55 protein-coding genes and 1 other RNA gene (1 of these 56 only partly in view) are annotated in these 55,411 nt (G+C 60.8%); 27 read left to right on the top strand and 29 right to left on the bottom strand.

What is annotated here, in order from left to right; all coding sequences use genetic code 11:
• A protein-coding gene (locus tag EJD88_RS24195; protein ID WP_099585920.1) for an inorganic triphosphatase crosses the window boundary here: on the top strand, positions 1–1,021 show its 3' portion. It extends 347 nt beyond the left edge of the window; the window shows 1,021 of its 1,368 coding nt (coding positions 348–1,368); its start codon lies beyond the left edge, outside the window; its stop codon occupies positions 1,019–1,021.
• Positions 1,022–1,105: 84 nt separating this feature from the next.
• On the opposite strand, the gene EJD88_RS24200 is transcribed toward EJD88_RS24195, so the two are convergent.
• Positions 1,106–1,576 (bottom strand): Lrp/AsnC family transcriptional regulator, encoded by a 471-nt coding sequence (locus EJD88_RS24200; protein ID WP_033897555.1) that lies wholly within the window; start codon positions 1,574–1,576, stop codon positions 1,106–1,108.
• Positions 1,577–1,703: 127 nt separating this feature from the next.
• On the opposite strand from EJD88_RS24200, the gene EJD88_RS24205 reads away from it, so the two are divergent.
• The 6 genes from EJD88_RS24205 (at position 1,704) to EJD88_RS24230 (ending at position 6,950) form a co-directional block, all read left to right on the top strand.
• Complete coding sequence (locus EJD88_RS24205; RefSeq protein ID WP_158879188.1) at positions 1,704–2,042, top strand: hypothetical protein; 339 nt, start codon at positions 1,704–1,706, stop codon at positions 2,040–2,042.
• 83 nt (positions 2,043–2,125) lie between these two features.
• Positions 2,126–3,805 carry a GspE/PulE family protein gene (locus EJD88_RS24210; RefSeq protein WP_158879189.1) on the top strand — a complete coding sequence of 560 codons (1,680 nt, stop codon included), beginning with the start codon at positions 2,126–2,128 and terminating at the stop codon, positions 3,803–3,805.
• Positions 3,806–3,882: 77 nt separating this feature from the next.
• Complete coding sequence (locus EJD88_RS24215) at positions 3,883–4,803, top strand: SPFH domain-containing protein (protein ID WP_032884271.1); 921 nt, start codon at positions 3,883–3,885, stop codon at positions 4,801–4,803.
• A 10-nt stretch (positions 4,804–4,813) separates the two neighbouring features.
• Positions 4,814–5,260, top strand: coding sequence for an NfeD family protein (locus EJD88_RS24220; protein WP_099585923.1), 447 nt, complete (start codon positions 4,814–4,816; stop codon positions 5,258–5,260).
• A 69-nt stretch (positions 5,261–5,329) separates the two neighbouring features.
• Positions 5,330–5,644, top strand: a complete 315-nt coding sequence (locus EJD88_RS24225) for a DUF2388 domain-containing protein (protein WP_158879190.1) — start codon at positions 5,330–5,332, stop codon at positions 5,642–5,644.
• 163 nt (positions 5,645–5,807) lie between these two features.
• Positions 5,808–6,950 carry a DegT/DnrJ/EryC1/StrS aminotransferase family protein gene (locus EJD88_RS24230; protein WP_158879191.1) on the top strand — a complete coding sequence of 381 codons (1,143 nt, stop codon included), beginning with the start codon at positions 5,808–5,810 and terminating at the stop codon, positions 6,948–6,950.
• 64 nt (positions 6,951–7,014) lie between these two features.
• Here the strand turns inward: EJD88_RS24230 and gcvH are convergent, their stop codons facing one another.
• The 9 genes from gcvH to EJD88_RS24275 all read right to left on the bottom strand — a co-directional run bounded on the left by gcvH (position 7,015) and on the right by EJD88_RS24275 (position 16,426).
• Positions 7,015–7,398 carry a glycine cleavage system protein GcvH gene (gene gcvH / locus EJD88_RS24235; RefSeq protein ID WP_158879192.1) on the bottom strand — a complete coding sequence of 128 codons (384 nt, stop codon included), beginning with the start codon at positions 7,396–7,398 and terminating at the stop codon, positions 7,015–7,017.
• Between the two features lie 52 nt (positions 7,399–7,450).
• Positions 7,451–8,533, bottom strand: a complete 1,083-nt coding sequence (gcvT, locus tag EJD88_RS24240) for a glycine cleavage system aminomethyltransferase GcvT (protein ID WP_158879193.1) — start codon at positions 8,531–8,533, stop codon at positions 7,451–7,453.
• A gap of 156 nt (positions 8,534–8,689) precedes the next feature.
• Positions 8,690–10,288, bottom strand: coding sequence for an iron ABC transporter permease (locus EJD88_RS24245; protein WP_158879194.1), 1,599 nt, complete (start codon positions 10,286–10,288; stop codon positions 8,690–8,692).
• Between the two features lie 151 nt (positions 10,289–10,439).
• Complete coding sequence (locus EJD88_RS24250; protein ID WP_158879195.1) at positions 10,440–11,444, bottom strand: extracellular solute-binding protein; 1,005 nt, start codon at positions 11,442–11,444, stop codon at positions 10,440–10,442.
• A 175-nt stretch (positions 11,445–11,619) separates the two neighbouring features.
• Complete coding sequence (locus EJD88_RS24255; RefSeq protein ID WP_177411585.1) at positions 11,620–12,837, bottom strand: 2-octaprenyl-3-methyl-6-methoxy-1,4-benzoquinol hydroxylase; 1,218 nt, start codon at positions 12,835–12,837, stop codon at positions 11,620–11,622.
• Between the two features lie 9 nt (positions 12,838–12,846).
• Entirely contained in the window at positions 12,847–13,332 is a 486-nt protein-coding gene (locus tag EJD88_RS24260; RefSeq protein ID WP_099585930.1) for a DUF4442 domain-containing protein, read from the bottom strand.
• Positions 13,325–14,512, bottom strand: coding sequence for a 2-octaprenyl-6-methoxyphenyl hydroxylase (ubiH, locus tag EJD88_RS24265; protein WP_099585931.1), 1,188 nt, complete (start codon positions 14,510–14,512; stop codon positions 13,325–13,327). The genes EJD88_RS24260 and ubiH overlap by 8 nt, the downstream gene beginning before the upstream one ends.
• On the bottom strand, positions 14,509–15,831 hold the full coding sequence (gene pepP, locus EJD88_RS24270; protein WP_099585932.1) for a Xaa-Pro aminopeptidase: 1,323 nt from the start codon (positions 15,829–15,831) through the stop codon (positions 14,509–14,511). Before pepP ends, ubiH begins: the two co-directional genes overlap by 4 nt.
• Positions 15,832–15,868: 37 nt before the next feature.
• Positions 15,869–16,426 carry a YecA family protein gene (locus EJD88_RS24275; protein ID WP_158879196.1) on the bottom strand — a complete coding sequence of 186 codons (558 nt, stop codon included), beginning with the start codon at positions 16,424–16,426 and terminating at the stop codon, positions 15,869–15,871.
• 139 nt (positions 16,427–16,565) lie between these two features.
• Between EJD88_RS24275 and EJD88_RS24280 the strand changes: the two genes are divergently transcribed.
• The 4 genes from EJD88_RS24280 to EJD88_RS24295 all read left to right on the top strand — a co-directional run bounded on the left by EJD88_RS24280 (position 16,566) and on the right by EJD88_RS24295 (position 17,986).
• On the top strand, positions 16,566–16,775 hold the full coding sequence (locus tag EJD88_RS24280) for a TIGR02449 family protein (RefSeq protein WP_007982902.1): 210 nt from the start codon (positions 16,566–16,568) through the stop codon (positions 16,773–16,775).
• Positions 16,772–17,089 carry a cell division protein ZapA gene (locus EJD88_RS24285; RefSeq protein ID WP_027608375.1) on the top strand — a complete coding sequence of 106 codons (318 nt, stop codon included), beginning with the start codon at positions 16,772–16,774 and terminating at the stop codon, positions 17,087–17,089. The genes EJD88_RS24280 and EJD88_RS24285 overlap by 4 nt, the downstream gene beginning before the upstream one ends.
• 30 nt (positions 17,090–17,119) lie before the next feature.
• A non-coding RNA gene (ssrS, locus tag EJD88_RS24290) (6S RNA) lies at positions 17,120–17,298 on the top strand.
• 58 nt (positions 17,299–17,356) lie between these two features.
• Positions 17,357–17,986: a 5-formyltetrahydrofolate cyclo-ligase gene (locus EJD88_RS24295; RefSeq protein ID WP_112192716.1), complete on the top strand. Its 630-nt coding sequence runs from the start codon at positions 17,357–17,359 to the stop codon at positions 17,984–17,986.
• A gap of 7 nt (positions 17,987–17,993) precedes the next feature.
• Here EJD88_RS24295 and EJD88_RS27055 read toward each other — a convergent pair whose 3' ends face one another.
• On the bottom strand, positions 17,994–18,143 hold the full coding sequence (locus EJD88_RS27055; RefSeq protein WP_010207387.1) for a hypothetical protein: 150 nt from the start codon (positions 18,141–18,143) through the stop codon (positions 17,994–17,996).
• A 194-nt stretch (positions 18,144–18,337) separates the two neighbouring features.
• On the opposite strand from EJD88_RS27055, the gene EJD88_RS24300 reads away from it, so the two are divergent.
• Positions 18,338–18,787, top strand: a complete 450-nt coding sequence (locus EJD88_RS24300; RefSeq protein WP_112192717.1) for an EVE domain-containing protein — start codon at positions 18,338–18,340, stop codon at positions 18,785–18,787.
• A gap of 102 nt (positions 18,788–18,889) precedes the next feature.
• Positions 18,890–20,872 carry an acyltransferase family protein gene (locus EJD88_RS24305; protein WP_158879197.1) on the top strand — a complete coding sequence of 661 codons (1,983 nt, stop codon included), beginning with the start codon at positions 18,890–18,892 and terminating at the stop codon, positions 20,870–20,872.
• Here the strand turns inward: EJD88_RS24305 and EJD88_RS24310 are convergent.
• Entirely contained in the window at positions 20,862–21,269 is a 408-nt protein-coding gene (locus EJD88_RS24310) for a flagellar basal body-associated protein FliL (RefSeq protein ID WP_099585937.1), read from the bottom strand. The two genes, EJD88_RS24305 and EJD88_RS24310, sit on opposite strands and share 11 nt — an antisense overlap.
• A gap of 149 nt (positions 21,270–21,418) precedes the next feature.
• On the opposite strand from EJD88_RS24310, the gene EJD88_RS24315 reads away from it, so the two are divergent.
• A complete protein-coding gene (locus EJD88_RS24315) occupies positions 21,419–22,396 on the top strand; it encodes an NADPH:quinone oxidoreductase family protein (protein WP_158879198.1) in 978 nt (325 codons plus the stop codon).
• A gap of 294 nt (positions 22,397–22,690) precedes the next feature.
• Positions 22,691–24,028, top strand: coding sequence for a glycerol-3-phosphate transporter (gene glpT / locus EJD88_RS24320; protein ID WP_158879199.1), 1,338 nt, complete (start codon positions 22,691–22,693; stop codon positions 24,026–24,028).
• Here the strand turns inward: glpT and EJD88_RS24325 are convergent.
• Together EJD88_RS24325 and EJD88_RS24330 are read right to left on the bottom strand one after the other, a co-directional pair.
• On the bottom strand, positions 24,025–24,678 hold the full coding sequence (locus EJD88_RS24325; RefSeq protein WP_099585940.1) for a gamma-glutamylcyclotransferase: 654 nt from the start codon (positions 24,676–24,678) through the stop codon (positions 24,025–24,027). The two genes, glpT and EJD88_RS24325, sit on opposite strands and share 4 nt — an antisense overlap.
• A gap of 27 nt (positions 24,679–24,705) precedes the next feature.
• A complete protein-coding gene (locus tag EJD88_RS24330; protein ID WP_158879200.1) occupies positions 24,706–27,093 on the bottom strand; it encodes a TonB-dependent siderophore receptor in 2,388 nt (795 codons plus the stop codon).
• 328 nt (positions 27,094–27,421) lie between these two features.
• On the opposite strand from EJD88_RS24330, the gene EJD88_RS24335 reads away from it, so the two are divergent.
• Complete coding sequence (locus EJD88_RS24335) at positions 27,422–27,904, top strand: sn-glycerol-3-phosphate transporter (protein ID WP_099585942.1); 483 nt, start codon at positions 27,422–27,424, stop codon at positions 27,902–27,904.
• Here the strand turns inward: EJD88_RS24335 and EJD88_RS24340 are convergent.
• The 5 genes from EJD88_RS24340 to EJD88_RS24360 all read right to left on the bottom strand — a co-directional run bounded on the left by EJD88_RS24340 (position 27,901) and on the right by EJD88_RS24360 (position 33,133).
• On the bottom strand, positions 27,901–28,869 hold the full coding sequence (locus EJD88_RS24340) for a CDP-6-deoxy-delta-3,4-glucoseen reductase (RefSeq protein ID WP_158879201.1): 969 nt from the start codon (positions 28,867–28,869) through the stop codon (positions 27,901–27,903). The genes EJD88_RS24335 and EJD88_RS24340 overlap by 4 nt on opposite strands.
• A complete protein-coding gene (ubiD, locus tag EJD88_RS24345) occupies positions 28,869–30,335 on the bottom strand; it encodes a 4-hydroxy-3-polyprenylbenzoate decarboxylase (RefSeq protein WP_038444369.1) in 1,467 nt (488 codons plus the stop codon). Before ubiD ends, EJD88_RS24340 begins: the two co-directional genes overlap by 1 nt.
• A 156-nt stretch (positions 30,336–30,491) precedes the next feature.
• The gene (gene rho / locus EJD88_RS24350; protein ID WP_003176825.1) at positions 30,492–31,751 is read right to left on the bottom strand and encodes a transcription termination factor Rho; all 1,260 of its coding nucleotides are present in this window, start codon (positions 31,749–31,751) and stop codon (positions 30,492–30,494) included.
• A gap of 235 nt (positions 31,752–31,986) precedes the next feature.
• On the bottom strand, positions 31,987–32,316 hold the full coding sequence (gene trxA, locus EJD88_RS24355) for a thioredoxin TrxA (RefSeq protein ID WP_099585944.1): 330 nt from the start codon (positions 32,314–32,316) through the stop codon (positions 31,987–31,989).
• Positions 32,317–32,437: 121 nt separating this feature from the next.
• Positions 32,438–33,133 (bottom strand): FadR/GntR family transcriptional regulator, encoded by a 696-nt coding sequence (locus EJD88_RS24360; RefSeq protein ID WP_099585945.1) that lies wholly within the window; start codon positions 33,131–33,133, stop codon positions 32,438–32,440.
• Positions 33,134–33,388: 255 nt separating this feature from the next.
• Between EJD88_RS24360 and EJD88_RS24365 the strand changes: the two genes are divergently transcribed.
• The 4 genes from EJD88_RS24365 to EJD88_RS24380 are packed head-to-tail and all read left to right on the top strand — an operon-like array spanning position 33,389 to position 36,232.
• The gene (locus EJD88_RS24365; RefSeq protein ID WP_158879202.1) at positions 33,389–34,174 is read left to right on the top strand and encodes a transporter substrate-binding domain-containing protein; all 786 of its coding nucleotides are present in this window, start codon (positions 33,389–33,391) and stop codon (positions 34,172–34,174) included.
• A gap of 18 nt (positions 34,175–34,192) precedes the next feature.
• Positions 34,193–34,861 carry an amino acid ABC transporter permease gene (locus EJD88_RS24370; protein ID WP_158879203.1) on the top strand — a complete coding sequence of 223 codons (669 nt, stop codon included), beginning with the start codon at positions 34,193–34,195 and terminating at the stop codon, positions 34,859–34,861.
• Positions 34,858–35,508: an amino acid ABC transporter permease gene (locus EJD88_RS24375; protein WP_099585947.1), complete on the top strand. Its 651-nt coding sequence runs from the start codon at positions 34,858–34,860 to the stop codon at positions 35,506–35,508. The genes EJD88_RS24370 and EJD88_RS24375 overlap by 4 nt, the downstream gene beginning before the upstream one ends.
• Complete coding sequence (locus tag EJD88_RS24380; protein ID WP_158879204.1) at positions 35,495–36,232, top strand: amino acid ABC transporter ATP-binding protein; 738 nt, start codon at positions 35,495–35,497, stop codon at positions 36,230–36,232. The genes EJD88_RS24375 and EJD88_RS24380 overlap by 14 nt, the downstream gene beginning before the upstream one ends.
• Here EJD88_RS24380 and EJD88_RS24385 read toward each other — a convergent pair.
• From EJD88_RS24385 to EJD88_RS24400, 4 genes are all read right to left on the bottom strand, one after another.
• On the bottom strand, positions 36,204–36,737 hold the full coding sequence (locus EJD88_RS24385) for a hypothetical protein (RefSeq protein WP_158879205.1): 534 nt from the start codon (positions 36,735–36,737) through the stop codon (positions 36,204–36,206). The two genes, EJD88_RS24380 and EJD88_RS24385, sit on opposite strands and share 29 nt — an antisense overlap.
• Complete coding sequence (locus EJD88_RS24390; protein ID WP_158879206.1) at positions 36,727–39,228, bottom strand: fimbria/pilus outer membrane usher protein; 2,502 nt, start codon at positions 39,226–39,228, stop codon at positions 36,727–36,729. The genes EJD88_RS24385 and EJD88_RS24390 overlap by 11 nt, the downstream gene beginning before the upstream one ends.
• A gap of 7 nt (positions 39,229–39,235) precedes the next feature.
• Entirely contained in the window at positions 39,236–39,925 is a 690-nt protein-coding gene (locus EJD88_RS24395; protein WP_256674407.1) for a fimbria/pilus chaperone family protein, read from the bottom strand.
• Positions 39,926–40,048: 123 nt separating this feature from the next.
• Positions 40,049–40,705: a DUF1120 domain-containing protein gene (locus EJD88_RS24400; protein ID WP_158879208.1), complete on the bottom strand. Its 657-nt coding sequence runs from the start codon at positions 40,703–40,705 to the stop codon at positions 40,049–40,051.
• A 446-nt stretch (positions 40,706–41,151) separates the two neighbouring features.
• Here EJD88_RS24400 and ppx point away from each other — a divergent pair, with 446 nt between their 5' ends.
• Entirely contained in the window at positions 41,152–42,654 is a 1,503-nt protein-coding gene (gene ppx, locus EJD88_RS24405; RefSeq protein ID WP_160385030.1) for an exopolyphosphatase, read from the top strand.
• Positions 42,655–42,746: 92 nt separating this feature from the next.
• On the opposite strand, the gene ppk1 is transcribed toward ppx, so the two are convergent.
• Both ppk1 and hemB read right to left on the bottom strand, forming a co-directional pair.
• On the bottom strand, positions 42,747–44,969 hold the full coding sequence (ppk1, locus tag EJD88_RS24410; protein ID WP_112192727.1) for a polyphosphate kinase 1: 2,223 nt from the start codon (positions 44,967–44,969) through the stop codon (positions 42,747–42,749).
• 18 nt (positions 44,970–44,987) lie between these two features.
• The gene (gene hemB / locus EJD88_RS24415; protein WP_099585955.1) at positions 44,988–46,001 is read right to left on the bottom strand and encodes a porphobilinogen synthase; all 1,014 of its coding nucleotides are present in this window, start codon (positions 45,999–46,001) and stop codon (positions 44,988–44,990) included.
• 207 nt (positions 46,002–46,208) lie between these two features.
• On the opposite strand from hemB, the gene EJD88_RS24420 reads away from it, so the two are divergent.
• On the top strand, positions 46,209–46,844 hold the full coding sequence (locus EJD88_RS24420; protein ID WP_099585956.1) for a DedA family protein: 636 nt from the start codon (positions 46,209–46,211) through the stop codon (positions 46,842–46,844).
• Here EJD88_RS24420 and EJD88_RS24425 read toward each other — a convergent pair.
• Positions 46,825–48,060 carry a sterol desaturase family protein gene (locus EJD88_RS24425; RefSeq protein WP_158879209.1) on the bottom strand — a complete coding sequence of 412 codons (1,236 nt, stop codon included), beginning with the start codon at positions 48,058–48,060 and terminating at the stop codon, positions 46,825–46,827. The genes EJD88_RS24420 and EJD88_RS24425 overlap by 20 nt on opposite strands.
• A 116-nt stretch (positions 48,061–48,176) precedes the next feature.
• On the opposite strand from EJD88_RS24425, the gene elbB reads away from it, so the two are divergent.
• Positions 48,177–48,842, top strand: a complete 666-nt coding sequence (gene elbB / locus EJD88_RS24430; protein WP_158879210.1) for an isoprenoid biosynthesis glyoxalase ElbB — start codon at positions 48,177–48,179, stop codon at positions 48,840–48,842.
• 73 nt (positions 48,843–48,915) lie between these two features.
• On the opposite strand, the gene EJD88_RS24435 is transcribed toward elbB, so the two are convergent.
• Complete coding sequence (locus tag EJD88_RS24435) at positions 48,916–49,371, bottom strand: YaiI/YqxD family protein (protein WP_112192730.1); 456 nt, start codon at positions 49,369–49,371, stop codon at positions 48,916–48,918.
• 2 nt (positions 49,372–49,373) lie between these two features.
• A complete protein-coding gene (locus tag EJD88_RS24440) occupies positions 49,374–51,269 on the bottom strand; it encodes an FTR1 family protein (protein ID WP_158879211.1) in 1,896 nt (631 codons plus the stop codon).
• Between the two features lie 266 nt (positions 51,270–51,535).
• Between EJD88_RS24440 and EJD88_RS24445 the strand changes: the two genes are divergently transcribed.
• From EJD88_RS24445 to EJD88_RS24460, 4 genes are read left to right on the top strand one after another with little or no spacing between them, the layout of a single operon-like run.
• On the top strand, positions 51,536–52,933 hold the full coding sequence (locus EJD88_RS24445) for a COG3014 family protein (protein WP_158879212.1): 1,398 nt from the start codon (positions 51,536–51,538) through the stop codon (positions 52,931–52,933).
• A gap of 10 nt (positions 52,934–52,943) precedes the next feature.
• A complete protein-coding gene (locus EJD88_RS24450) occupies positions 52,944–53,315 on the top strand; it encodes a YcfL family protein (protein WP_099585962.1) in 372 nt (123 codons plus the stop codon).
• Positions 53,316–53,344: 29 nt separating this feature from the next.
• Positions 53,345–53,932: a penicillin-binding protein activator LpoB gene (gene lpoB / locus EJD88_RS24455; protein ID WP_099585963.1), complete on the top strand. Its 588-nt coding sequence runs from the start codon at positions 53,345–53,347 to the stop codon at positions 53,930–53,932.
• A gap of 3 nt (positions 53,933–53,935) precedes the next feature.
• Complete coding sequence (locus EJD88_RS24460) at positions 53,936–54,676, top strand: penicillin-binding protein activator LpoB (RefSeq protein WP_158879213.1); 741 nt, start codon at positions 53,936–53,938, stop codon at positions 54,674–54,676.
• Positions 54,677–54,756: 80 nt separating this feature from the next.
• Here the strand turns inward: EJD88_RS24460 and EJD88_RS24465 are convergent, their stop codons facing one another.
• A complete protein-coding gene (locus EJD88_RS24465) occupies positions 54,757–55,389 on the bottom strand; it encodes a LysE family transporter (RefSeq protein ID WP_099585965.1) in 633 nt (210 codons plus the stop codon).
• Positions 55,390–55,411: the final 22 nt, after the last annotated feature.

Below are 55,411 nucleotides of genomic sequence, written 5' to 3' on the forward strand. Positions count from 1 at the left end.
CCTCAAGCCGATCTTCACCACCGACTTCGTGCGTGAACGCGCCGAAATCGCCTGGGGTCGGGGCAAGGCCAAAGTTGTGATCGAAGCCGCCCTGGACCTGGGCCACGTGGTGGTCGGCAAGCAGAAAGAAGAAATCTGCGAGCTGGAACTGGAACTGCGCGAAGGCGAACCGGCGGCCCTGCTGGAGCTGGCCGCCGAGCTGGCCGCGACCCTGGCCCTGATGCCCTGCGATATCAGCAAGGCCGAGCGCGGCTACCGTCTTTATGATGCCAGCAGCTACTCCCTGAGCCTGCCGGCGCCGCAGATCCACGCCGAAATGCCGCTGGACGATGCCTTCGCCGCGATCATGTGGCACCTGCTGGGCAGCAGCCAGCGCCTGGCTGAGCAATACCGTTTCAATGGCCACTGGCGCCTGCTGCAAGACTGGGTCGACAACCTCGGCGAACTGCGCGCCCTGATCGGCAGCCTCGGCCAGGCCGCACCGCGTCAATCCACCAGCGAACTGCGCAGCGTACTCGATGCGTTGCTGGAAGACTGGCGCCCGCTGGTCCAGGCCGGTGACGACGATGAAGACATCCGCAAAGCTGCGCCGGAGCAGTTCGTCGAAGAATTGGACGACGTGCGCTGGGGCCTGTTCTCACTGAACCTGTCGCGCTGGCTGCTGGCTCGCACCTGGACTGCCGACCGCAACGTGCGTGGCAACCGCCAGGGCGCCGCGCAGATCACCAACTGGCTGCCGCGCCTGCTGGCCGAGGACGCCGTCGCCCTGCAACTGCCACGCTACCAGCAGCAGCCGGAAGACCTGGCCGAGCAACTGCCGCGTATCGAACGCATCCAGGCGTGGCTGCACCATGCACGCCAGGTGGTGGACATTCCGGAGCTGGACCGCTTGTACGGCGAGCTGAACAAGTTGGCGCAACTGGCCAACCAGCCGATTACCGATGAGTCGCTGGATGCGCGGATGCACCAGGCAATTGCGGTGTATCAGAATCGGGCCTGGAAGACCTTGCTGCGTCTGTAAGATCGCTATCGCGGCAAGCCCGCTCCCACGTTGGAATGCATTCTCCTGTGGGAGCCGGGCTTGCCCGCGATGAGGCCTTCCCTGTCAGCGCAATACTGGCAGGCTGGTGGTGGACTTGATCTCCGACAACGCCACAATCGAGTTGACCTCCTGAATCCCCGGCACCATCGACAACTTCTCAAAGAAAAACCGCTCGTACGCCTCGATGTCCGACGTCACGATGCGCAGCAGAAAATCCACCGCCCCCATCAGCACATAACACTCCAATACTTCTGGAAAGCCGCGAATCGCGTCGGTGAACTCAGTGAAGTTGGATCGGCCGTGCGCGTTGAGTTTGACCTCGGCAAAAATCTGCGTGTTGAGGCCGATCTTCTTGCGATCCAACAGCGTCACCTGGCCGCGGATAACCCCCTCCTCCTTGAGCCGCTGAATACGCCGCCAGCATGGCGATTGGGACAATCCCACCTGTTCGGCGATCTGTGCGCTGGAGAGCGAAGCGTCCTCTTGCAACAGGGCCAGGATGCGACGGTCGTAGACGTCCAACTCGCTGTGCATAAAAATACCTTTCACTCTCGTAATATTGAATTGATCTATTCGATTTTGCGCATATAAAGCCCATCTTAGATAAGAAATCTCCGTTGGCGAATGTAAAAATTCCTCCAGTCGAATCTGGAGAATCAGCATGCACGCCGTCGAAACCACTCACCCTGCTGCCCGCGTCGATGCGTGGGCTGTCACCAGCGCTCATTGCGAGGCGCATTACCAGATCGTCGCCGAGGCGGAGCCTGATGTGTTGTGCCGGGTACTCAACTACTTTGCGCTGCAATTCCTGACCCCTCGGCACGTCAGCATGAACCGGGAAGACGACCTGCTGAGCATCGATATCGTGATCGATGGCTTGAGCTGGCATCGGGCCCAGGTCATCGGTGAAAAGATTCGAAACCTGATCAGCGTGTGCGCGCTGGACCTGTGGCCGGCTGATTGCGTGGGGCCTGCGGCGATGGTTGCAGCCGCTCAGTAAAGACCTGCAACACACGCTGGGAGGAGGAAATCCAGGGGCTGGCTAGCCTGAAATTTCATCCAAGGCTACCCAGGATTCCCTACATGGCTGTTGATCAGCGATTGGAACTGCATGCGTTGCTGCCGGACTTGGTAGCGAACGGTTTGATAACCCCCGACACCGCGCAGCGGTTATCGGCGATGCCGGCCAGCGACGCCCAGCACCCGTTAGAGTGCATCGCCGCCCATGGGCCGTCCCTGGAAACCCTGACCCAATGGCTGGCCCGGCATGTCGGGCAACCTTACCTGCGTATCGACCCGCTGAAGATCGATGTCGCAACGGTGGTGCCGCTGATGTCCCACGCGTTCGCCCAGCGCCACGCCATTCTGGCCGTGGCTGTGGATAAGCACACCGTCACCGTCGCCAGTGCCCAGCCCCACGTCAGCAGTTGGGAGTCCGGGCTGGCGCAAGTGCTCAAGCGGTCGATCAAGCGCGTGGTTGCCAATCCCCAGGACATTCAGCGGTGTATCAGCGAGTTTTACCGGTTGGCGAAGTCCGTCAGCGGTGCGGATCAAAAGGTCGCAGTGCCTGGGAATTTCGAGTTGCTCAACCTGGGCGCCAGCGAACAGGAGCCGGACGCCAATGACGCGCATATCGTCAATATCGTCGACTGGCTGTTGCAATACGCCTTCGCCCAAAGGGCCAGTGATATTCATATCGAGCCTGGCAGTGAGCAGGGCCGGGTGCGTTTTCGCATTGATGGGCTGCTGCACGACGTCTACCAATTTCCACCCCAGGTGACGATGGCAGTGGTCAGCCGCCTGAAAAGCCTGGGCCGGATGAACGTGGCGGAAAAGCGCAAACCCCAGGACGGCCGGGTCAAAACCAAAAGCCCGGCCGGTGCGGAAGTTGAGTTGCGTCTGTCGACGTTGCCGACGGCCTTCGGCGAAAAACTGGTGATGCGGATTTTCGACCCCCAAGTGCTGCTCAAGGATTTTGACCGGCTGGGTTTGTCCACCGAGGACCGGCAGCGCTGGCACGCCATGACGAGCCAGAGCAACGGCATCATCCTGGTCACCGGCCCTACCGGCTCAGGCAAAACCAGCACCCTTTACACCACGCTCAAGCAACTGGCGACACGGGAACTCAACCTGTGCACGGTGGAAGACCCGATCGAGATGGTCGAGCCGGCGTTCAACCAGATGCAGGTGCAGCACAACATCGACCTGACCTTCGCCAGCGGTATCCGCGCCCTGCTGCGCCAGGACCCGGACATCATCATGATCGGCGAGATTCGCGACCAGGAAACCGCAGAAATGGCGATCCAGGCCGCGCTTACCGGGCACTTGGTGCTATCGACGCTGCACACCAACGATGCGCCCAGCGCTATCAGCCGCTTGCAGGAACTGGGTATCGCTCATTATTTGATCAAGGCCACCCTGTTGGGCGTCATGGCGCAGCGCTTGGTGCGAGTGCTGTGTCCTCATTGCAAGCGCTCGACGGGCGATGCCCACGAGGCCATTGGGTGTGGGGAATGCCGCAACAGCGGGTATCGGGGACGCGCAGGGGTCTACGAAGTCATGGTATTGGATGAGTCGATCAAAGCACTGATCACTCCCGGCGCCGACGTGCAGACCCTGCGCCGGGCAGCTGTTGCGCAGGGCATGCGCAGCCTGCGCATGGCCGGAGTGAGCAAGGCGCAAGCGGGGCTGACCACAATGGCCGAAGTGTTGCGAGTAACGCCTGGGGACTCGGTAACAAATCCTTTGATTACAGCTCGCTGAAAGCGTTCTTATCGGTGACAACCCCGTTACAATCGGCCGAACGCCGTTTAACTGACACCATCAGATAGGGAATCGCTATGCAGATCGGAACCGTACTGCTTCTTTTCGTAGGTTTGGCCGCCGCCATATTATTCATGGGCTTCAAGGTGGTACCTCAGGGCTACCAATGGACGGTCGAGCGTTTCGGCCGTTATACCAACACCCTCAAGCCCGGCCTGAACATCATCATCCCGGTCATGGACCGCATCGGTCGCAAGATCAACGTGATGGAAAGCGTGCTGGATATTCCACCCCAGGAAGTCATCACCGCCGACAACGCCACCGTGCAGATCGACGCTGTGTGCTTCTTCCAGGTGGTCAATACCGCCCAGGCCGCCTACGAGGTCAACAACCTCGAACACGCCATCCGCAACCTGCTGCAAACCAACATCCGTACCGTCCTGGGCTCCATGGAGCTGGATGCCATGCTCAGCCAGCGTGACGGCATCAACGAAAAACTGCTGCGAACCGTGGATGAAGCCACTGCTCCGTGGGGCATCAAGATCACCCGTATCGAGATCAAGGACATCAGCCCGCCCGCCGACCTGATGGCTGCCATGTCCGGCCAGATGAAAGCAGAGCGGATCAAACGTGCACAAATCCTTGAGGCCGAGGGCCTGCGGGCGTCGGCGATCCTGACTGCCGAAGGCAAGAAGCAGGCACAGATTCTTGAAGCTGAAGGTGGACGCCAAGCCGCGTTCCTGGAGTCGGAAGCCCGTGAGCGTCAAGCAGAGGCTGAGGCCCGTGCCACACAGGTTGTTTCCGAGGCCATCGCTACCGGTAACGTGCAGGCCATCAACTACTTCGTTGCGCAAAAATACATCGACGCCCTCGGCAAACTGGCCTCGGCCAATAACAGCAAGGTCATCCTGATGCCGCTTGAAGCCAGCCAGGTGATCGGCGCGGTCGGCGGCATCGGCGAGATCGTCAAGGCCACATTCGATAACAAGAAAGGCTGAGGCACTCGCAATGTGGGATTTCCTGCAGCACCTTTCATTCTGGGATTGGCTGGCGCTGGGTACAGTGCTGTTGATTCTTGAGGTATTCGGCGCCGGTGGTTACCTGCTGTGGATGGGTATCGCAGCGGCTGCGGTGGGCGTGATCAAGTTCCTGGTGCCACCACTGGGGCTGGAGTGGCAACTGCTGCTGTTCGCCGTATTGTCGATATTGACGGCGGTGTACTGGTGGAAACGCCAGCGCAGCAGCGCCAAGGCCAGCGACCAACCAGGGCTCAACGAGCGCGGCTCGGAGCTGGTCGGCCGCGTATTCGTGGTGCATGAGGCGATCGTGGGCGGTCGGGGCAAGGTAAGGATCGGTGATGGGGTATGGATGGTGACCGGGCCTGACAGCCCTGTAGGCGCTCAAGTCCGGGTGGTTGGCCTGGATGGCGTGATTTTGAAGGTAGAAACTGTTTAGTCAGTGATGGAACTCGGTTGGGCTAACTACAATCAAACGGTACAGATCACCCACCCGGAGTCACTCATCATGCGTCTCAAATATGCTGTCGCTACCCTCGCTGTGCTTTCCCTTCCTGTCGGTTCAGCCATGGCCGACAGTTTCTGGCGCAATGTCATCTCGTCGGGCGCCACCACCGGCTCGACGTACCTGACCTTCAAGGACCACAAACTGGTCGTTGCCGCACAAGACGACGCCGGCAGCTTTGTTGCCAGCGATGGCGGCATCCGCGGCCCGTACCTGGAAGCCGCCATGCAGAAAGTCCGCGCCGACAACCCTGGCCTGCATGCCACGGATATGGAGCTGGCTAACGCTATCCTCGCTAAAAACGCTGTCACCGAGTGATATCCACACTCTGAAAAATGCCGCTTTCGAAGCGGCATTTTTTTGCCCGCTGCATGACGATTCATTCACAGGCGACAGGCTATATTCAGTCAGGCCGTGCAACCATGCCGGTACTGATACCTCCTGTACTCATCGCCAACCTGAAACGGATGCCTTCGTCGTTATGAGCCAACTGCCCTTTCTGCCGTTCTCCAAACCCACCATTGATGAAGCCACCATTTCGGCGGTGGGCGATGTATTGCGTTCGGGCTGGATCACCAGCGGGCCAAAAGTGCAGGCGTTCGAGGCGCAACTGTCGGAATACTTTGGCGGGCGCCCCGTGCGCACCTTCAACTCGGGCACCTGCACCATGGAGATTGCCTTGCGCATCGCGGGTATAGGGCCAGGGGATGAAGTCATCACCACACCGATCTCCTGGGTGGCGACTGCCAACGTGATTTTGGAAGTGGGGGCCACGCCGGTGTTCGCCGATATCGATCCCATCACCCGCAATATCGACCTGGGCCAGGTTGAAGCCGCGATCACCCCGCGCACCAAGGCCATCATCCCCGTGTACCTGGCCGGGCTGCCGTTGGATATGCCGATGCTGTACGCGCTGGCCAAAAAGTACAACCTGCGCATCGTCGAAGACGCCGCCCAGGCGCTGGGCTCCAGCTGGGACGGCGAGCGCATCGGCGCCACCGGGGACTTCGTGTCGTTCAGCTTCCAGGCCAACAAGAACATCACCTCGTCCGAGGGCGGTTGCCTGGTGTTGAATAATGCCGAAGAAGCACGCCTGGCAGAAAAATACCGCCTGCAGGGCGTCACCCGTACCGGCTTCGACGGCTTGGATGTGGATGTACTGGGCGGCAAGTTCAACATGACGGATATCGCCGCCGCCATCGGTCTGGGGCAGTTTGCACATATCGAGCAGATCACCGCCCACCGCCAGAACCTGGCGCGACATTACTTCAAATGCTTCGGCAGCGACTTTGAAGCGCAATACGGTGCACAACTGCCGCCGGCAGATTTCGAAAACAGCAACTGGCACCTGTTCCAACTGGTGCTGCCGGAGCGTCAGGACGGCCTGCCCGCCCGCGCCACCTTCATGGAGCAGATGCAGGCCCATGATGTCGGCATTGGCTATCACTACCCACCGATTCACCTGCTGAGCCTGTATCGGGCGCAGGGGTTCAAGGAAGGCATGTTCCCGGTGGCGGAAAAGGTTGGGCGCTTGATCGTGTCGTTGCCGATGTTCACGGCGATGACAGAGGCCGATGTGGAGCGGTCGGTGGCGGCGGTAAAAGCAGTCCTGAGAGCAAACTGAACAATCACGGCTGACCTTGTTTGAATGTGGGAGGAAGCAAGCCCCTCCCACATAGGTCTTGCGTTTACTCGCCGATAGCGGCTTTGTAGCCAGCAGCATCCAGCAGTTCTTCCAGTTCAGCCGGATTGCTTGGCTTGAGCTTGAAGATCCAGGCACCGTACGGGTCGGAGTTCAACAGCTCGGGACTGCCACCCAACTCCTCGTTGATAGCAATCACTTCGCCAGCAATCGGCGAGTAGATGTCTGAAGCGGCCTTGACCGACTCCACTACACCCGCTTGATCTCCAGCGGCAAACACCTTGCCCACTTCGGTTAGCTCAACAAACACCACATCCCCCAACGCTTCCTGGGCATGGTCGGAGATCCCGACGGTCACGGTGCCGTCAGCTTCCAGACGGGCCCATTCATGACTTTCGGCAAAACGCAGGTCCGCAGGGATATCGCTCATAGTCTGTGTCCTCAAGAAGTAATGTCAGCGGCCTTCGGCCTGCCGGAAATAGTTAGATCAAGGTTTTGCCATGGCGCACGAAGGTCGGTTTGACCACTCGAACCGGGTACCACTTGCCGCGGATTTCCACTTCGGCCCGATCGGCCGTCGCCATCGGTACACGCGCCAAGGCAATGGATTTGCTCAGCGTAGGGGAGAAACTACCACTGGTGATCTCTCCTTCGCCAACATTGGCGATACGAACCACCTGATGAGCGCGCAAAACCCCGCGTTCTTCCAGCACCAGCCCCACCAGTTTGAACTGCACACCTTCAGCCAACTCGGCCTCCAGCGCCGCACGGCCGATGAAATCACGCCCGGCCGGTTCCCAGGCGATGCTCCAGGCCATGTTGGCCGCCAGAGGTGAAACGTCCAGGTGGATATCCTGGCCGTACAGGTTCATACCGGCTTCCAGGCGCAGGGTATCCCGTGCGCCGAGGCCGATAGGCGAGATACCGGCCCCTACCAGATCGTTGAAAAATCCCGGTGCCTGATCGGCAGGCAGGACAATCTCCAGACCGTCTTCGCCGGTATAACCCGTGCGGGCAATAAACCAATCGCCGTCGGCCTGGCCTTCAAAAGGCTTGAGCTGGTGAATCAGGGTGCTGCGGGACTGGGTAACCAACTCGGCAATCTTCTGCCGGGCATGGGGGCCTTGAATGGCTAGCATGGCCAACTCGGGCCGCTCGGCCAATTGCACTTGATGGCTTCCCACTTGCGCCTGCATCCAGGCCATGTCCTGGTCACGCGTGGCGGCGTTGACCACCAGTCGGTACCCGGCTTCAATGCGATAGACGATCATGTCGTCCACCACGCCACCCTGCTCGTTGAGCATGGCGCTGTACAACGCACGGCCACAGCCATGCAATCGTTCGACATCATTGGCCAGCAGGTACTGGAGCCATTCCTTGGCCTGGGGGCCGGTGACGTCGATCACGGTCATATGAGATACATCGAACACCCCGCAGTCGCGTCGCACCTGATGGTGTTCTTCAACTTGCGAGCCGTAATGCAAAGGCATATCCCAACCGCCAAAATCGACCATTTTCGCGCCGAGGGCGAGATGCAGGTCATACAGAGGCGTACGCTGTCCCATGGGTTTCTCCTTCCGGGCTTGGCGAAGGTGCGCAGCGTTGCTGTTCGTGCTGAAGACCTTGAATTACAAGGGCTTCAGCCACGTACAGCGACCCGATCCGAAAGGCGGAGCGCACCGAATGCCGCGCATTGTAGCCTCAAGCCGTAGGACTGACACCTAGCCGATTGGTCGGGCGGAGCGTCGGATCAACCCGATCACTGGCAACAGGCCCACCAGCACCAATGTCAATGCCGGCAGCGAAGCCCGTGCCCACTCGCCTTCGCTGGTCATTTCAAAGATCCGTACCGCCAGGGTGTCCCAGCCGAACGGGCGCATCAGCAGAGTCGCGGGCATTTCCTTGAGCACATCCACAAACACCAGCAGCGCGGCACTCAGGGTGCCGGGCAGCAACAGCGGCAGATACACTTTGCAAAACAGTCGCGGCCCACTCACGCCCAAACTACGCGCCGCTTCCGGCAATGAAGGCCGGATCCGCGCCAGGCTGTTTTCCAGCGGCCCATAGGCCACCGCCAGAAAACGCACCAGATACGCCAACACCAGCGCAGACAGGCTGCCCAGCAGCAACGGCTTGCCGGCAAGCGGGACTACCACTTCCCGGTCCAGATAGCTGAACGCCAGCATGATGGACACCGCCAGCACCGAACCCGGCAACGCATAGCCAACATTGGCCAGGCTGATACCGGAGCGAATCACCCGAGTTGGCGCCAGACGGTTGGCGAAAGCCAACACCAACGCCACGCTGACCGTGATCAGTGCCGCAATGCCTCCGAGATAAAGCGTGTGGACGATCAGGCCCGAATAACGCTCATCCAGGTCGAACCGGCCGCGCTGCCAGAACCAGACGATCAACTGCAGCACCGGAATGACAAAGGCACACGCAAACACCAGCCCGCACCACGCGCTGGCGGCAGCGGCCTTAAACCCGCGCAAGTGGTAGAGCGCCTTGCTCCGAGGCCGCTCATTACCGGAACGACTCGCGCCACGGGCGCGTCGCTCGCCGTACAGCACCAGCATCACCACCAGCAGCAACAGACTGGCCAGTTGGGCTGCGCTGGAAAGACTGAAAAAGCCGTACCAGGTTTTATAGATCGCAGTGGTGAACGTGTCGAAGTTGAACACCGAAACCGCACCGAAATCCGCCAGGGTTTCCATCAGCGCCAGAGCCACACCCGCGCCAATCGCCGGCCGCGCCATCGGCAGTGCCACGCGCCAGAACGCTTGCCACGGTGATTGCCCAAGTACACGCGCCGCTTCCATCAAGCCTTTGCCCTGAGCCAGGAACGCCGTGCGCGCCAGCAAGTAGACGTAAGGGTAGAACACCAGCACCAACACGATGATCACGCCACTCGTGGAGCGCACGCGAGGCAGGCGCAGGCCTGTGCCAAACCATTCCCGCAACAGGGTCTGCACGGGGCCTGCGAAATCCAGCAGGCCGACAAACACGAACGCCAGCACATAGGCGGGAATGGCAAACGGCAGCATCAGCGCCCAGTCGAGCCAGCGCCGTCCGGGGAATTCGCAAAGGCTGGTAAGCCAGGCGAGGCTGACGCCCAGCAGGGTTACGCCGACGCCGACGCCCAGTACCAGCGTCAGGGTATTGCCCAGCAGGCGGGGCATCTGGGTTTCCCAGAGATGGGACCAGATCTGCTGGTCGATGCTTTGCCAGGACAGCAACAGCACGCTCAGCGGCAGCAGCACCAAAGCGGCGACGCTGAAGACCGGCAGGTACCAGCGGCGTTGGGCGGGGTGGGCCAAAGGTCAGCTCTCGTCAGATGAATAACTTGAAAACAGCACATGCCAATGTGGGAGGGGGCTTGCCCCCGATAGCGGTGGACCAGTCAATGATAAGTAGACTGACACTTCGCCATCGGGGGCAAGCCCCCTCCCACATTTTGATCAATTGTACTTAGTTCCAGCCGGCGCGATCCATCAGGCGAATGGCTTCTGCCTGACGCTTGCCCGCCACTTCCACCGGCAAGGTGTCGGCCACGAACTTGCCCCAGGTAGCGACTTCAGCCGACGGCGGCACTGCCGGGTTGGCCGGGAATTCCTGGTTCACATCGGCAAAGATCTTCTGTGCTTCAGGCGTGGTCATCCACTCCACCAGTGCCTTGGCGGCTTCCGGGTGCGGCGCGTGCTTGGTCAAGCCAATGCCCGACAGGTTCACATGCACGCCACGGTCGCCCTGGTTCGGCCAGAACAGCTTCACCGCCAGGTCCGGCTTCTGCTTGTGCAGGCGGCCGTAGTAGTAAGTGTTGACGATGCCCACGTCGCACTGGCCGGCATTAATGGCTTCCAGCACCGCGATATCATCGGAGAACACGTCGGTAGACAGGTTATTCACCCAGCCCTTGACGATTTCTTCGGTCTTGGCCGCGCCGTGGGTTTCGATCAGGGTTGCGGTCAGCGACTGGTTGTAGACCTTTTTCGCCGTGCGCAGGCACAGGCGGCCTTCCCACTGCTTGTCGGCCAAGGCTTCGTACGTGGTCAAGTCGCCCGGTTTTACCCGGTCAGTGGAATAGGCGATGGTCCGCGCACGCAGGCTCAAGCCGGTCCAGGCGTGGGTGGACGAGCGGTATTGCAGAGGAATGTTCTTGTCGATCACCTTGGAGGTGAAGGGTTGCAGGATGCCCATTTGCTCGGCCTGCCAGAGGTTGCCGGCATCCACGGTGAGTAATAGGTCGGCGGTGGCGTTTTCGCCCTCGGCCTTGATGCGCTGCATCAGCGGGGCTTCCTTGTCGGTGATGAACTTGACCTGGACGCCGGTCTTTTGGGTGTAGGCGTCAAACACCGGCTTGATCAGTTCGTCGATGCGCGAGGAGTAGACCACCACTTCGTCGGCTGCCTGCACGGTGGTGCTGCCGATCAGGGTGAGTGCCAGGGCAGTCAGGAGGCGCTTGGGTGCCAACATGGGTGCGGTCTCTCATATGCAAAGTGAGCGCAAATGATAGGGACTGGCATTTGGTAACGCTCGGCGGAGGCGTTACCAGATGTTGCATGGCTGGAATTTGAGTTGGGCTGGACGGCCTCATCGGGGGCAAGTCGAGTCGTCGCACCGCCCCTCCCACAGGTGGGCGTATTTCAATTCAAGGTTTGGCGAGGTCTGGGAGGTCGCCGGTCAGGCCGAGGGCTTGGCGTACAAATACCGCCTTGGCTTCGGGCATCTGGTCGACCAGCTTCAAACCGGCATTGCGCAGCCAGCGCAGTGGCAGTTGGTCGGCCTGGAACAAACGCTCAAACCCTTCCATCGCCGCCATCAACGCCAGGTTGTGGGGCATGCGCCGACGCTCGTAACGGCTCAGCACTTTCACATCCGCCAGACGCTCACCGCGTTCAGTCGCCGACAACAACACGTCGGCCAGCACCGCCGCATCCAGGAACCCCAGGTTTACGCCCTGCCCGGCCAGAGGATGGATCACGTGGGCTGCATCGCCGATCAACGCCAGGCCCTCGGCCACGTAGCGTTTGGCGTGACGTTGACGCAACGGCACGCAAACCCGTGGATCGGCGCTGACCACCGTGCCCAGGCGTCCTTCAAACGCGCGCTCCAGTTCACGGCAGAAGCTTTCATCATCCAACGCCATCAGGCGTTCGGATTCAGTCGGCGTGGTCGACCAGACGATCGAACACCAGTCCTCCTGCCCATCGCGCACCAGCGGCAAGAACGCCAACGGGCCGGTATCGGTAAAGCGTTGCCAGGCCGTGCGCTGGTGCGGCTGGCTGCTGCGCACGCTGGTGACGATGGCGTTGTGCAGGTAATCCCATTCACGGGTGGCGGTGCCGGTCAGGCGACGCACCGCAGAGTTGGCACCGTCGGCGGCCACCACCAGCGGCGCACGCAAGGTGCGGCCATCGGCCAGGGTCAGCAGCCAGTCATCGCCGGAGCGGCGCATCTGCTCCAGGCGCGCATTGGCCAGCAGGCCCAGGTCGCAGTCGTGCAGGCGATCAAGCAAGGCATCCTGCACCACGCGGTTTTCGACGATGTGCCCGAGCACTTCGGCGTGCACGCTGGCGGCCGAAAAGTGGATCTGCCCGGTGCCGCTGCCGTCCCACACTTGCATCTCGCCGTAAGGGCTGGCGCGGCGCGACACAATGCCGTCCCACACGCCCAGGCGCTCAAGGATGCGCTGGCTGGCGGCCGACAAGGCGCTCACGCGGGGTTCAAAGGCCGCGTCACGGTCGAACGGCTTGACGCTCAGCGGGCTGCCATCGAGCAGCAGCACTTGCAGGCCACTGCCCTGCAACGCCAGCGCCAAGGCGCTTCCGACCATTCCGGCCCCGACAATCAGCACATCTGCGCGCATGTCCATGCTTTAAGCCTGTCTCGCTGGCGGCTTGCGCCGCACGTAAAGGGTTTTGTCGACCCGCGCCACCAGGGTGCCGGAGCCGTCATGAATCTCGACCTTGAGGTGAGGCAGGTATTTCTCGCCGCCAGCGGTCTGTCGACGCACCTCATCCAGCAAGGCCTCGTCGATGAAAAATTCGGCATACACCGGGCCTTTGCCCGGCGAAATGAAGTCGATGCTCGCGGCCTTGTCCCAGACGATGTAATTGCGGCCCAGGTTCTCCATCAACATCAGCATGTAGAACGGGTCGACCATCGAATACAGGCTACCGCCGAACTGCGTGCCGACGTAATTACGGTTGTACCAGCCCAGGCCCATGCGCACTTTGACGTGGCGAAAATCCGCGCTCATGTGCTGCACGCTGACGCCAGCGCCCAGGTATGGCGGATACAGGGTCATGACCCAACGCAGCAAGCGTGCCTTGCCCAGCCGCGCCACCAGCCACTTACGCATCGGGACGCGTGCCCAGGCCCATGGCCTGACGGGCGAACCAGCGCTTGGCCGGCGGCAACAGATCCAGGCCCAGCAGGCCCATGTTGCGGCCCAGCGCCACCAACGGTTGTGCACTGCCAAACAGGCGCGTGACCTGATCGGAGAAACCCACGGTCAGCTTCTGGTCCATACGCTGGCGCTCGCGGTAGGCCTGCAAGGTCGCCAGGTCGCCCGGCACCGCAGGTCCGGCCAGCAAGGCCTCGGCCAAGGCGCTCGCATCGCGCAGGGACAGGTTGAAGCCCTGCCCGGCAATCGGGTGCAGGCTGTGGGCGGCGTTACCGAGGATCGCCAGGTGGGAACGCACCTGTTCTTCGGCTTCCACCAGGGTCAGCGGATACAGATGGCGTGCGCCAACCTGCTTCAAGGTGCCCAGGCGATAGCCGAACACGCCCTGCAACTCACTCAGGAAACTGCGCTCGTCGAGTGCCGCCAGGCGCTGGGCGTCCATGCCGATGCGGGTCCAGACCAGCGCGCAGCGGTTGTCCGGCAGCGGCAGCAAGGCCATCGGGCCATCGTCGGTGAAGCGCTCGAAGGCTTCGCCGTTGTGGGCTTCGCTGGGCGTGATGTTGGCGATGAGCGCGCTCTGGTTATACGGACGGGTCTTCACGCCGATGCCCAATTGCTCGCGCAACCCGGAACGGCCGCCATCGGCGAGCACGGCGAGGTCGCATTCCAACACGGTTTCATCGTTGAGGATCAGGCGATAGCCGTCGGGCAGCGGCTCCATGCGCGTCACTTCCGCCGGGCAGCGCCAGCTGACCACGTCTTTGTCCAGGCCTTGCCACAGGCATTGGCCGAGCCAGGCGTTTTCCACCACATAGCCGAGGGCCGGCACGCCCTCTTCCATGGCGGACAAGCGTGCAGTAGAGAACCGCCCACGGTCAGACACGTGGATCTGCTTGATCGGCTCGGCGCGGCGGGAGATGTCCTGCCAGATGCCCAACCGCTGATAAATCTGCCGCGCGCCAAACGACAGCGCCGACGACCGCGCATCGTAGCTTGGCTGGTAGCTGTCGCCCGGTGCGAAAGGTTCGATCAGCACGATCTTCCAGCCCCGCGCCTTGGCCCCGGCCTGCAACGCCAGCGCCAGGCTGGCGCCCACCAGACCACCGCCGATAATGGCCAAGTTGACCCGGCTCATCGGGCGGCCGCCATCAACGCTTCGATCTCGGCGACGGTCTTGGGCACGCCGCCGGTCAGGATTTCACAGCCTTGCTTGGTCACTACCACGTCGTCCTCGATGCGCACGCCAATGCCACGCCATTTCTTCGCCACGGTCTGGTTGTCCGGCGAAATATAGATCCCCGGCTCCACGGTCAACGCCATGCCGACTTCCAGCACCCGCCATTCACCGCCCACCTTGTACTCGCCCACATCATGCACATCCATGCCCAGCCAGTGGCCGGCACGGTGCATATAGAAAGGCTTGTAGGCTTCGCTGGCGATCAGTTCACCAACCTCACCTTGCAGCAATCCCAGCTTCACCAGCCCGGCGGTGATGACCTGCACGGTGGCCTCATGGGCCTGGTTCCAGTGTTTGTTCGGCGCGATCTCGGCAAAGGCGGCTTCCTGGGAGGCCAGCACAATCTCGTAGATCGCTTTTTGCTCAGGTGAAAACCTGCCGTTGACCGGCCAGGTGCGGGTGATGTCGCTGGCGTAGCAATCGATCTCGCAACCGGCGTCGATCAATACCAGGTCGCCGTCCTTGAGCAGCGCGTCATTCTGCTGGTAATGCAGGATGCAGCTGTTGCGCCCGGCGGCGACGATGGAGCCGTAGGCGGGCATTTTCGCGCCGCCTTTGCGGAACTCGTAATCCAGCTCGGCTTCAAGGCTGAACTCATGCAAACCGGCGCGGCTGGCCTGCATCGCCTTGACGTGGGCGGCGCAGGAAATCCGCGCAGCCTCGCGCATCACCTTCACTTCTGCCGCCGATTTATACAGGCGCATGTCGTGGAGCAGATGATCCAGGGCAACAAATTCGTTCGGCGGCTGGGCGCCCAGGTGCGCTTTAGAGCGGATCACGTTGATCCACTCCATCACGTGCCGGTCAAACTCAGCATTGCTGCCCATCGCTGAATAGACCCGGTCGCGGCCTTCGATCAGGCCGGGCAGGATGTCGTCGATATCGGTGATGGGAAACGCATCGTCAGCGCCAAATTCGCGAATTGCGCCTTCGGTGCCGGCGCGCAGGCCGTCCCACAGTTCGCGCTCGGCGTTGCGTTCGCGGCAGAACAGCACGTATTCGCCATGCTGGCGACCGGGCATCAGCACGATCACCGCTTCCGGTTCGGGGAAGCCGCTCAGGTACTGAAAGTCGCTGTCCTGGCGGTAGACGTGCTCGACATCACGGTTGCGGATGGCCACGGCGGCGGCCGGCAGGATCGCAATGCTGTTGGGTTCCATCTGCGCCATGAGCGCCTTGCGGCGGCGGGTGTATTCCGCTTTGGGGATATGGATCATGGGCAGATGGACTTCCTTTCTTAGTGCGGCGAAGGCCTTAGTGCAACGACGGTTTAAGAGCGGCGGGTTCAGCGGACTTTCGGGTCTCGGTGAACAGCAGCAACGGCGCGACGCGCAGGTATTCCATGACTTCCATGTAGTCGCCTTCGCCGTCTTCGGATTCTTCCAGCGCGTCTTGCACTTGGGAGATCGCGGCGAGGTCCTGCAGCACTTCCTTGGCGTCGATGCTCAGGTCCAGGCCGCCGGCGTTGACGCCGAAACCGTGGAGGAAGCCCTGGCACCATTGGCCCAGTGCGGCGGCGCGTTCGGTGAGCGGCGCGTCGTCGGTCGGCAGCAGCAGGACCACGGTGACGTCATCACCGGTCAGCTCGCCCTTGACCATCTCTTGCAGGCCGATCAGCGCGTTGCGCACGTTGTCGGTCGGTTCGGTTTCCAACAGCTCGGCCACGTCAGCCAGCCAGTTGTCGGCATCAAAGCCAACGCCAGTGCAACTGCGGCCCAACAACACGCCGTGCAGTTCGGCAGGCGAGCAAGGGTGGCCGCTGGTGCTCAACAGTGTGGAAAAAGCGTCGTACGGGGAGTTCTTAATGGGCATGGTGAGCTAGGCGCCAGACGGCGCAATGTCTAGAATGGAGCGCTGTATCCTAGCACCGGCAGACGTACCAAGACTATCAAGGGCGTCAGATCGTTTATCCTGCAGTTGCCATTCATCAGACAAAATCCAGTGGAACCCAATGGAAGACACCGACCTGCAAGCGCTGATGGCCAGACTCGAATTGCTAATTACTCGGGTCGAGCAACTTAAGAGTCAAAACGGACTCCTATTAGCTCAGGAAAAGACCTGGCGCGAGGAACGCGCTCACCTCATTGAAAAAAACGAAATCGCCCGGCGTAAGGTCGAATCGATGATTTCGCGCCTGAAGGCCCTGGAGCAAGACTCATGAGTTCAAGCAATAGCGTCACCGTGCAGATCCTCGACAAAGAATATTCGATCATCTGCCCCCAGGAAGAGCGCAATAACCTGGTGAGCGCCGCCCGCTACCTGGATGGCAAGATGCGTGAAATCCGCAGCAGCGGCAAAGTGATCGGCGCCGATCGTATCGCCGTGATGGCCGCGCTGAACATTACCCACGATCTGCTGCATAAGCAGGAACGCCCTGACGTACAGGCCAGCGGCTCGACCCGCGAGCAGGTGCGTGACCTGCTTGAACGTGTCGACCTGGTGCTTTCCAGCGACACAGAGCAACCCAAGGGCTGATCCCCGCGACTGTTTAAGGTATACTCGCCCCACTCCCTGGCGTGCTTGCCAGTCGGCGATGTCCCGGAGCCGATTCGCACTACCCTGGAAGTTGCACGTTGGGCTGGTGTGCATGTCCGCTAGACGGAAAGCCTTAAAGCCTACTGCTTCTTCCACCTTGAACTTTCGGGTTCAAGGGCTTAGTCGACAGCGGTTCTGTCGGGGAGCCTGAATTCCCAAACTCAATGCCAGTCCCCGGACTGGCATTGTTTTATGAGCCGAAAACCCATGACCGAACCTGCGCCGCTTTCCCGTCCGCAACTTCGACGCATGTTGCGCAAAGCCCGCCGCGCCCTGACGCCGAGCGAGCAGCGCCAAGCCGCCCACGGCCTGTATCGGCAACTGGCACAGCACCCGCTGTTTCGCCGAGCCAAACATATTTCCTTATATCTACCAACGGACGGTGAAATCGATCCGCGCCTGCTGCTGCGTGCCGCTCAGCGCCGGGGCAAGGCCACTTACCTGCCGGTGCTCAGCGCCTGGCCGCGCACCAAGATGGTGTTCCAGCGCGTTAAGCCTGGGGAAAAGCTGCGGCCCAACCGCTTTCGGATCCTGGAGCCACGAGTCAACGCCAAGCGCCAGCGCAAGGTGTGGGCGCTGGACCTGGTGTTGCTGCCGTTGGTGGGGTTCGATGACGCCGGCGGTCGCCTGGGCATGGGCGGCGGTTTCTACGACCGCAGCCTGGCGTATCTGGCGCGCCGCCAAAACTGGCGCAAGCCGACGCTGCTGGGCCTGGCCCATGAATGTCAGAAGGTTGATCGATTGGCACAAGCCAGTTGGGATGTGCCATTGGCTGGCACCGTCACGGATAAGCAGTGGTATGTCGCAAAAACGCCGCTTGAAGCAGCGGCGTCTTGAAGAAGGGTTAACGCTTGAACGGTTGCGGCTGCTGTTGAGCCAGTTCAACGGGAGCATCGGTCTTGTTCGACCACAAGCTTTGGGCATACCCGGTGGTCACGACGCCCAGACCAAACAAAATCACCAAAATCCATAGTAAATCCGGTTTACGTTGCATCGATTGCCCCCCTTCAGGCACCTCGTACACGATGACAACAACGTTCCAAAGTAGTCCGTTGCAGCGGCGTCAAGCTTAAAGGCCGGCATTTTGCGGTAACGTGAACCAACACGCAAACCTTGGCGCCAACCGACTGTCGGTTTGTCATCAAATTGCCTGACAACTTGCCCACTGCCTTTTTCAGGAGCCCAAAAATGGCCTACTGGCTGATGAAATCCGAGCCCGACGAACTGTCCATCAAAGGCCTGGAAAAGCTCGGCGAAGCGCGCTGGGACGGCGTGCGCAATTACCAGGCGCGCAATTTCCTGCGCGCCATGGCCGTCGGCGATGAGTTTTTCTTCTACCACTCCAGTTGCCCCGAGCCAGGCATCGCCGGTATCGGCAAGATTGTCGAGGCGGCCTATCCGGACCCGACCGCGCTGGAGCCGGACAGCCACTATTTCGACGCCAAGGCCACCTCGGAGAAAAACCCGTGGACGGCGATCAACGTCGCGCACGTCCGGACTTTTCCAAAGGTGCTGGGCCTGGGCTACCTGAAACAGCAGACCGCCCTCGCCGAGTTGCCGCTGGTGCAAAAGGGCAGCCGGTTGTCGGTGATGCCAGTCACCGCTGAACAATGGGCCGCGGTACTGGCACTGCACTGAAACTTCGAAACAAGCGCAGACACACCTGTCCGAACGGCTAGTCGTCGCGGGGCCTTGGGTTTGGCAAAATCGTCGATTCCTTTTATCAAGGAGGAAGGCCCCGTGACTCGCGCCCCCTACCTGCCTGCTATCGACGGCCTGCGTGCCATCGCCGTGCTCAGCGTGATCATCTACCACATGGATTACATCGACCTGCTGCCGGGTGGTTTCACCGGCGTGGACATGTTTTTCGTGATTTCCGGGTATGTGATCAGCCAGTCGCTGTGGGACCGTCGCGAACTGGGCCTGGGCGCCTACCTGAAAGACTTCTACCGACGCCGCTTGCTGCGCATCCTGCCCGCGCTGCTGGTAATGCTCAGTGTGAGCGTGGTGCTGTCGGCGATGTTCATGCCACAGTTCTGGCTCAGCGAAGTGATCAACAGCACGGGGCTGGCGGCTTTTTTTGGCTTGAGCAACTTCGTGCTGGCGTGGAGCACCGACACCTACTTTTCACCCGGCGCCGAACTCAACCCCTACCTGCACACCTGGTCATTGGGGGTAGAAGAGCAGTTCTACGTGATCTTCCCCGCGCTGTTCTTTATATGGCTGCGCTGCCGGCAAGGCGTAGCAATCATTTGGGGGCTGCTGCCGCTGATGGCCGTTGCGTCGCTGATTATCGGCGCCTACCAGGTGAATACCGAGCCGCTGTCAGCGTTTTACCTGCTGCCAGGGCGCTTCTGGGAGCTTGCCGCCGGAGCAATCCTGTTCCAACTGATAGGCACGGCGCCTCGCATGAATCAATGGGCGCCGGCCATGCTCACGGTTGGCATGGGGCTGCTCATCAGTGGTTTTGTGTTCGCCAACCCGAATCAATTCCCCTTTCCCTGGGCGATAGTGACTGTGGCCGGTTCATTGCTCATGATCGCCGGCATCGTGTTACAGGCCGATCAACCAGCCGGCGCGCTGCAACGCCTGTTGCAAAGCGGGTTAGCGACTTACATCGGTCGACTGTCTTATTCGCTTTACCTGTGGCATTGGCCGCTCCTCGTGTTCCTGCGCTGGACCGTCGGGCTTGAGCTGTCAGCGGTTCAACTGCTTTACCCCGTGCTGGTACTCGCACTCGCGGCCGCCTCTTACCACTGTATCGAAGCACCGATCCGCAGCGGCCGCTGCGCGCTGCAACGCAAGGCCTGGCTCACGTTTACCGGCGGGGCGGCCGTCACCGGGCTGCTGTGGCTCGGCGCGCAATGGGTGTCGTTGAACCCGTCGACCCTGTCACTCAGCCAGACTCGCGATACCTACACCTGGTATGCCTACAAACATTACCCCCAGGAAGACTTTGAAACCGTCGACGACCCGCGCCTGAAGGGACGTACGTTGTTTGTTATCGGAGATTCCCATACGGCGGCGTACCGCACCCTGTTGAAGCTGGTCTCGCTCAAGCTCGGCGTCACGGTGGTGGAATATGAAATGGGCGGTTGCGGTGTCGTCAGCCTTATCGGCCCCGACCCTGCGCACTGTTCAGCTTCGCGCGAAGCCCAACTCCAGCAGATCGAAGCACGCGCCAAGCCGGGAGACGTGGTGTTCCTGGCCTCGCTGCGCATGCCGGAACTCACCGGACGTGAGTGGCGCGAGGGTGAAACAAAACTGGTCGATGACGCATTGAGCGAACTGAGCGCCGAGAACATCGACGCCGCACGAGCGTCCGCCGACAAGGTGCTGAGCCGATTGCAGGCGGCACGGCTCACTGTGCTGATTGACGCCCCCAAGCCGCTGTTCAAAGCCGCGCCCAACCGTTGCTCGGACTGGTTCAACCGCATGAACCCGGTGTGCGCGCCAGGCCTGACCCTGCAGCGCGAGCAACTGGAACGCCTGCGTGCACCGCAAATGAAGCTTCTCAAGCAACTGACGGCGGCCTATCCGGGCCTGAGGGTGTGGGACCCACTGCCGCCGCTATGCCCAGGCTCCACCTGCTCAGCCTATGACGACGATGCCAAGCCGCTGTTTTTCGACTCCAACCACCTCAGCGGGCACGGCAACCGTGTCCTGGAACCCGCATTCACTGAAGCCCTGCTGAAGCTGTGGGAAGTGCCGCCTACTGAATGATCAGGTTGTTGAACAACAGGTCTTCGACCACCGGTTTGCCGGTCTCGTCGTTCATCACTTGCTGGGTTTGTTTCAGGGCTTCCTGGCGCAGTTTCTCCTTGCCCTCAACGGTGCTCATGGTCTCGTTGGTCTGCTGGGTAAACAGCGCCACCAACTGGTTACGAATCAACGCGTCGTTGGCTTTGACCGCTGCGGCGGCTTCGGTGCCGGTCACGCGCAGGGCGATATCAGCCTTGAACACCTTGAGCTTCGCCGTACCGTCCAGGCCGTAGTTACCCACGAACGGCGGGCTCAGGCTGATATAGCTGACCTTCGGCGCCTCGCCTTCTTTGGCTTCTTCGGCCTGGGCTGCCATGGGCAAGGTCAGGGCCAGCATCAACAGGATCCACGCTTTCACAGTTCATTCCTCAAATTCGGTGCCGAGTAGCATAACGCTAGTAAGGCTGAGCACAAGCTTATGGCGACTTATCAGGGCCGGGCATGCTCGTTGACCCACGGGCCTACCCTCCTACACTTATCGGCCACGACACCAAAAGGAATAGCCCGATGAAAGCTGTGCTGTGCAAAGCCTTCGGCCCCGCCGAAACCCTGGTGCTGGAAGAAATCGCCAGCCCGGCGATCAAGAAGAACGAAATCCTGTTGGAGGTGCATGCGGCGGGGGTGAATTTCCCGGACACCTTGATCATCGAGGGCAAGTACCAGTTCAAGCCGCCCTTTCCGTTTTCGCCGGGTGGCGAGGCGGCCGGCGTGGTCAGCGAAGTGGGTGAGAAAGTCAGCCATTTGAAAGTCGGCGACCGGGTCATGGCCCTCACCGGCTGGGGCAGCTTTGCCGAGCAGGTCGCGGTGCCGGGCTATAACGTGCTGCCGATCCCGCCAAGCATGGACTTCAACACCGCCGCCGCCTTCAGCATGACCTACGGCACCTCGATGCATGCGCTTAAACAACGCGCCAACCTGCAACCTGGCGAAACCTTGCTGGTGCTCGGCGCGTCCGGCGGTGTAGGCCTGGCCGCCGTGGAAATCGGCAAGGCCATGGGCGCCCGCGTAATCGCCGCCGCCAGCAGTGCCGACAAACTTGCCGTGGCCAAGGCCGCCGGCGCCGATGAGCTGATCAACTACAGCGAAACCAGCCTGAAAGATGAGATCAAGCGCCTCACCGATGGCAACGGCGCCGATGTGATCTACGACCCGGTGGGCGGCGACCTGTTTGACCAAGCCATCCGCGCGATCGCCTGGAACGGCCGCTTGCTGGTGGTGGGTTTTGCCAGCGGACGCATTCCAGAGCTGCCGGTGAACCTGGCGCTGCTCAAGGGCGCGGCGGTAGTCGGGGTGTTCTGGGGCTCTTTTGCCCAGCGCCAGCCGCAGGATAATGCGGCGAACTTCCAGCAATTGTTCACCTGGTATGGCGAGGGCAAGCTCAAGCCACTGGTGTCGCAGGCGTATCCGCTCGAACAGGCCGCCCAGGCGATCAATGACCTCGGCCAGCGCCGGGCGGTAGGCAAGGTCGTCGTCCAGACCCGCTGACCGACCTGCAATGCAATCAAATGTGGGAGGGGGCTTGCCCCCGATTGCAGTGGATCAGTTGACACATCTGTTGACTGAATCACCGCCATCGGGGGCAAGCCCCCTCCCACATTTGAATCTCCACCCGCCTCAGAAACTCGTTACGACTATCACTTATCTATTCGCGACATGTTCGTAAGAGAACATGCACTTGCGCTCATTTCCCGTGTTTGCCGCCAAGATGCAATGCTATTTTCGGTAACGAAACTGTAACATTCGCATCCGCAGTCAAAACAAGAAATTTGGAGCTCTTGAATGTTTGCTTTCTTTCGTCCTGCCGCGCACCAGGCCCCCCTGCCTGAAGAAAAAATAGACAGTACCTACCGACGACTGCGCTGGCAGATCTTCGCCGGTATTTTCTTTGGTTACGCCGGTTATTACCTGCTGCGTAAAAACTTCTCCCTGGCCATGCCTTATCTGATCGACGAGGGTTACACCCGCGGTCAACTGGGCCTGGCAATGTCGGCCATTGCGATTGCCTACGGCCTGTCCAAGTTCCTCATGGGCCTGGTGTCCGACCGTTCCAACCCTCGCTACTTCCTGCCTTTCGGTCTACTGGTGTCGGCAGGCGTGATGTTCATTTTCGGTTTCGCGCCCTGGGCAACGTCCAGCGTGACCATGATGTTCATTCTGCTGTTCATCAACGGCTGGGCCCAGGGCATGGGCTGGCCGCCAAGTGGGCGGACCATGGTGCACTGGTGGTCGCAGAAAGAACGCGGCGGCGTGGTTTCGGTGTGGAACGTGGCGCACAACGTCGGCGGCGGCCTGATCGGTCCGTTGTTCCTGCTGGGCATGGCCTTGTTCAACGACTGGCACGCTGCCTTCTACGTGCCGGCCACTGTGGCCTTGGCGGTAGCGGCCTTTGCCTTCATCACCATGCGCGATACCCCGCAATCGGTCGGCCTGCCGCCCATCGAGAAGTACAAGAACGACTACCCGGAAGGCTACGACGCCAGCCATGAAGAAGAATTCAGCGCCAAGGAAATCTTCGTCAAATACGTGCTGCGCAACAAAATGCTGTGGTACATCGCCTTCGCCAACGTGTTCGTTTACCTGCTGCGCTACGGCGTGCTGGACTGGGCGCCAACCTACCTGAAGGAAGCCAAGCACTTCGACGTGGATAAAACGTCCTGGGCGTACTTCTTCTACGAGTGGGCAGGCATTCCAGGCACGCTGTTGTGCGGCTGGATGTCGGACAAGATCTTCCGTGGCAACCGTGGCCTGACGGGCGTGGTGTTCATGGCACTGGTGACCGTGGCAACCCTGGTTTACTGGCTCAATCCGCCGGGCAACCCGATGATCGACATGATTGCGCTGTTCTCCATCGGCTTCCTGATCTATGGCCCGGTGATGCTGATCGGCCTGCAGGCGCTGGAACTGGCCCCGAAGAAAGCCGCCGGTACGGCTGCGGGCTTCACCGGTCTGTTCGGTTACCTGGGTGGTTCGGTGGCCGCGAGTGCGGCGATGGGCTACACCGTGGACCACTTCGGCTGGGACGGTGGTTTCGTACTGCTGATCGGCGCGTGCCTGCTGGCGATCGCATTCCTGATCCCAACGTTGTGGCACACCAACAGCGTCAGCTCGTCGCGTTAATCGCCTGAGCAACCCTTTGCACACCGCTTGAGCCGCGCCTCCAGATTCTTATCTGGCATGGCGTGGCTACGCAGGGCGTTCACGGTCTGCTCGACATAATCGCGCGTAGTGCCGTAACGCCCGCAAGCGCTCTGCAACACGTGATTAAGGATGACGTCGGGTAAATTGCCTGCGTAACTGGGCAAATGCCGTTCCAACACAAACCCCAATGCCTGCACCTGACTGCCATCTTCCAGACGGCAGCTGAGCCAGTGTGGCCGGTACGACGGGTATGGCATCTCGCGCTGCCACAAGGCGTAAAGCGAGGCCTCCAGCTGATCCTCCGGCAAGCGGTAGGCGAACCCGCTGCACGAGCCACCGCGATCCAGCCCGAACACCAACCCCGGCGTTTCCGGCGTACCCCGATGCTCGTGGGACCACAGATACAGGCCCCGGTGATAACCGTGGACCCGTGCCCGCAGCCGCTCGGCGGACGAGCATTCAGGACGCCAGATCAGCGAACCGTACGCAAATAACCAGACCGGCCCACCCTTGTGCCGGCCCATGGTGGCCTGCATCGAGCTCATCAACTGTTCGTGAGTGAGTTGCGGCCCCAGATCGAGCCGCGGAGGGTAAGCCAATTGCTGAAGATCGGTTTCAATGGCGGTCATGGCGAAAAGCGGTACGCCTCCTGTGTGTTACCAGTTGTAAGCAACTTTACCGTAATAAAACGCGCCGCTGTAACCGTACGGCGAAAAAGTGCTATAGGCCAAATTGCCACCGCTGCTAGCGAAGGCGTTGACCTTCTCCGGGTATTTATCGGTGACGTTGTCGCCGCCCAGGGTGAAGGTCCAGTTCTTCAACTTGTAGTCGGCCGACAAATCCAGCACCCAGGCTGCCTTGAAGGTCTGGTCGTTGACCTTGTCCGCCTGGTAGCTGGTGAATTCACCATAGCGCACCAGATTGCTGTGCAGTGCCCAATTACCGAACGTGAAATCGTTACCCAGACTCAGCTTGTGCTGGGGCGTGGTATCGCCGAGCAAACCGATGCGCTCGCGGCGGTCCACACGCACCAGGTTCGCACCAAGGCTGTCGAGGATGGCCGGGTTGGGTTTCACATCGGTCACTTTGGTGTGGTTGTAGTTGTAGCCTACGGTGCTGTTCCAACGCACGCCGCTGTCGAACAGGTAGCGATAGTTGGCCACCAGGTCAACGCCATCGGTGCTGGTGTCGGTGGCGTTGGTGAAGTAGCGGGCGGTGGTGTAGTCGATGTTGCCCACGCCGTTGGCCTGCAGATAGGCCCGCGTCGCCGCGTTTATGCCAAGGTTGGAGGACAGGCTGATACGGTCACGGATGTCGATGCGGTACACATCCACCGTCACCGTCAGGTCATCGGCCGGCTCAAGCACCAGGCCCAGGCTGTAGTTGCGCGACTTCTCGGCCTTGAGGTCCTCGGCGCCGAGCAAGCGCGCCACCTGGCTGTTGGCCGGGAAGGTGCCGGCTTCCTGGATGGTACTGCCGATCAATTGCGACGAGGTGTAGGCAAAGTTCTGCTGCGCCAGGGAGGGCGCGCGGAAACCGTTGGAAACACTGCCGCGCAAGGCCACTTGCGGGGTGAAGTCATAGCGGGCTGACAGCGAGCCGCTGACATTGGAGCCGAAATCACTGTAATCCTCATGACGCACGGCGGCCGAGGCGCTGAGTTTTTCGGTGAAATTGGTTTCCAGGTCCAGGTACTGGGCCCAATTGTGACGCGAGCTGGTGCCGGCATCGGCATCCCGGAAACCGCCCAGCCCGGAGCTGCCGCTCTGGAAGTAGGATGCCGGCTCGCCGGCTTCGATTTCATAGCCCTGATGCAGGTATTCGCCACCAAACGCCACGGACACCGGGTACGGCAGCCAACCCACATCAAACTCACGGGACAGGTCCAGGCTGACTTGTTTCTGGTCGTTGCTCAGGGTGCCGTTGTCGAACTTGCGCGGCGTGGCCAGACCCAGGGAGGTGTTGATGGTTTCGGTGCTGAGTGCGTACTGGTTCTTGCCGTAGTTGGCCGACAAGTCGTAATGCCAGTCGTAGGCCAGCAAGCCGCGCAAGCCCACCACCAGCGAGGTGTCTTCGAGGTTGCCCTTGATCAACGGCAGGTAACCGTTGGGGTTGAGCGCAGGGATATTGTTGGCCGCATTGCTCGCCCGGTAGAACGCCGCTGTCTCGCCGCGCCGCTTGCTGTAGCCGCCGAAGGTGTAGAACTCGGCCGAGTCGTTGAAGGAATATTCGGAGTTGAACTGGAACTTGCCTTCATTGGTAGCCGGCTCGCCCTGACGGAAAACACGCTGGCCGTAGGTGGTAGAACCGACACTGCCCGCACGGTAGTCATCGCCGGCGCGGTTGGTGTAATCGTTGTCGGCGCCTTCGGCAGAGAGGTTGATAAAGCCGTTGTCGCCCAATGCCAGGCCGGTGTTGCCGCTGACGTTACGCTGGATACCGTCGCCCTTCTTGTATTCGCCGAACTTGGTGGAGATCGAGCCGCCGTGGTCGGCGTGCTTGAGGATCACGTTGATCACCCCGGCAATCGCATCCGAGCCGTAGCGCGCCGAGGCACCGTCGCGCAGCACTTCGATATGGTCCACCGCCGACAGCGGGATCGCATTCAGGTCCGCCGGCGCCGAGCCACGCCCCACCGCACCGCCCAGATTGACGAAGGCACTGGTGTGGCGGCGCTTGCCGTTGACCAGCACCAGCACCTGATCGGGTGACAGGCCACGCAATTGCGCAGGTCGCACCAGCTCGGCGCCATCCACCAGGCTTGGGCGCGGGAAATTGATGGATGGAATCAGGCGCGCCAGCACCGCGCCCAGCTCATCGGAGCCGGTGCTGCGCAGGCTTTCGCCGGAGATCACATCAATGGGTGACAGCGACGCACTGGCCGTGCGCTCCTGAGCACGGGTGCCGGTGACGATTACCGTGTCGAGTCTGGGTGCATCGGTGGCGGACGTTTCGGCCGCAAAGACTGGATTGAAACCCACAGCGGTCAGCAAATTGGCCGACAAAATCGCCATGTACAGCGCGTGTTTGTTGTAACTCCCCATACCGCTCCCCTTGGAATCAAGACCCGGCGCTTCAATGCGCTGAGTGCATACGATCGATCCGGCTGGCGGGCGGTGGCGGTCAGTTGTTGGTTATTGGCAGAAAATCGGTAGTCCGTTGCGATATAGCTTAAAGATATTCATGTAACAAATTAAATACCTTTAAAGAATAAGCGAATGCATAAGCCCGGCACCCTTTCATCAGGATTATGTGCAGCAATCCCGCTAGTTTCAGCCCCGGTTCAGCCTGGGCTCGCGTCAAACCGTCAAAATAGTGCGCACATCACGACCCACTTAGCCGCCCCTCAAACCGACTACCGAGGTCGCACCCATGAAAAGATTCCGACTGCCTGGCCTGTTATTGCTGGCCCAGGCCACCACCGCGCTGGCCAGCGAAGCGCCCGTTACCGAAGACGATAAAGGCTTCTGGTACGCGCAGACCAGCGTCTATACCCGCCACTTCGCGCCGGATAAGGACCACAACAACAACCAGGACCTGATTGGCCTGGAGCGCAATGAGGCATCAGGGTGGGTGTATGGCGGGGCGACCTTTCGCAACTCGTTCAGCCAGCGCTCGTACTACGCTTACGCGGGCAAGCGCTATGACATGAACGACTATCCGGTGTACCTGAAGGTTACGGGCGGGGCGATCCAGGGCTATCGCGGCAAGTACCGCGACAAGATCCCCTTGAACCGTTTCGGCGTGGCGCCGGTGATCATTCCGTCAGTAGGCACCTATTACGGGCCGGTGGCGGCGGAGTTGGTGTTGCTGGGGTTCAATGCGGCGATGGTGACGACCGGCGTGCGCTTTTAAGGGCGCGGCGCGTAGGCGAATACGTCGGCGCGCATCTGGTGCGCATCCATGCCAGCGTCGACCAGCGCATCCAAGGTGCCGTAGATCATCGCCGGTGAACCGCTGGCGTAGACGTGTACAGACTTGAGGTCGACGATGTCCTCGCACACGGCTTCATGGAGCAAACCGCAGCGCCCTTCCCAGCCGCACAAATCGCTGACGACTTTGTGCAGGAACAGGTTAGGCAATTGCAGCCACTGGTCCCAGTGCTCGATATCGTAAAAGTCTTCCGGGCGACGCACGCCCCAGTACAGGTGCACCGGGTGCTTGAAGCCGGAGGCGCGGCAATGTTCGATCAGGCTGTGCATCTGCGCCATGCCGGTGCCGGCGGCGATCAACACCAGCGGACCGTCCGGTAACTCGGCCAGGTGAGTGTCACCAAACGGCAGTTCTACGCGGGCCATCCGGTTACGTTGCAGTTGTTCCAGCAGGCTGCGCGCACTGTCCTCGCGGGCCAGCACATGCAGTTCCAGCTCGCGTCCGGCGTGAGGCGCCGATGCCAGGGAAAAGGCTGATTTCTCGCCACTTTCCCGTTCGATCATCAGGTACTGCCCGGCGTGGTAACGCGCCGTCTTGCCGGCCGGAGCCAGCAGGCGCACGCGCCACACATCACCACCGACCTCTACGCATTCACTCAATTGACACGACAACTTGCGCAACGGCAACTCTCCCGGCGCCAGCACGCCATCCCACAACACAATGCAATCTTCCAGCGGTTCGGCGATGCAGGTGTAGAACTCACCGTGATCGCGTACCTCACCGGCTTGCTGCACCCGACCTTCCACTAGCAGCGCGGCACACACATGGCACACGCCGTTGCGACAGGCCTGGGGGCATTCGTAGCCCAGGCGGCGCGCGCCTTCGAGGATTCGCTCGCCGGGGACCAGCTCCAGCACAGCGCCGGAAGGTTGCAGGGTTACACGCATCAATCTATTCCCAATTCTTTCCACATCGCATCGACGCGCGCGGTCACGGCTTCATCCTTGACGATCACCCGACCCCATTCGCGGGTGGTTTCACCCGGCCATTTGTGGGTGGCATCCAGGCCCATCTTGGAGCCAAGGCCAGATACCGGCGACGCGAAGTCGAGGTAGTCGATCGGCGTGTTGTCGATCATCACCGTATCGCGCTTGGGGTCCATGCGCGTGGTGATGGCCCAGATCACGTCGTTCCAGTCGCGGGCGTTGATGTCGTCGTCGGTGACAATAACGAACTTGGTGTACATGAACTGTCGCAAAAACGACCACACACCCAGCATGACGCGCTTGGCATGGCCCGGATACGACTTCTTCATGGTCACGATGGCCATGCGATACGAACAGCCTTCCGGCGGCAGGTAGAAGTCGGTGATTTCCGGGAATTGCTTTTGCAGGATCGGCACGAACACTTCGTTGAGTGCCACGCCGAGAATCGCCGGCTCATCCGGTGGACGGCCGGTGTAGGTGCTGTGGTAGATCGGCTTGATCCGGTGGGTGATGCGCTCGACGGTGAACACCGGGAAGCTGTCGACTTCGTTGTAGTAGCCGGTGTGGTCGCCGTAAGGGCCTTCGTCGGCCATCTCGCCAGGGTGGATCACGCCTTCGAGGATGATTTCAGCAGTGGCCGGTACTTGCAGGTCGTTGCCACGGCACTTCACCAGCTCGGTGCGGTTGCCGCGCAGCAGACCGGCGAAGGCGTATTCGGACAGGCTGTCCGGCACCGGGGTCACGGCGCCGAGGATGGTGGCCGGGTCAGCGCCCAGGGCCACGGAGACCGGGAACGGCTGGCCGGGGTGTTTTTCGCACCACTCACGGAAGTCCAGCGCGCCGCCACGGTGGCTCAGCCAACGCATGATCACCTTGTTGCGGCCGATCACTTGCTGACGGTAGATGCCGAGGTTCTGACGGTCCTTGTTCGGGCCTTTGGTGACGGTCAGGCCCCAGGTGATCAGCGGGCCGACGTCGCCAGGCCAGCAGGTTTGCACCGGGAGCATGGCCAGGTCGACGTCATCGCCCTCAATGACCACTTCCTGGCACACGGCGTCCTTGACCACCTTGGGCGCCATGGCAATGATCTTGCGGAAGATCGGCAACTTCGACCAGGCGTCCTTCAAGCCCTTGGGCGGCTCGGGCTCCTTGAGGAAGGCCAGCAGCTTGCCGATCTCGCGCAGTTCGCTGACCGACTCGGCGCCCATGCCGAACGCCACGCGGTCGGGCGTGCCGAACAGGTTGCCGAGCACCGGAATATCAAAGCCGGTCGGGTTTTCGAACAGCAGCGCCGGGCCCTTGTTACGCAGGGTGCGGTCGCAAATCTCAGTCATTTCCAGCACCGGGGACACCGGCACCTGGATACGTTTCAACTCTCCGCGCTGCTCAAGTTGCTGCACGAAATCCCGAAGATCCTTGAATTTCATTAACCATGCCACCCGTAAAATAGGCGTACATCCTACCTGCTCTGAGGCTGGCTGGCAGCCTATCGCGGTGCTTTTGGGTGCCAACGGTGCTTAAAAAGCAGGCGAAAAAAAATGGCGCCCCTGAGGGCGCCATTTTTTCGGACCTGAAACGTCGTATTACTTACGCTTCATCGACAGGAAGAACTCGTCGTTGGTCTTGGTGGTTTTCAGCTTGTCGATCAGGAACTCGATGGCCGCGACTTCGTCCATCGGGTGCAGCAGCTTGCGCAGGATCCACATGCGCTGCAGTTCGTCGTCGGCTGTCAGCAACTCTTCGCGGCGGGTGCCGGAACGGTTGATGTTGATCGCCGGGAACACGCGCTTTTCTGCGATGCGACGGTCCAAAGGCAGTTCCATGTTGCCGGTACCCTTGAACTCTTCGTAGATCACTTCGTCCATCTTCGAACCGGTTTCAACCAGTGCGGTGGCGATGATGGTCAGCGAGCCGCCTTCTTCGATGTTCCGCGCAGCGCCGAAGAAACGCTTCGGTTTCTCCAGGGCGTGGGCATCGACACCACCGGTCAATACCTTGCCGGAGCTCGGGATCACGGTGTTGTAGGCACGGGCCAGACGGGTGATGGAATCGAGCAGGATCACCACGTCCTTCTTGTGTTCGACCAGGCGCTTGGCCTTCTCGATCACCATTTCGGCAACCTGCACATGGCGGGTTGGCGGCTCATCGAACGTCGAGGCAACCACTTCGCCGCGCACGGTGCGCTGCATTTCGGTTACTTCTTCCGGACGCTCATCGATCAGCAATACGATCAGGTGAACTTCAGGGTTGTTACGGGCGATGTTCGCTGCAATGTTCTGCAGCATGATCGTTTTACCGGCTTTCGGCGGTGCGACGATCAGGCCACGCTGGCCTTTGCCGATCGGGGCGCACAGGTCGATTACACGACCGGTCAAGTCTTCGGTGGAACCGTTACCGGCTTCCATCTTCATGCGCACGGTCGGGAACAGCGGGGTCAGGTTCTCGAAGAGAATCTTGTTTTTCGCGTTCTCTGGACGATCGAAGTTGATCGTATCGACCTTGAGCAGGGCGAAGTAACGCTCGCCTTCCTTCGGAGGGCGGATCTTGCCAACGATGGTGTCACCGGTGCGCAAGTTGAAGCGACGGATCTGGCTCGGCGAGACGTAGATATCGTCTGGGCCGGCGAGATAGGAGGCGTCTGCAGAGCGGAGGAAGCCGAAGCCGTCCTGGAGAATCTCCAGCACGCCATCACCGGAGATTTCCTCGCCGCTTTTCGCGTGCTTCTTGAGCAGGGAGAAAATCACGTCCTGCTTGCGCGAACGGGCCATATTTTCTATGCCCATTTCTTCGGCCAGTTGGAGCAGGTCGGTAATCGGCTTTTGCTTGAGTTCAGTCAGATTCATATAGGAATGACGTAATCATTTATGGAGGGGGGGAAATTAAGCTTTTGGCTTAATGAGGCCGCGCCGCAGAGAAGGCGACAGGATCGCGTACTAATCGAAAAGGAATGCGTCGGCGACGGCTTGCAGGGGGCAGTGGAGAAACCAGTGCGGGGCCGAATGTACCACCTGAATTTCGGAGCGTCTAGCCCTGTTTAACGAAAAAGCCCCGCGATTTGCGGGGCCTTTTTGACGACGCTTAGATGTTGGCGTCGAGGAAAGCTTGCAGCTGGGACTTCGACAGCGCACCCACTTTAGTGGCTTCGACGTTGCCGTTCTTGAACAGCATCAGTGTAGGAATACCACGCACGCCGTGCTTGGCTGGGGTTTCCTGGTTATCGTCGATGTTCAGCTTGGCAATGGTCAGCTTGCCTTCGTAAGTGGTTGCAATGTCGTCCAGGACCGGAGCGATCATTTTGCAAGGGCCACACCATTCAGCCCAGTAGTCAACCAGCACCGGGCCGTCAGCCTTGAGTACTTCGGCCTCAAAGGTCGCGTCGGTGACGTGCTTGATAAGATCGTTGCTCATGGATGTCTCCGGATTGTAAGCAAAAAAAACGTTGCCCATCATAGCCGCCCTTCCCCCGTTCAGGAAGCCGCCTCTGATTGAGTCTTGCTATGGTGGTGCATGAGTTTGGGTATGGCCCGACTCACGGCGTGACAGGCGTCACGAAGGCAATGCCCGTACGCAACGCCGCGTTCCGTACGTGCTCCTGCATGGTTTTCTGTGCCGCCGCACTGGCGCGGCGGGCCAGTGCGCGCAGTATCTTGCGATGTTCCTGCCAGGTTTCCATGGCCCGCTCTGGCCGGATGAACGGTAGTTTCTGGCTCTCCAGGAACACCTCGGCGCTGGCACTCAGGATACTCACCATTGCCTGGTTGCCGCTGGCCAGCAGGATGCGCTGGTGGAATTCGAAGTCCAATCGCGCCGCCGCTTCGAAGTCGCCTGCCTTGAGCACCTTGCGCATCGCCTCGACGTTATCCTCAAGACTGTCCAATTCATCAATGGTCAGCGTCACCGCCGCCAGCCCCGCCGCAAAGCCCTCCAGGGCATAGCGCAACTGGAAGATGTCCAGCGGCGTGGCCTGGGCCGCGAACGGCCAGGCAAATCCCGGCGCCTCCTCAGCCGCCTGCACGAATACACCTTTGCCCGGCTGCACGCTGACCAAGCCCAAAGCACTCAAGGACGACAATGCCTCGCGCAACGACGCCCGACTCACGCCCAACTGCACCGCCAGGTCGCGCTGGGACGGCAATGCGTCGCCCGGCACAAAACCCTGTTCCTTGATCAGTTTGCGGATGGCCTGCAGGGCCGCTTCCGGTACGGCTTGGGCGATGGAATTCATAAAAAACTCAAGGTTCCAGACAACTGAGTGGCTAGTTGTAAAGCTAATCGCGGCCGGCGGCAAGCCACGCCCCAAAGGGGCTCGCGGGGTTTTATCGGCGCTCGAAAAGAGTGCGAAAAGCTCACTCACTGTTCAGACCAGTAAGACCACAGCACCTCAACAAATCCCAGCCCTGCACGCCATTCCCAGCGTGCTGGCATGGGCTGTGCACTGAGCAAATTCAGAAAATTCCTTCGCCCTTCTCGGAGAGTTGCCATGACCAAGCGCTACAGCGCCCTGCTCACTACCCTGTTTGCCAGCCTGATGCTCATCCAGGCACCCGCCCAGGCCAACGGTCTGGACGATATTGTCGCCCGTGGCACCCTCAAGGTCGCAGTGCCCCAGGACTTCCCGCCATTCGGCTCGGTCGGCCCGGACATGAAGCCACGCGGCCTGGATATCGACACCGCCAAGCTGCTGGCCGACCAACTCAAGGTCAAACTGGAGCTGACCCCGGTCAACAGCACCAACCGCATCCCGTTCCTCACCACCGGCAAGGTCGACCTGGTGATCTCAAGCCTGGGCAAGAACCCTGAGCGGGAAAAGGTCATCGACTTCTCCAAGGCTTACGCGCCGTTCTACCTGGCGGTGTTCGGCCCACCGGATGCCGCCATCAGCAGCCTCGACGACCTCAAGGGCAAGACCATCAGCGTGACCCGTGGCGCCATCGAAGACATCGAGCTGACCGCCGTAGCGCCCAAGGAGGCCACCATCAAGCGCTTCGAAGACAACAACTCGACCATCGCCGCCTACCTGGCCGGCCAAGTTGACCTGATCGCCAGCGGCAACGTGGTGATGGTCGCGATCAGCGAACGCAACCCAAAACGCGTGCCGGCGCTGAAGGTAAAACTCAAGGATTCGCCGGTGTACGTCGGCGTGAACAAAAACGAGCCGGCGCTGCTGGAGAAGGTCAACCAGATCCTGGTCGCGGGCAAGGCTGACGGCAGCCTGCAAAAGAACGCGATGCAGTGGCTCAAAGAGCCGCTGCCTGCTGATCTCTGATACGACGGAGCTGACTTCATGGCGTATCAATTTGACTTTGTACCCGTGCTGGCCAATACCGACCTGCTGCTGCGCGGCGCGCTGTTCACCCTTGAGCTGACGGCCATCGGCGCGATCCTCGGCGTGGCCCTGGGTACCGTCGGCGCGGTGGTGCGGGCATGGAAGATCCAGCCGTTTGCCTGGTTCTTCGGCGTCTATGTCGAGTTGATCCGCAACACGCCGTTCCTGGTGCAACTGTTCTTCATCTTCTTCGGCCTGCCGTCCCTGGGGCTGAAGATTACCGAGTGGCAGGCGGCCGTATTGGCGATGGTAATCAACCTGGGGGCCTACTCCACGGAGATTATCCGCGCCGGCATCCAGGTCATTCCCCGTGGGCAGCTGGAAGCTGCAGCAGCGTTGGCGATGACGCGCTTCGAGGCGTTCCGCCACGTGGTGCTGCTACCGGCGCTGGGCAAGGTGTGGCCGGCCCTGAGCAGCCAGATCATCATCGTGATGCTCGGCTCAGCGGTGTGCTCGCAAATCGCCACCGAAGAGCTGAGCTTCGCCGCCAACTTTATCCAATCGCGCAATTTCCGCGCATTTGAAACCTATGCACTGACCACCCTGGTGTACCTGTGCATGGCGCTGATGATTCGCCAGTTGCTCAACTGGATCGGCCGCCGCTTTGTGATGAGGAACAGCCGATGAGTGATTTTTCCTTCTGGGACATCGTGCGCAATCTGCTGACCGGCTTGCAGTGGACACTGTTGCTGTCGCTGGTGGCGTTTATCGGCGGCGGCCTGATCGGCTTGCTGGTGATGACCATGCGCATCAGCAACAAGGCGTTCGCGCGCAATGTTGCGCGCACCTATATCGAACTGTTCCAGGGCACGCCGCTGCTGATGCAACTGTTTCTGGTGTTCTTCGGCATCGCCTTGCTGGGGATTGATATTTCGCCCTGGCTGGCGGCAGCGATTGCCCTCACTTTATTTACCAGCGCCTACCTCGCCGAAATCTGGCGCGGCTGCGTCGACTCCATCGCCCACGGGCAGTGGGAAGCCTCGGCCAGCCTGGCGCTTAATCCGCTGGAGCAACTGCGCTATGTGATCCTGCCCCAGGCGCTGCGCATTGCCGTCGCGCCAACGGTGGGGTTCTCGGTGCAGGTGGTCAAAGGCACCGCAGTCACCTCGATCATCGGCTTCACCGAATTGACCAAGACCGGCGGCATGCTCGCCAACGCTACCTTCGAGCCCTTCATGGTCTACGGCCTGGTGGCCCTCGGTTACTTCCTGCTCTGCTACCCCTTGTCCCTCAGTGCGCGCTATCTGGAAAGGAGACTGCATGCCTCTGCTTAGAATTTCCGCCCTGCATAAGTATTACGGCGATCACCACGTCCTCAAAGGCATCGACCTGACCGTTGAAGAAGGCCAGGTGGTGGCGATCATCGGCCGCAGTGGCTCGGGCAAGTCCACCTTGCTGCGCACCCTCAACGGCCTGGAATCGATCAACGACGGCGTGATCGAAGTGGACGGCGAATACCTCGACGCCGCCCGCGCCGACCTGCGCAGCCTGCGGCAGAAAGTCGGCATGGTATTCCAGCAGTTCAACCTGTTCCCGCACCTTACGGTGGGCGAAAACGTGATGCTCGCCCCACAAGTGGTGCAGAAAGTGTCCAAGGCCAAGGCCGCGCAACTGGCAAGACAAATGCTTGAGCGCGTGGGACTGGGCGAGAAGTTCGACGCCTTTCCTGATCGCCTGTCCGGCGGCCAGCAACAGCGCGTCGCCATTGCCCGCGCCCTGGCCATGTCACCCAAAGTGCTGCTGTGCGACGAGATCACCTCGGCCCTGGACCCGGAGCTGGTCAATGAGGTACTCAGCGTCGTCCGTCAGTTGGCCAAGGACGGCATGACCTTGATCATGGTGACCCACGAGATGCGTTTCGCCCGAGAGGTTGGCGACAAGCTTGTGTTCATGCACCAGGGCAAGGTGCATGAAGTTGGCGACCCCAGAATACTGTTCGCCAACCCGCAAACCCCAGAGCTCGCCAACTTCATCGGTTCAGTGGAGCAGCCGGGCTGACCAGTTCGAAATGACCCTGCCCTTCCAGCAAGGTCTGGCTGCGCACCTGCAAAACGTCGGAGGGCAGCTCGGTGTCGATGTCGACCTGGGCGGTAAGTCGCTTTCCGGCCACCGGTGCCACAAGGACCCGGCCCGGCAATAACTGCCCGTTGACAGCTTCACCGGGCAGATGTGCCACCCCCCACGTGACGGGCTGCCCATCCACCTGGGCATGCTTGAGGGTCAGACGAAAGCGCCCCTCACGACCAAAGCGAAAACCTTGCCCATCGGCCGCCCCGACAAACCGCAATGCCATTGCCGAAGGCTCTGCACAGAGTACGCTCAGGTGCACCGTGCGCGTTCCCAGCGGGAAGGATGCGCTTGGGGCGAGTGTCTCCTTGCGAATAACGCCATAGTCGATACGGGGCTGACTGACGGACACCCGGCAATTTTCAGCCCGTACACCCTGGACCATCAACAATGTGCACATCAGTGCAAAGCCCATACCTTTGCGATCAGCGGCCATGGCACACCGCCGATGCTGTCTCGTAGAACGTGTCATTGTCACGCGGGGTCTCGGTGGCCAGATTCAGCAGGCAGGTAGAAGAGTCCGGCAATGAAACCCGCAGGCTTTGCTCGTTATTGGCGTCGTTCAGGAAAATCATGCCCTCGCCCACCACGCTGGTCAGGAAGCGATTGTTGTTGTCGAACACCGAAGCGCCCTGAGGCAGCGGCCGACCCTGTTGATCAACGGCGGAGAGCAACATGCGGCGCACTGTCACCACATCAAACGCCACGCTGTTGACCGACCCTCGGCCCGCGGCGAGCACCTGGGTGCCGTTCTTCAGGTCAACACGCTTGGGCAGGGACTGGGTTTGCACTTCGATGCGACTATTGGTGTAGGCCGGCAAGCCGGGGATCACGGCTTGCCCACTGAAGTCGGTCCATACCGGTCCGTGCGGGGTGTCGATTTTCGCAGCGCTGAGCTTGCCCACCGATGCGATGCCAAACGTGTCCTGCACGGCATACGGCGAGAACGTCAACCCACCTTCGTGAGCCACCATGCCGCCTTGCAACTGCCCGGTATAGCTTGTACCCAGCGGGTCCCAATTGACCCCCAGGCCGACGCGGGTGTATCGCGGCATCAGGTCCACCTGACCCCGAACCGATTGCTCCCTGGCACTGAGGTCACGTTCGATACCCACGTCGTAATTCACATACTCATTGACCCGTTCACTGAGCGCGACGCCTGCACGGGCCTGCTTTCCACGATGACTGGTATAGCTGTTCAGGCGACGATCACTGCCCAAGGGCACGCTGACCTGCAAACGCACGGACAGGTCATCGTCCTGGGCGGTGTCGCGCCGCCGGCCTCCACTCGCAGCATCACGGCGTACCTGGCTACCGCCCACTTGCGAGTCGGCGATCAACGCGACATCGGCGTGGCGAAACGACTTGTTCCATGAAGCGAACACATGGTCTGTAGCGTGCCCGTCAAGCTGCGCGCTGCGGGTGTAGCCCAGGGAAAATGCCCCCAGCGTGTTATCGACCCAGCTCAGGCCTGCCGTGTACTGATGACTGAAGCGCGACCCCAGTTCGTCGGCGTTACTCGGGCGACCCGCTCCCAGCACCTCGCGATACCCACGGGTCTGGGTGGTTGCGCTGAGATTGAGGTCGAGATTGCCGTACACCGGGCTGCTCACCGACACACTGCTGCGAGACCCGGATACCGCGTTGCGACTGTCCCGGGACACGTTATGACGTGCGCCCACGGAAACCCGCTGGAAAAACACGCTGCTGAGGGTGCCGCCTGCCGACCAGTATTCGTCGGTATTCAACAGGCCAACGCCGGCCGAGGAGTCGCGGCCCAGGCCCCACGTGCCGCTGGCCATGGCGACTACCGGCGACGGGGCCTGCTCTTGCTCGTTTTCACGCACCTTGCCAAGGGAGAAGTAATAGCCCGGTGCCGCTGGCGCAGCCCCTGCGAACGAAGCGGCAGGCACCACGAAACTGCGCCTGGCGCCCCGCACATCGATGACGCTGACCTCCAGGTCGCTGGTGCCATTGAGCAAGGGCAGGCCCGTCAGCCTGAAAGGACCTTCAGGCACCAGCGTGCTGTGAATCAGCACGCCTGCCTGGCGTACTTCAATGCGTGACTGGCTTTGGGCCAGCCCTTCTACCACGGCATTGTTGCTGCCCGCCGGCGCCCGCGACTGGCCATCGGGGGAAAACTGCACACCGGACAGTTGAATCCCGCTGAACAGCGGGTTGTTACTGGCGAGTTGGCCTACCTGGAAAGTCGACTGCAACGCAGCGAGATCTCGCTGGGCATAGGCATACAGATGCTCGGTACGGGCCACACCATTGTCGGATACATAGAATTGACGACTGCGAACAATCCAGTCCCCCACGTTGAAGCCCGCCTCGGTATGGGCCGAAACGAACCGGCTGGGCCCACTGCGCGAATGGCTGTCGAAACCCTGCACGTCATAGTTGAACAACGCCGCCGTACCGCCTCGGGCAAATTGTCCGGCCTCCCATTGCGGCGCACGCAGTGATCCGGTCGGTACCACCAGCGCCACCTCGTCGCTGCCGGGGCGCAGTCGCACCATCGTCGTCGGGAAAGCGCCGAGGAAGTCATGGCAGGCCTGGTCCGCATCAGTCCCCTTGCCAAGCATGCCGCTGGGCGTTACCAACCCGGCTTTCTCCAGCAGCCCAGGGGTAAAACACAGCTGCCCGTTTGAATCGAACCGTGCATCCACCAAGCCCAGGGGGTTCCCGTTAACCCGCAGCCCCACCACCTGAACACCCTCGCGAAAACGCGCCGCACTACGGAAGTAGTCAGACACTTTCGGATCAATGCCATGGGTGGTGAGCGCCGCCAGATCGAACCCCTCGCCCAGCTCCAGCGCGGGAGCAAGGCCAGGCAAACTCCATAACGTCGCAAATCCCATAAGCAGCGTGGGTCGGCGGGGCCACAACGACGTCATACGTTTGTTACTCGACAGGTTTGTCATGGAACGATCAATCCCCATTGGCATTGATCGGGGCGCGGTAGTTGTCCGCCGCAAACCCGTAGACCGTGGCCGGCTGGATATTGACGGCAGTCACACCCGCCAACGGCCCATCAACGCTCAACGCCAGCGCTTCCCCCGGCAATAGATAGGTGCGCGGCAGCGTTGCAACGATTTGTTGAGGCAGCAACTGCACCTCCGGCGCCAGGCGCACCACGTAAGCGCTGTCGTTATGAACCGTTAGGCGCTCCCCCACCTGCTTCCACTTCAGCAGCTCCCAAGGGGTGTGATGCAGAGGTAAACCTCGTGGGTGCAGGATCAGCGGCAAGTTCTGTCGCAGGGTGATGCCGATGGTCGTACCGCCAGGGGCTTTAGCCTGGGGAATGCCCTCGAAGGAAACGCGTTTCAACCGCTGGGTCTTCAAGGGCTCTTTCAACGTGCTGATGAAACGCACCAACTGGGTTTCACCTGCCTCTACGCGCGTAATGGGCGGCGTCACAATCAGCAGCGGCTCCACGTCCTCGGGCACGTTCTCGACGACAGAATGAAGCAGCGCCGGTGCCGCATCGGTATTCTTGATGTTTATGGTGGCTTCGCCCTGCTCTTCATAGAGCACAACCAGGGTAGTTTCCGGCAACATGCCGTCCGCCATTGCAAAACTTGCGAAATACAAACACACACTTGCACACAGCAACCGCACATTACTTATTGCTGAAAAACTAAGCACTCAGTACTCCCCGCAACATTTAAGTTGACGATTGACGCCCACATAAAAACAGCCGACAAGAAACATAGGGTTTCAGGCCGGCTGTAGTTCAGTCGCTTAGATGTAATTCAACTCAAGCGTTGCACGCCCATCAAGGGTAATGTCACGGCTCAGGTCCAGATCCTGACCTTTGTTGATCACCGCCCTCACAGCAATAGTTCCGGTCAACTGAGTGATCATGGCGGGAACCGCGGTTGTACTGCTGCGCCACGAATGTTGACTAGGCGACTGGGCAACTTTGCCGTCGCTGTTCTGCCACGCGCCGGTGCTCACACGTACGATGGGACTGAGCACTGTGGACGACGACCGGAGGTCCTTGAGGGTAACCGCAAAGCCGCCGGTCCTGCGGCCAGAGGCGCTCCCCAAGCCGTAGTTATGAGCCTCGGTATAACCTGCCCCCAGTGCATTGAGGATGCCTGGCACTTTGCTGCCAGCCTGCAGGTCGACAAACTTCAGCCCGAACTGAGCAGCCGTGGTGCCACAGTTGATACTCAGGGGAGTGGTCATTTCCGCGAGCGGGTTGAACGCCGTCGGAAGCAGTTTGCCCGAAGGGATGATGCCGTAGTTGATAATGCCGCCACCGGTCATGCTGAGGTTGCAGGCGGCAGGTTTGATCGTACCCCTGACGATCAGTTCTGCACTGGTGGATGCCTGAGCGTTAAAGGCCGCAGCCAGATAAGCAATACCAAGAGTCAATCCAACAATTTTCTTCATATTCGACCTGTCACTGAAAGTTTTCAGGCGTATTTATTTTTGCCTTGAATTCAAACCATAAATAAATAACACCACGGCAAAATTGCCGAGTGACAGTCTGTCTCTTTGGCACTTACCTAAAGAATAAGACAACCCTTTAATTGGTGTCGGAGCGATAAAAATAAACTGTCGTCCGTGCCTGCCCCATCAGTAGGCTTGAGCAAAATAATGAATAGAACTCTGACTCACAGGCTGTAGGCCAAATCAAAGCTAAGCGTAAAAGGCCCCTAAGTTAAAATCCCCTACAGTGGCTCGCGCACTTGCGAGCAGCAGCTTAAGACGACAGCCTACACTTCCTACAAACAACACCTACAGACGTCGCCGGCGACATTCCCGAAGCACAACGCGTTGGCGTCAGCGGTCGATCGTGGCACGATGGTCAGGTTATCGACCGAGACCCCCAAACCATGCCGCAATCCCAAGCCAAGAATCTGTCCCTGATCGCCGCCATCGACCTGGGCTCGAACAGCTTTCACATGGTCGTGGCCAAGGCCCAGAACGGCGAAATCCGCATCCTTGAGCGGCTCGGAGAGAAAGTGCAACTGGCTGCCGGGATCGACGACGCGCGCCAGCTCAATGAAGAATCCATGCAACGCGGGCTCGATTGCCTCAAGCGTTTTGCCCAACTGATCAACGGCATGCCCCTGGGCGCGGTGCGGATCGTCGGCACCAACGCCCTGCGCGAAGCGCGCAACCGTGGCGAATTCATCCGCCGCGCCGAGGAAATCCTCGGACACCCGGTAGAAGTCATCTCCGGTCGTGAAGAAGCGCGCCTGATCTACCTCGGCGTGTCCCACACCCTGGCCGACACCCCCGGCAAGCGCCTGGTGGCGGACATCGGCGGCGGCAGCACCGAGTTCATCATCGGCCAGCGTTTCGAACCACTGCTGCGCGAAAGCCTGCAGATGGGTTGCGTCAGCTATACCCAGCGCTATTTCAAGGACGGCAAGATCACCCCGGCGCGCTACGCCCAGGCCTACACCGCAGCGCGGCTGGAGATCATGAGCATCGAGCACGCCCTGCACCGCCTGACCTGGGATGAAGCCATCGGCTCATCCGGCACCATCCGGGCCATCGGCCTGGCCCTCAAGGCCGGTGGGCATGGCACGGGCGAGGTCAACGCCGAAGGCCTGGCCTGGCTCAAGCGCAAGCTGTTCAAACTCGGGGATGCGGAGAAAATCGACTTCGACGGCATCAAGCCCGACCGCCGCACCATTTTCCCGGCCGGCCTGGCGATTCTCGAAGCCATCTTCGACGCCCTTGAACTGCAACGCATGGACCACTGCGACGGTGCCCTGCGTGAAGGCGTGCTCTACGATCTGCTGGGCCGCCATCACCACGAAGACGTGCGTGAACGCACCCTCAGTTCGCTGATGGAGCGCTATCACGTTGACCTGGAACAAGCGGCACGTGTAGAGCGCAAAGCCCTGCATGCCTTCGACCAGGTGGCCGAGGATTGGGACCTGGAAGACGGTGTATGGCGTGAGCTGCTGGGCTGGGCCGCCAAGGTGCATGAAGTGGGCCTGGATATCGCCCACTACCATTACCACAAGCACGGCGCCTACCTGATCGAGCACTCCGACCTGGCCGGTTTTTCCCGGGAAGACCAGCAGATGCTTGCGCTGCTGGTACGCGGCCATCGCCGAAACATCCCCAAGGATAAATTCGCCGAGTTCGGTGATGAAGGCATCAAGCTGATCCGCCTGTGCGTGCTGCTGCGCTTCGCGATCCTGTTCCACCACATCCGTGGCACCCAGGAAATGCCCCAGGTCAAACTGCGTGCCGATGGCGACAGCCTGGAAGTGATGTTCCCCAAAGGCTGGCTGGATGAAAACCAGCTGACCCAGGCGGACTTTGCCCAGGAAGCGGAGTGGCTGACGCGGGTGGGGTTCAGCCTGAACCTGCGCTGACTCGATCCAAAGAACACCGCAAAAACAAATGTGGGAGGGGGCAAGTCGAATCGTCGCACCGCCCCTCCCACATTTTCAGACCTTATTGCGTGTCAGTTCACCGCAAGAATCGGGCTGCCCAACTTCTCCAGCAACGTCGCCTGCGCGCTGCGCGGGTTCTGGTTGCCGGTTGGCGTGTTGCGCACGTAACGACCGTCCGACTGCAGGCTCCAGCTGTGGGTATTGTCGGTCAGGTAGCTTTCCAGCTCCTTCTTCACTCGCATGATCAGCTTCTTGCCTTCCACCGGGAAGCAGGTCTCAACACGCTTGTCGAGGTTGCGCTCCATCCAGTCGGCACTGGAGAGGAACATCTGCTCTTCGCCGCCGTTGAGGAAGTAGAAGACCCGCGTGTGCTCCAGGAAGCGGCCGATGATCGAGCGCACATGGATGTTGTGCGACACCCCGACAATGCCCGGACGCAGGCAGCACATGCCACGCACCACCAGGTCGATGCGCACGCCGGACTGGCTGGCCTTGTACAGCGCGCGGATGATCTTCGGATCGGTCAGCGAGTTGAACTTGGCAATGATGTGCGCCGGTTTGCCATCGAGGGCGAACTGGGTCTCGCGGGCAATCATGTCGAGCATGCCCTTCTTGAGGGTGAACGGCGCGTGCAGCAGCTTCTTCATGCGCAATGTCTTGCCCATGCCGATCAACTGGCTGAACAACTTGCCGACGTCTTCACACAAGGCGTCGTCGGAGGTCAGCAGGCTGTAATCGGTGTAGAGCTTGGCGTTGCCGGCGTGGTAGTTGCCGGTGCCCAAGTGGGCGTAACGCACAATTTCGCCGGCTTCGCGGCGCAGGATCAGCATCATCTTGGCGTGGGTCTTGAAGCCGACTACGCCGTAGATCACCACCGCGCCGGCCGCTTGCAGACGGCTGGCCAGTTGCAGGTTGGATTCTTCGTCAAACCGCGCACGCAATTCGATCACGGCCGTGACCTCCTTGCCGTTACGCGCGGCGTCCACCAGCGCATCGACGATTTCCGAGTTGGCACCCGAGCGATACAGGGTCTGGCGTACGGCCAGGACGTGTGGGTCCTTGGCGGCCTGGCGCAGCAGGTCGACCACCGGGGTGAAGGACTCGAACGGGTGCAGCAGCAGGATGTCCTGCTTGCTCACGACGCTGAAGATGTTCTCGCTGTTTTGCAGCAGTTTCGGAATCTGCGGAGTGAACGGCGTGTATTGCAGCTCCGGATGGCTGTCCAGGCCAGTGATGCTGAACAGGCGCGTCAGGTTCACCGGGCCGTTGACCTGGTACAACTCGGTCTCGCTGAGGTTGAACTGCTTGAGCAGGTAGTCCGACAGGTGTTTGGGGCAAGTGTCGGCCACTTCCAGGCGCACTGCATCGCCGTAGCGCCGCGAGAAAAGCTCACCGCGCAGGGCACGGGCCAAGTCTTCGACGTCTTCGGAGTCCAGCGCCAGGTCGGCGTTACGGGTCAGGCGGAACTGGTAGCAGCCCTTGACCTTCATGCCTTGGAACAGGTCATCGGCGTGGGCGTGGATCATCGACGAGAGGAATACATAGTTGTCGCCAGCGCCCCCCACCTCTTCCGGTACCTTGATGATCCGTGGCAACAGGCGCGGGGCCGGGATGATCGCCAGGCCGGAATCGCGACCGAAGGCGTCGATACCTTCCAGCTCGACGATAAAGTTGAGGCTTTTGTTCACCAGCAACGGGAACGGGTGCGTCGGGTCGAGGCCGATAGGAGTGATGATCGGCGCGATCTCGTCGCGGAAATAGCGGCGCACCCACGTCTTGATCTTGGTGGTCCAGTGACGGCGGCGGATGAAGCGGACCTGATGTTTTTCCAGCTCCGGCAGCAAAATATCGTTGAGGATCGCGTATTGACGGTCCACATGGCCGTGCACCAGCTCGCTGATGCGCGCCAGTGCCTGGTGCGGTTGCAGTCCGTCGGCACCGGCTTGTTCACGGGCGAAAGTGATCTGCTTTTTGAGGCCGGCGACGCGGATCTCGAAGAACTCGTCCAGGTTGCTGGAGAAAATCAGCAGGAATTTCAGGCGCTCCAGCAACGGGTAGGACTCATCCAGCGCCTGTTCCAGCACGCGGATGTTGAATTGCAGTTGCGACAACTCGCGGTGGATATACAGGCTGCTGTCATCCAGGTTGGTCACCAGGGGCGCCGGCGCCGGCGCTGGCACTTCGGCCACCACGGCAGGCGGGGCCGGCTCCAGCTCGGGAGGTGTCTCGGTGACTTGTTCAACCACCGGGTGAGCGTCTTTTACTGCAACTTCGGAGAGTCCTTCGGTATTCATCGAATGTTCCTGTGAGGGCTATTGTTGCTCTCTAAGCAATTGGGCGGCGCGGGCGGCAAAGTAGGTCAGAATGCCATCAGCCCCGGCGCGTTTAAAGGCCGTCAGGGATTCCAGAATCACCCCTTCACTCAACCATCCGTTCTGTATTGCAGCCATGTGCATCGCGTATTCGCCGCTGACCTGATAGACAAAGGTCGGCACCTTGAATTCATCTTTGACCCGCCAAAGGATGTCCAGGTACGGCATCCCCGGCTTGACCATCACCATGTCGGCGCCTTCGGCCAGATCGGCCGCCACTTCGTGCAAGGCTTCATGGCTGTTGGCCGGGTCCATCTGGTACGAGGCCTTATTGGCCTTGCCCAGATTCAGCGCCGAGCCCACCGCATCGCGGAACGGGCCGTAGTAGGCGCTTGCGTACTTGGCCGAATACGCCATGATCCGCACATTGACGTGGCCGGCCAGCTCCAGGGCTTCGCGAATCGCCTGGATACGTCCGTCCATCATGTCCGACGGTGCAACCACCTGGGCGCCTGCCGCAGCGTGGGACAAGGCCTGCTTGACCAACGCATCGACGGTGATGTCGTTCTGGACATAACCCTCTTCGTCCAGAATGCCATCCTGGCCGTGGGTGGTGAACGGGTCCAACGCCACGTCGGTGATCACGCCCAGCTCGGGGAAACGCTCGCGCAGGGCGCGGGTAGCGCGCTGGGCAATCCCGTCCGGGTTCCAGGCTTCGGCAGCGTCGAGGGACTTGAGTTCGGCCGGCGTGACCGGGAACAGCGCCAACGCCGGAATCCCCAATTCGACCCAACCCGCCGCCTCTTCAAGCAACAGGTCAATAGTCAGGCGCTCCACCCCCGGCATCGACGCCACCGCTTCCCGACGATTTTCGCCGTCGAGCACAAACACCGGCAGGATCAGATCATTCGTCGTCAGGACGTTTTCACGAACCAGACGGCGTGAAAAATCATCACGGCGATTGCGACGCAGACGAGTGGCGGGGAACAGGCGATTGGCAGGGGTAAAGCTCACGACAGACTCCTGAGCCCGGGTTTACGGGCTAGCGTTGCAGTTATAAGCGGCCATTATGACGAAGGTATGACAGTTGTGCTTATCGATGCGACCTGTAGTCGCATTCGTCGTTTATGTAGGAATTGTTCACTTCGTGACACATCTCGATACTTTCATGAATGTTCACGAAGGCGTAGGCTGCGCGTTCATTTCGCCAGCACCCAGACCATGCTTCAACAATTTCTGCATGACTTCGGCTACTTTGCCCTCTTCCTCGGGACCTTCTTTGAAGGCGAGACCATTCTGGTGCTCGCAGGCTTCCTGGCGTTCCGTGGCTACATGGATATCAACCTGGTGGTGGTCGTTGCCTTCTTTGGCAGCTACGCCGGCGACCAGCTCTGGTATTACATGGGGCGCAAGCACGGCCGCAAGCTGCTGGCACGCAAACCGCGCTGGCAATTGATGGGCGACAAGGCGCTGGAACATATCCGCAAACACCCGGATATCTGGGTGCTGAGCTTTCGCTTCGTCTATGGATTGCGCACAGTGATGCCGGTGGCGATTGGCCTGTCAGGCTACCCGCCACTGCGCTACCTGATCCTCAACGGGATTGGTGCTGCCATCTGGGCCGCGGCCTTGGGTGCGGCGGCTTACCACTTCGGCGCGGTGCTGGAAGGCATGCTCGGCAGCGTCAAAAAGTACGAATTGTGGGTCCTCGGCGCATTGTTGCTGCTGGGCTTTGCCCTGTGGCTGCGCCGCCGCTTCAAGAACGCCCGCATTGCCCGCCAGGCCTGTGCCGACGCCAAGGCCAGGCTCGCAGCCGAGCCGGCCTCGGTCGAAGCGCCTAAGACACCAGTCGAGTAAGCCGGCTTCTACAGCAGTAGAGGCCGATCACGCTGAGCAGGCTGTAACTCAGCAGCCCCAGCCAGCCAAGGTGGCTGGCCGGCCACAGCCCGACCTGCGGCGCCAGCCACACCAGCGGCACATTCAGCGCCAGGCGCGCCAGCTCGGCCTTCAAGGCCCACGGGCGATTCTCCAGGGCCACGCCCAAAGTAAACAACCCCAGCGCCATCCCACTCCAGCCCAAGACCAACGCTGCCGTGGGCAAACCCTCGCCGACATTCATCAAATAGCTGCCTAACCCCACATATGCCGCAAACTGCAGGGCGATGTACACCTGTTGGCGCACGTCCAGCGGCACTTCGAATTTTCGGAACTGGCTCAAGTCGGGCTTGGCCAGGGGGTATTTGGCCTGCACGTCCGCCGGGCGCCAGCCGGTGCGCATGAACCAGATGCGCAGCTTGTCCCACTTGCTCTCTGTACGCCGTGCATCGCTCCACAGCTGCGCATAAAACTGCAGGTTGGCCCACAGCGGGTTCCAACTGGCCAGGGGCGTGGTCACGCCGAAAACCACCGGTTCGTTGTCGTCTTCTTCCTGGAAGGTGCCGAACAGCCGGTCCCAAAAAATGAACACCCCGCCATAGTTGCGATCCATGTAGAGAGCGTTCTGTGCATGGTGGGCCCGATGATTGGACGGCGTGACGAAGCACCACTCGAACCAGCCGAGCTTGGGCACATGGCGGGTGTGCACCCAGAATTGATAGAGCAGGTTGAGGGACGCCACGCTGATGAACACCACCAGCGGCACGCCGAGCACGGCCAGAGGCAGGTAGAAGACCCAGCTCAACAGGAAACCCGTGCTGGTCTGGCGCAGGGCGGTGCTGAGGTTGTAGTCCTCGCTCTGGTGGTGCACCGAGTGCGCGGCCCACAGGATGTTGCGCTCGTGGCCCATGCGATGCAGCCAGTAGTAGCAGAAGTCGTAGAGCACAAAGGCGAAGACCCAGGACCAGACGCTCTGGGTCGGCAGCTCGATCACGGCCAGGTGCTTGAGGGCGAATGCGTAGGTCAACAGTCCTACGCCCTTGGTCAACAGCCCGGTAGTGGTGGACAGCACGCCGGTGCTGAGGCTGTTGATGGCGTCCGCCACCCGGTAGTTGCGCTGACCACGCCAACGGTCGGCGAGCAGCTCCACTACGATCAAGGCAATGAAAAACGGTACCGCGTAAGGCACGAAGTCCATGGGCTAGTCCGATCTATTTTTGTTACATCAAGATTAGGTGCAGAGGCGTGAGATCCCATTGGCAACAGGTTACAAATTAGTAGACATTTAACGCCAAGACTCCAGGAGAAATGCCCATGAGCAAAAAGATTGCAGTGATCCTTTCCGGCTGCGGCGTGTATGACGGCGCAGAGATCCACGAAAGCGTGATCACCTTGCTGCGCCTGGACCAGCGCGGCGCTCAGGTCCAATGCTTTGCCCCCGACATGCCACAGTTGCACGTAATCAACCACCTCACCGGAGAAGAAATGCCCGAGTCGCGCAATGTGCTGGTGGAATCGGCGCGCATTGCCCGAGGCGAGGTGAAAGACATCAAAGAGGCCAATGCCGAAGACTTCGATGCGCTGATCGTGCCCGGCGGGTTTGGCGCGGCCAAGAACCTGTCGGATTTTGCGGTGAAAGGCGCCGAGTGCAGCGTCAATCCGCAGGTGTTGGCACTGGCCGAAGCCTTTGCCGAGGCCGGCAAGCCAGTGGGGCTGATCTGTATTTCACCGGCCCTGGCTGCCAAGATCTACGGCCCCGGAGTGACCTGCACCATTGGCAACTGTGCCGACACTGCCGCCGCACTGGACAAGATGGGCGCCATCCACCAGGAGTGCGCGGTTGAAGACATCGTCGAAGACAAGGCGCGCAAGCTGGTGAGCACGCCAGCTTACATGCTCGGCAAGAGCATCAGTGAAGTGGCCTCGGGCATCAACAAACTGGTGGATCGGGTGCTGGAGCTGACCCACGAAAACGACTGACCCGCTCACACAGCACTCAATTGTGGTGAGCGGGCTTGCACCCGCGCGAGGCAAGCTCGCTCACCAGTAGGAGTCAGGCCGGGCGCATCAACTTAGTGAGGATGCGGTCCAGGGCATTGGCGAACGCCTGCTTATCCTTCTCACTATGGGGCGGTGGCCCGCCGCCCATCTGGCCTTGCTCACGCAGATCGGTGAACAGGTTACGCACCGCCAGGCGCTCACTCATATTCGCGGGGCTGAACTCCTTGCCCCGTGGGTCAAGCGCCGTGACGCCCTTCTTGACCAGGCGATCGGCCAACGGCACATCGCTGCAGATCACCAGTTCGCCGGGCACGGCGTGTTCCACCAGGTAATCATCCGCCGCGTCCGGGCCGCTGGGCACCACAATCAACTTCACACAGGCAAAGCTCGGCTTGATCTGACTCTGCCCGGCCACCAGCACCACCTCGAACTGGCGCTTGAGGGCAAACTTGACCACCTGGTCCTTGGCCGCCCGAGGGCAGGCGTCGGCGTCGATCCATACCCGCATGATCAAGCCGCCACGCGGCGTTTTTCGGCCAAACGGCTGCGGCCATACAGCACCACAATCGCCAGGATCGCCAACGCCTGCGCGCTCAACGAATAAGCGTCGGCGTGGATGCCCAGCCAGTCGAAGTCAAAGAACGCCACCGGCCGCGTGCCGAAGATGCCGGCTTCCTGCAACGCCTTGACGCCATGCCCGGCGAAGACCACCGAGAGTGCGCACAACAGCGCTGCGTTGATGCCGAAGAACAGCGCCAGCGGCAACCTTGCCGAACCGCGCAGGATCACCCAGGCCAGGCCCACCAGCAGCACCAGCGCCGTGGCACCGCCCGCCAGCACAGCGTTGTGCCCGGCCGGCCCGGCTTGCAGCCACAGGGTTTCGTAGAACAGGATCACTTCGAACAACTCGCGGTATACCGAGAAAAACGCCAGCACGGCGAAACCGAAACGCCCACCACCGCCCACCAGGCTGCTCTTGATGTAGTCCTGCCACGCCGCTGCATGGCGGCGGTCGTGCATCCACACGCCCAGCCACAGCACCATCACACTGGCGAACAGGGCCGTGCAGCCTTCAAGCAATTCGCGCTGGGCGCCGCTCACGTCAATCACGTACGCCGCCAAGGCCCAGGTGGCCAAGCCCGCCAGCAGCGCCAGGCCCCAGCCGACGTTAACGCTGCGCACCGCCGATTGCTGGCCGGTGTTACGCAGGAAGGCGAGGATCGCCGCCAGCACCAGAATCGCTTCCAGGCCTTCGCGCAGCAGAATCAGCAGACCCGAGATGTAGCTCAACGACCAACTCAAGCCGTCGCTGCCCAACAACCCGGCGGATTCGGTGAGTTTGCCTTTGGCGACGTCCAGGCGCTGCTGCACCTGCTCAAGCGGCAAGCCGTCCTGCAGCGACTGCCGATAGGCCATCAGGGCCTTCTCGGTGTCCTTGCGCACGTTGGCGTCGACGTTGTCCAGGGAGCTTTCCACCAGCTCGAAGCCTTCCAGATAAGCCGCTACGGACAGGTCGTAGGCTTGTTCGTGGTCGCCATTACGGAACGCGGCGAGGCTCTTGTCCAACGTCGTCGCGGTGTAGTCGAGCAACTGCGCCGGGCCACGCTTGACCTGCGGCGGCTGCGCCCGCTGGGCGCGGAAGGTGGCGGCAGCGGCCGGGCCGTTGGCGGCCAACACTTCGTTGGGGGTTTGGCGTGCCAGATCGGCGAGGTTGAAGGGCTGCTCACTTTTTGCCGCCGTGGGGTCAGCGGTGAAGCCGGCGATGTAAGTGGCCAGGTCCCAGCGCTGACGGTCGTCCAACTGGTCGGCGAAGGACGGCATATCGGTGCCTTCGACGCCCAGGCCCAGGGTGTTGTAGATCGCGTAGAGGCTCAGGCGATCCAGCCGCGTGGCATCCCGCAGGTTGGCAGGCGGCGGCGTCATGCCCACGCCCGCCGGGCCATCACCGGCGCCGGCCGTGCCGTGGCATACCGAGCAATGCTGGGCATAGAGCGGTGCGCCGCGTGTCGGGTCCGGCGTGATGACCGGGGCCTGGCTGACTTCATACGCCACAGCCAGCTTCGCGCCCAACTGACGGGTCTGACGAGCGACAATCGCGCCGTCCTCGTGCGCTTTGACGGCTGACAGTAACTCATCAACACCCTTGACCAACTCGGCGCGCTCAGGCTTTTGCGGCAAGTCCGCCACCAGCCCCTGCAACACCCCGAGAAACTCCACCTGCTCGCGGTATTCCGAATCATCCACCACCTTGCCCGCCTCCACCGTCGGCGGGTAGTCAGCGCCAATGTAGTCCAGTAAATGCAGGGCTTGTGGCGCGCCTTCGGCAGTCGCGGCCAACAGGTTGAAGCTGCACGACATCAACGCCGGCAACAACAGCCAGGCGAGAAAACGGAAGGGGGCAGTCATGAATGAATCTCAAAGGGAAATACGAAGTAACACATTGTTAGGGCTTCAGGGGTTTGACTCAAGCCGTAAGTGATCTGGCGTGGTTAAGCACGACGACTTTAACGCGAAATAGTGGCATTTTTGTGGGTGGCATCACGGCAAAAAGCCATTGTTTTGCCAGTAACGGCGCCTATAATGCCGCGCCCTGTTAGTGCGAAAGGGAATTTCATTCCTCGTTTTTATGAGGAATTACCACACAGGCTGACTACTTTCAGGGAAGAAGTTGCATGGCACTTCGCGCCTTACCTCCGCTCGCGCTCGTGGCGGTCACCTTGCTCTCCGGCTGTTCGATGTTCCGCAGCTACGACTCCGAGCTGCAAGCCACCAACCAGCAACTGGCCAGTGGCAATGTCGACAGCGCCTTGACCCTGCTGGAAAAGAACAACACTGGCGAAGACAAGGACCTTCTGTATTACTTCGAGAAAGGCGAGTTGCTGCGAGCCAAGGGCGACCTGACCGGTAGCCAGACCGCCTGGCGCAGGGCCGACCTGCAAGTCTACACGTGGGAAGAATCGGTCAAGTTCGACAGCGCACGGTACCTTTCCCAGTTCGGCAGCTTGCTGGCCAACGACAAAGTGCGTCGCTACGAAGGCTACGATTACGAAAAAGTCATGCTGACCACCCAGATGGCCCTGAACCTGCTGGCCCTGAATGACTTCGACGGTGCGCGCACCGAAATCAAGAAAACCCACGAACGCGAAGCCGTGATCGCCGACCTGCGCGACAAGCAATACCTCAAGCGCGAGGATGAAGCCGAGCGCCAAGGTGTGACCACCCAGATGAAAGACCTGAGCGGTTACCCGGTGGAAGCCCTCAACGCGCCGGAAGTGGTCGGCCTGAAAAACAGCTACCAGAGCGCCTTCAGCCATTACCTGGCCGGTTTCGTCTACGAAGCCCTGGGTGAAAAAGACCTGGCCGCGCCTGGTTATCGCAAGGCTGCGGAGCTGCGCCCTGACACCCCGCTGCTGGAAAAGGCCCTGCTGGATCTCGACAAGTCCAAGGTCGGCGCCGATGAAACCGACGTGCTGATCGTGGTCCAGAGCGGCCTGGCGCCGGCCCGCGATTCGATCCGCCTGCCGCTGCCAATCCCGATCAACGGCAACCTGGTGATCACCCCGCTGTCTTTCCCGGTGATCAAGGCCGACCGCTCCACCGCGACCTTCACCCAGATTGGCGTCGACGGCCAGCAACAGAACCTCACGGCCCTCAATAGCACCACAGCCATGTCGCGCCGAGCCCTGCGCGATGACATGCCCGGCATCATCCTGCGCACCACCGTGCGTGCGGTCACCCGTGGCGTGGCACAAAACAACCTGAACAGGACCAACCCCATGGCGGGCCTGGTGCTGGGCATCGCCTCGGCCGTGACCGAAGGCGCCGACACCCGCACCTGGCGCACCCTGCCGGACATGACCCAAGTCACCCGCCTACGCCTCAAGCACGGCGAGCATCAGGTCAGCCTGCCCAACGCCCTGGGCGGCACGCGAGTGATGGTCAAGGCCGACCAGCGCTACCAGGTCATCACCCTGCGCGTGGTCGGTAACCAGGTGTTTGCCGGCGGTCTTGCGGCGCATGTGGTGCCGAGCACGCCGCCCCAGGCCATCGCCACCCTCAAACAACCTTAAGGAGCACGCTATGCGTCGTTTCATCCTCGGCGCCCTGGCGCTGATCCTGCTCGCCGGCTGCGCCACCCCGCCGCCGCCGGAACCCGGCAGTGCCGCGAGCAAAATCGTGGTGATGGGCAAGTTCAAGGGCGTCGCCGTCGGCGCCATTCGCGTCGCCCGCGAGAACGGCTTTCTCACCGCCAAGGTGCAGTTGAGCAATATCACCAGCAGTAACCAGACCCTGTATTACCGCTTCGCCTGGCTGGGTGCCGACGGTTTCCCAGTGGGCGATGAAGACACTTGGAAGGTGCTGAACCTGTACGCCAATCAGGCCACCTTCCTGCCGGCCATCGCCAATCTGCCCCAGGCAGCGGACTTTCGCCTCGAAGTCAAAACCCCTTGAGCCGTCCACCCTTCTTGAGAGATTTCTCCATGTTTGCACGCGTTTCGATGCTCGCCGTGGTGGCCGTCCTGGCCAGCGGTTGCTCCAATACTTCGCCCGTGTTGGGTAGCAAGAACATCAACTACGGCGATACCAAGGCCGTGGAAACGGTCACCAACGAGTTCGGTTCCACCGACCTGCAGATGATCGCCGAAAGCATGACCCGCTCCCTGGCCCAGTCCGGCATCCTGCAAGGCCGCCCGGTGGTGCAGGTGTATGACGTGAAGAACAAGACCAGCGAGTACATCGACACCCGCGAGATCACCACGTCGATCAAGACCCAACTGATGAAGACCGGTACCGCACGCTTTGCCAGCGACAACACCGACATGCAAAGCCAGGTCGACCAGCTGAAACTGCAGAACCAGAGCGGCCTGTACAAGAAGTCCACCGTGAGCAAGACCGGCAACATGATCGCGGCCAAGTACCGGCTGGAAGGCTCCATCAGTTCCATCGTCAAGCGCAGCGCGGACTACAAAGACGTGTTCTACAAGTTCAGCCTGCAACTGATCGACGTCGAGAGTGGCCTGGCCGAATGGATGGACGAAAAAGAAATTCGCAAGACCACGGAGCGCTAAGCAATGCGTGCATGGATCGGTTTGATCGGCCTGCTGTGCGCCTTTGGCGCGTCGGCCGCGCCGAAGATCGCGGTGACCGACCTGGCCTACGAGGCGCGGGTTGAGGAATACATCCACCAGGTCTCGGCCAATAACAATTTCCAAGCCAGCAGCTACCAGGCCAGCGGCGCGGCGAGCTACAGCGAGTACGAAAGCCGCAACAGCTACATCGAGCAGACCGAGCTGCGCAAATTCAGTGGCGACATCAAAGGCGAGATCCTCAAGTCCCGCCAGTTTCAACTGGTGCAGGGCACGCCTTACACCGCCGATGCCAAGGGCGACGTCTACGACGTGATCAAGCGCATCAAGGCCGGCCACTTCAAGGGCGCGGACTACGTGCTGTTCGGCACGCTGTCAGACATCGACTTCACCCAGGACATCAACGCGCTGGACCACACCAACAGCTACTCGGCGGTGCTGGGCCTGACGCTGGTGGCGGATTTCAGCCTGATCAACACCCGCACCTTTGAAATCACCTCGGCGTTTACCGCCATGGGCGAAGGCCAGGACACCAAACTGGTGAGCAGCCGTGACCAACGCATAAGCCTGAACCGGCCACGGGTGGTGAAGGAAGTGTCGAAGACGTTGGGTGAGGATGTGGCGCGGCAGTTGGCGGAGCAGTTGGGTGGCGGCTATCAAGCGCCTGGCCAGCCGGTGTTGCGTAATAACCTGCCAAGGGATGAAGCGCCGAAAATCCTGCGCTGAGCCCAAGCTTTACAACCAACCACAAAATCAATGTGGGCGGGGGCTTGCCTCCTCCCACACTTTGATTGAGTTTCGTCAGCTCAAGCCGTTGCGCGATGCAGGCTGGCGAGGAAGCCCGCTGCCCCCACAAACAACCCCGCAAACGTGCGGTTCACACGCTTCTGCTGCTTCGGCGTGCGCAACAGGCGCAGCACCTTGGACGCCAGCCCCGTGTACCCCGCCATCACAATCATATCGACGCTGATCATCGTCGCACCCAGGATCAGGTACTGGATCAGCAACGGTGCCTGCGGGTTCACGAACTGCGGCAGTACCGCCAGCATGAACACCAGGGCTTTCGGGTTGCTGGCGTTGACCAGAAAACCGCGGAACATCATCGCCATCGGTTTGCCGATCGCGCGTGGCGCGGCGTCATCGCTCATGTCCATGGGCAAGGCGCGCCATTGCTTGACGGCCAAGTACACCAGGTAGGCCACGCCGAACCATTTGATCGCATAAAACGCGGTGGACGACGCCGCCAGAATCGCACCCAGACCACCCGCCACCACGGCAATCTGCATCGCCAGGCCCAGTTGCAGGCCAATGGCGTTCCAGTAACCGCGCACAAAACCATATTGCAGGCCGCTGGACATCGAGGCGATGGCACCGGCGCCAGGGGAAAGAGAGATGATCCAACTGGCCAGGAAAAAGGCCAGCCACGTATCGAGTGCCATTGCACACCTCGGGAAGGAATTA

It is taken from the genome of Pseudomonas sp. PB105 (assembly GCF_009764655.1).
Taxonomy (GTDB): Bacteria; Pseudomonadota; Gammaproteobacteria; order Pseudomonadales; family Pseudomonadaceae; genus Aquipseudomonas; species Aquipseudomonas cyclaminis.

Coding starts and splice junctions, on each gene's coding strand:
- EJD88_RS24260 (WP_099585930.1), bottom strand. CDS start 13,332: ATGCGTAAGTGGCTGGTGGCGCGGCTGGGCAAGGCACGCTTGCTGCGT.
- elbB (WP_158879210.1), top strand. CDS start 48,177: ATGAGCAAAAAGATTGCAGTGATCCTTTCCGGCTGCGGCGTGTATGAC.
- EJD88_RS24280 (WP_007982902.1), top strand. CDS start 16,566: ATGGAAGACACCGACCTGCAAGCGCTGATGGCCAGACTCGAATTGCTA.
- EJD88_RS24255 (WP_177411585.1), bottom strand. CDS start 12,837: ATGCGCGCAGATGTGCTGATTGTCGGGGCCGGAATGGTCGGAAGCGCC.
- EJD88_RS24465 (WP_099585965.1), bottom strand. CDS start 55,389: ATGGCACTCGATACGTGGCTGGCCTTTTTCCTGGCCAGTTGGATCATC.
- EJD88_RS24370 (WP_158879203.1), top strand. CDS start 34,193: ATGGCGTATCAATTTGACTTTGTACCCGTGCTGGCCAATACCGACCTG.
- EJD88_RS24315 (WP_158879198.1), top strand. CDS start 21,419: ATGAAAGCTGTGCTGTGCAAAGCCTTCGGCCCCGCCGAAACCCTGGTG.
- EJD88_RS24300 (WP_112192717.1), top strand. CDS start 18,338: ATGGCCTACTGGCTGATGAAATCCGAGCCCGACGAACTGTCCATCAAA.
- EJD88_RS24335 (WP_099585942.1), top strand. CDS start 27,422: ATGAAAAGATTCCGACTGCCTGGCCTGTTATTGCTGGCCCAGGCCACC.
- EJD88_RS24460 (WP_158879213.1), top strand. CDS start 53,936: ATGCGTGCATGGATCGGTTTGATCGGCCTGCTGTGCGCCTTTGGCGCG.
- EJD88_RS24420 (WP_099585956.1), top strand. CDS start 46,209: ATGCTTCAACAATTTCTGCATGACTTCGGCTACTTTGCCCTCTTCCTC.
- EJD88_RS24450 (WP_099585962.1), top strand. CDS start 52,944: ATGCGTCGTTTCATCCTCGGCGCCCTGGCGCTGATCCTGCTCGCCGGC.
- EJD88_RS24295 (WP_112192716.1), top strand. CDS start 17,357: ATGACCGAACCTGCGCCGCTTTCCCGTCCGCAACTTCGACGCATGTTG.
- gcvH (WP_158879192.1), bottom strand. CDS start 7,398: ATGAGCGATATCCCTGCGGACCTGCGTTTTGCCGAAAGTCATGAATGG.
- ubiD (WP_038444369.1), bottom strand. CDS start 30,335: ATGAAATTCAAGGATCTTCGGGATTTCGTGCAGCAACTTGAGCAGCGC.
- EJD88_RS24285 (WP_027608375.1), top strand. CDS start 16,772: ATGAGTTCAAGCAATAGCGTCACCGTGCAGATCCTCGACAAAGAATAT.
- EJD88_RS24365 (WP_158879202.1), top strand. CDS start 33,389: ATGACCAAGCGCTACAGCGCCCTGCTCACTACCCTGTTTGCCAGCCTG.
- EJD88_RS24445 (WP_158879212.1), top strand. CDS start 51,536: ATGGCACTTCGCGCCTTACCTCCGCTCGCGCTCGTGGCGGTCACCTTG.
- EJD88_RS24340 (WP_158879201.1), bottom strand. CDS start 28,869: ATGCGTGTAACCCTGCAACCTTCCGGCGCTGTGCTGGAGCTGGTCCCC.
- gcvT (WP_158879193.1), bottom strand. CDS start 8,533: ATGGGACAGCGTACGCCTCTGTATGACCTGCATCTCGCCCTCGGCGCG.
- glpT (WP_158879199.1), top strand. CDS start 22,691: ATGTTTGCTTTCTTTCGTCCTGCCGCGCACCAGGCCCCCCTGCCTGAA.
- EJD88_RS24275 (WP_158879196.1), bottom strand. CDS start 16,426: ATGCCCATTAAGAACTCCCCGTACGACGCTTTTTCCACACTGTTGAGC.
- ppx (WP_160385030.1), top strand. CDS start 41,152: ATGCCGCAATCCCAAGCCAAGAATCTGTCCCTGATCGCCGCCATCGAC.
- EJD88_RS24220 (WP_099585923.1), top strand. CDS start 4,814: ATGTGGGATTTCCTGCAGCACCTTTCATTCTGGGATTGGCTGGCGCTG.
- EJD88_RS24330 (WP_158879200.1), bottom strand. CDS start 27,093: ATGGGGAGTTACAACAAACACGCGCTGTACATGGCGATTTTGTCGGCC.
- EJD88_RS24385 (WP_158879205.1), bottom strand. CDS start 36,737: ATGGCCGCTGATCGCAAAGGTATGGGCTTTGCACTGATGTGCACATTG.
- trxA (WP_099585944.1), bottom strand. CDS start 32,316: ATGAGCAACGATCTTATCAAGCACGTCACCGACGCGACCTTTGAGGCC.
- ppk1 (WP_112192727.1), bottom strand. CDS start 44,969: ATGAATACCGAAGGACTCTCCGAAGTTGCAGTAAAAGACGCTCACCCG.
- EJD88_RS24225 (WP_158879190.1), top strand. CDS start 5,330: ATGCGTCTCAAATATGCTGTCGCTACCCTCGCTGTGCTTTCCCTTCCT.
- EJD88_RS24230 (WP_158879191.1), top strand. CDS start 5,808: ATGAGCCAACTGCCCTTTCTGCCGTTCTCCAAACCCACCATTGATGAA.
- lpoB (WP_099585963.1), top strand. CDS start 53,345: ATGTTTGCACGCGTTTCGATGCTCGCCGTGGTGGCCGTCCTGGCCAGC.
- EJD88_RS24325 (WP_099585940.1), bottom strand. CDS start 24,678: ATGACCGCCATTGAAACCGATCTTCAGCAATTGGCTTACCCTCCGCGG.
- EJD88_RS24435 (WP_112192730.1), bottom strand. CDS start 49,371: ATGCGGGTATGGATCGACGCCGACGCCTGCCCTCGGGCGGCCAAGGAC.
- ubiH (WP_099585931.1), bottom strand. CDS start 14,512: ATGAGCCGGGTCAACTTGGCCATTATCGGCGGTGGTCTGGTGGGCGCC.
- EJD88_RS24250 (WP_158879195.1), bottom strand. CDS start 11,444: ATGTTGGCACCCAAGCGCCTCCTGACTGCCCTGGCACTCACCCTGATC.
- EJD88_RS24205 (WP_158879188.1), top strand. CDS start 1,704: ATGCACGCCGTCGAAACCACTCACCCTGCTGCCCGCGTCGATGCGTGG.
- EJD88_RS24360 (WP_099585945.1), bottom strand. CDS start 33,133: ATGAATTCCATCGCCCAAGCCGTACCGGAAGCGGCCCTGCAGGCCATC.
- pepP (WP_099585932.1), bottom strand. CDS start 15,831: ATGATCCATATCCCCAAAGCGGAATACACCCGCCGCCGCAAGGCGCTC.
- EJD88_RS27055 (WP_010207387.1), bottom strand. CDS start 18,143: ATGCAACGTAAACCGGATTTACTATGGATTTTGGTGATTTTGTTTGGT.
- EJD88_RS24440 (WP_158879211.1), bottom strand. CDS start 51,269: ATGACTGCCCCCTTCCGTTTTCTCGCCTGGCTGTTGTTGCCGGCGTTG.
- rho (WP_003176825.1), bottom strand. CDS start 31,751: ATGAATCTGACTGAACTCAAGCAAAAGCCGATTACCGACCTGCTCCAA.
- EJD88_RS24215 (WP_032884271.1), top strand. CDS start 3,883: ATGCAGATCGGAACCGTACTGCTTCTTTTCGTAGGTTTGGCCGCCGCC.
- EJD88_RS24380 (WP_158879204.1), top strand. CDS start 35,495: ATGCCTCTGCTTAGAATTTCCGCCCTGCATAAGTATTACGGCGATCAC.
- EJD88_RS24375 (WP_099585947.1), top strand. CDS start 34,858: ATGAGTGATTTTTCCTTCTGGGACATCGTGCGCAATCTGCTGACCGGC.
- EJD88_RS24200 (WP_033897555.1), bottom strand. CDS start 1,576: ATGCACAGCGAGTTGGACGTCTACGACCGTCGCATCCTGGCCCTGTTG.
- EJD88_RS24210 (WP_158879189.1), top strand. CDS start 2,126: ATGGCTGTTGATCAGCGATTGGAACTGCATGCGTTGCTGCCGGACTTG.
- EJD88_RS24400 (WP_158879208.1), bottom strand. CDS start 40,705: ATGAAGAAAATTGTTGGATTGACTCTTGGTATTGCTTATCTGGCTGCG.
- EJD88_RS24425 (WP_158879209.1), bottom strand. CDS start 48,060: ATGGACTTCGTGCCTTACGCGGTACCGTTTTTCATTGCCTTGATCGTA.
- EJD88_RS24390 (WP_158879206.1), bottom strand. CDS start 39,228: ATGACAAACCTGTCGAGTAACAAACGTATGACGTCGTTGTGGCCCCGC.